General features: G+C 56.8%; 46 protein-coding genes. 9 read left to right on the top strand and 37 right to left on the bottom strand.

The genetic code is table 11. From position 1 onward, the window contains the following. Nucleotides 1-1006: response regulator (locus KBF66_RS08345; protein WP_296654997.1), on the top strand; the 1006-nt coding region annotated here is incomplete at its 5' end. On the opposite strand, the gene KBF66_RS08340 is transcribed toward KBF66_RS08345, so the two are convergent. Then, nucleotides 974-1675, bottom strand: a complete 702-nt coding sequence (locus KBF66_RS08340; protein ID WP_296654994.1) for an ABC transporter ATP-binding protein — start codon at nucleotides 1673-1675, stop codon at nucleotides 974-976. The two genes, KBF66_RS08345 and KBF66_RS08340, sit on opposite strands and share 33 nt — an antisense overlap. Before the next feature lie 19 nt (nucleotides 1676-1694). Here KBF66_RS08340 and KBF66_RS08335 point away from each other — a divergent pair, with 19 nt between their 5' ends. Together KBF66_RS08335 and mnmH are read left to right on the top strand one after the other, a co-directional pair. Continuing rightward, entirely contained in the window at nucleotides 1695-2357 is a 663-nt protein-coding gene (locus tag KBF66_RS08335) for an arylesterase (RefSeq protein WP_296654992.1), read from the top strand. After that, a complete protein-coding gene (mnmH, locus tag KBF66_RS08330) occupies nucleotides 2354-3487 on the top strand; it encodes a tRNA 2-selenouridine(34) synthase MnmH (RefSeq protein ID WP_296654990.1) in 1134 nt (377 codons plus the stop codon). The genes KBF66_RS08335 and mnmH overlap by 4 nt, the downstream gene beginning before the upstream one ends. On the opposite strand, the gene KBF66_RS08325 is transcribed toward mnmH, so the two are convergent. The 22 genes from KBF66_RS08325 to KBF66_RS08220 form a co-directional block, all read right to left on the bottom strand. Then, on the bottom strand, nucleotides 3436-3603 hold the full coding sequence (locus KBF66_RS08325; RefSeq protein ID WP_296654988.1) for a hypothetical protein: 168 nt from the start codon (nucleotides 3601-3603) through the stop codon (nucleotides 3436-3438). The genes mnmH and KBF66_RS08325 overlap by 52 nt on opposite strands. A gap of 43 nt (nucleotides 3604-3646) precedes the next feature. Then, a complete protein-coding gene (locus KBF66_RS08320; protein WP_296654986.1) occupies nucleotides 3647-4867 on the bottom strand; it encodes a PLP-dependent transferase in 1221 nt (406 codons plus the stop codon). Between the two features lies 1 nt (nucleotide 4868). After that, nucleotides 4869-5393 carry a phosphoribosyltransferase family protein gene (locus KBF66_RS08315; protein ID WP_296654984.1) on the bottom strand — a complete coding sequence of 175 codons (525 nt, stop codon included), beginning with the start codon at nucleotides 5391-5393 and terminating at the stop codon, nucleotides 4869-4871. 88 nt (nucleotides 5394-5481) lie between these two features. After that, nucleotides 5482-6858, bottom strand: a complete 1377-nt coding sequence (locus tag KBF66_RS08310) for an adenylosuccinate synthase (RefSeq protein ID WP_296654982.1) — start codon at nucleotides 6856-6858, stop codon at nucleotides 5482-5484. A 19-nt stretch (nucleotides 6859-6877) separates the two neighbouring features. Next, nucleotides 6878-8026, bottom strand: coding sequence for an ATP phosphoribosyltransferase regulatory subunit (locus KBF66_RS08305; protein ID WP_296654980.1), 1149 nt, complete (start codon nucleotides 8024-8026; stop codon nucleotides 6878-6880). Between the two features lie 75 nt (nucleotides 8027-8101). Continuing rightward, the gene (locus KBF66_RS08300; protein ID WP_296654978.1) at nucleotides 8102-8290 is read right to left on the bottom strand and encodes a DUF2065 domain-containing protein; all 189 of its coding nucleotides are present in this window, start codon (nucleotides 8288-8290) and stop codon (nucleotides 8102-8104) included. Between the two features lie 13 nt (nucleotides 8291-8303). Next, nucleotides 8304-9206, bottom strand: a complete 903-nt coding sequence (gene hflC / locus KBF66_RS08295) for a protease modulator HflC (RefSeq protein ID WP_296654975.1) — start codon at nucleotides 9204-9206, stop codon at nucleotides 8304-8306. A 9-nt stretch (nucleotides 9207-9215) separates the two neighbouring features. Continuing rightward, a complete protein-coding gene (hflK, locus tag KBF66_RS08290; protein ID WP_296654974.1) occupies nucleotides 9216-10610 on the bottom strand; it encodes an FtsH protease activity modulator HflK in 1395 nt (464 codons plus the stop codon). Nucleotides 10611-10649: 39 nt separating this feature from the next. Then, nucleotides 10650-11813 carry a GTPase HflX gene (gene hflX, locus KBF66_RS08285; protein ID WP_296655005.1) on the bottom strand — a complete coding sequence of 388 codons (1164 nt, stop codon included), beginning with the start codon at nucleotides 11811-11813 and terminating at the stop codon, nucleotides 10650-10652. Then, nucleotides 11800-12048, bottom strand: coding sequence for an RNA chaperone Hfq (hfq, locus tag KBF66_RS08280; RefSeq protein ID WP_296654973.1), 249 nt, complete (start codon nucleotides 12046-12048; stop codon nucleotides 11800-11802). Before hfq ends, hflX begins: the two co-directional genes overlap by 14 nt. A 121-nt stretch (nucleotides 12049-12169) precedes the next feature. After that, the gene (gene der / locus KBF66_RS08275; RefSeq protein WP_296654972.1) at nucleotides 12170-13507 is read right to left on the bottom strand and encodes a ribosome biogenesis GTPase Der; all 1338 of its coding nucleotides are present in this window, start codon (nucleotides 13505-13507) and stop codon (nucleotides 12170-12172) included. A 22-nt stretch (nucleotides 13508-13529) separates the two neighbouring features. Continuing rightward, complete coding sequence (gene bamB, locus KBF66_RS08270) at nucleotides 13530-14669, bottom strand: outer membrane protein assembly factor BamB (RefSeq protein WP_296654970.1); 1140 nt, start codon at nucleotides 14667-14669, stop codon at nucleotides 13530-13532. 6 nt (nucleotides 14670-14675) lie between these two features. Continuing rightward, on the bottom strand, nucleotides 14676-15353 hold the full coding sequence (locus KBF66_RS08265) for a tetratricopeptide repeat protein (protein ID WP_296654968.1): 678 nt from the start codon (nucleotides 15351-15353) through the stop codon (nucleotides 14676-14678). Between the two features lie 12 nt (nucleotides 15354-15365). Further along, a complete protein-coding gene (gene hisS, locus KBF66_RS08260; RefSeq protein ID WP_296655003.1) occupies nucleotides 15366-16649 on the bottom strand; it encodes a histidine--tRNA ligase in 1284 nt (427 codons plus the stop codon). 35 nt (nucleotides 16650-16684) lie between these two features. Beyond that, nucleotides 16685-17956, bottom strand: coding sequence for a flavodoxin-dependent (E)-4-hydroxy-3-methylbut-2-enyl-diphosphate synthase (ispG, locus tag KBF66_RS08255; RefSeq protein ID WP_296654967.1), 1272 nt, complete (start codon nucleotides 17954-17956; stop codon nucleotides 16685-16687). Continuing rightward, nucleotides 17956-18867 carry a RodZ domain-containing protein gene (locus KBF66_RS08250; RefSeq protein WP_296654965.1) on the bottom strand — a complete coding sequence of 304 codons (912 nt, stop codon included), beginning with the start codon at nucleotides 18865-18867 and terminating at the stop codon, nucleotides 17956-17958. Before KBF66_RS08250 ends, ispG begins: the two co-directional genes overlap by 1 nt. Further along, on the bottom strand, nucleotides 18860-19678 hold the full coding sequence (gene pilW, locus KBF66_RS08245) for a type IV pilus biogenesis/stability protein PilW (RefSeq protein ID WP_296654963.1): 819 nt from the start codon (nucleotides 19676-19678) through the stop codon (nucleotides 18860-18862). The genes KBF66_RS08250 and pilW overlap by 8 nt, the downstream gene beginning before the upstream one ends. Before the next feature lie 41 nt (nucleotides 19679-19719). Beyond that, entirely contained in the window at nucleotides 19720-20850 is a 1131-nt protein-coding gene (gene rlmN / locus KBF66_RS08240) for a 23S rRNA (adenine(2503)-C(2))-methyltransferase RlmN (RefSeq protein WP_296654961.1), read from the bottom strand. Between the two features lie 7 nt (nucleotides 20851-20857). After that, nucleotides 20858-21283, bottom strand: a complete 426-nt coding sequence (gene ndk, locus KBF66_RS08235) for a nucleoside-diphosphate kinase (protein WP_296654959.1) — start codon at nucleotides 21281-21283, stop codon at nucleotides 20858-20860. Nucleotides 21284-21379: 96 nt separating this feature from the next. Continuing rightward, complete coding sequence (locus tag KBF66_RS08230; RefSeq protein WP_296654956.1) at nucleotides 21380-22525, bottom strand: pseudouridine synthase; 1146 nt, start codon at nucleotides 22523-22525, stop codon at nucleotides 21380-21382. Further along, nucleotides 22497-23135, bottom strand: coding sequence for an SMC-Scp complex subunit ScpB (gene scpB, locus KBF66_RS08225; RefSeq protein ID WP_296654953.1), 639 nt, complete (start codon nucleotides 23133-23135; stop codon nucleotides 22497-22499). Before scpB ends, KBF66_RS08230 begins: the two co-directional genes overlap by 29 nt. Nucleotides 23136-23259: 124 nt before the next feature. Then, on the bottom strand, nucleotides 23260-24213 hold the full coding sequence (locus tag KBF66_RS08220) for an RluA family pseudouridine synthase (RefSeq protein WP_296655001.1): 954 nt from the start codon (nucleotides 24211-24213) through the stop codon (nucleotides 23260-23262). Between the two features lie 74 nt (nucleotides 24214-24287). Here KBF66_RS08220 and KBF66_RS08215 point away from each other — a divergent pair, with 74 nt between their 5' ends. Both KBF66_RS08215 and KBF66_RS08210 read left to right on the top strand, forming a co-directional pair. Beyond that, on the top strand, nucleotides 24288-25094 hold the full coding sequence (locus tag KBF66_RS08215; RefSeq protein WP_296654999.1) for an outer membrane protein assembly factor BamD: 807 nt from the start codon (nucleotides 24288-24290) through the stop codon (nucleotides 25092-25094). Nucleotides 25095-25098: 4 nt separating this feature from the next. Next, the gene (locus tag KBF66_RS08210; protein ID WP_296654951.1) at nucleotides 25099-25950 is read left to right on the top strand and encodes a protein phosphatase 2C domain-containing protein; all 852 of its coding nucleotides are present in this window, start codon (nucleotides 25099-25101) and stop codon (nucleotides 25948-25950) included. Here KBF66_RS08210 and KBF66_RS08205 read toward each other — a convergent pair. The 7 genes from KBF66_RS08205 to KBF66_RS08175 all read right to left on the bottom strand — a co-directional run bounded on the left by KBF66_RS08205 (nucleotide 25908) and on the right by KBF66_RS08175 (nucleotide 36151). Continuing rightward, nucleotides 25908-26285: a hypothetical protein gene (locus tag KBF66_RS08205; protein WP_296654949.1), complete on the bottom strand. Its 378-nt coding sequence runs from the start codon at nucleotides 26283-26285 to the stop codon at nucleotides 25908-25910. The genes KBF66_RS08210 and KBF66_RS08205 overlap by 43 nt on opposite strands. Then, complete coding sequence (gene zapE / locus KBF66_RS08200) at nucleotides 26282-27379, bottom strand: cell division protein ZapE (protein ID WP_296654947.1); 1098 nt, start codon at nucleotides 27377-27379, stop codon at nucleotides 26282-26284. Before zapE ends, KBF66_RS08205 begins: the two co-directional genes overlap by 4 nt. Before the next feature lie 78 nt (nucleotides 27380-27457). Beyond that, on the bottom strand, nucleotides 27458-28885 hold the full coding sequence (gene lpdA, locus KBF66_RS08195; RefSeq protein ID WP_296654945.1) for a dihydrolipoyl dehydrogenase: 1428 nt from the start codon (nucleotides 28883-28885) through the stop codon (nucleotides 27458-27460). A 198-nt stretch (nucleotides 28886-29083) separates the two neighbouring features. Further along, nucleotides 29084-30367, bottom strand: a complete 1284-nt coding sequence (odhB, locus tag KBF66_RS08190) for a 2-oxoglutarate dehydrogenase complex dihydrolipoyllysine-residue succinyltransferase (protein WP_296654943.1) — start codon at nucleotides 30365-30367, stop codon at nucleotides 29084-29086. 70 nt (nucleotides 30368-30437) lie between these two features. Next, nucleotides 30438-33305: a 2-oxoglutarate dehydrogenase E1 component gene (locus KBF66_RS08185; RefSeq protein WP_296654941.1), complete on the bottom strand. Its 2868-nt coding sequence runs from the start codon at nucleotides 33303-33305 to the stop codon at nucleotides 30438-30440. Between the two features lie 187 nt (nucleotides 33306-33492). Then, nucleotides 33493-35388 (bottom strand): propionate--CoA ligase, encoded by a 1896-nt coding sequence (locus KBF66_RS08180; RefSeq protein WP_296654938.1) that lies wholly within the window; start codon nucleotides 35386-35388, stop codon nucleotides 33493-33495. A 160-nt stretch (nucleotides 35389-35548) separates the two neighbouring features. After that, nucleotides 35549-36151 (bottom strand): isochorismatase family protein, encoded by a 603-nt coding sequence (locus KBF66_RS08175; RefSeq protein ID WP_296654936.1) that lies wholly within the window; start codon nucleotides 36149-36151, stop codon nucleotides 35549-35551. Between the two features lie 143 nt (nucleotides 36152-36294). Here KBF66_RS08175 and KBF66_RS08170 point away from each other — a divergent pair, with 143 nt between their 5' ends. Beyond that, on the top strand, nucleotides 36295-36849 hold the full coding sequence (locus tag KBF66_RS08170; protein WP_296654934.1) for a C40 family peptidase: 555 nt from the start codon (nucleotides 36295-36297) through the stop codon (nucleotides 36847-36849). Between the two features lie 10 nt (nucleotides 36850-36859). Here the strand turns inward: KBF66_RS08170 and phoR are convergent, their stop codons facing one another. The 7 genes from phoR to pstS all read right to left on the bottom strand — a co-directional run bounded on the left by phoR (nucleotide 36860) and on the right by pstS (nucleotide 43434). Further along, nucleotides 36860-38203, bottom strand: coding sequence for a phosphate regulon sensor histidine kinase PhoR (gene phoR / locus KBF66_RS08165; RefSeq protein WP_296654932.1), 1344 nt, complete (start codon nucleotides 38201-38203; stop codon nucleotides 36860-36862). After that, nucleotides 38185-38904 carry a phosphate regulon transcriptional regulator PhoB gene (gene phoB, locus KBF66_RS08160; RefSeq protein WP_296654930.1) on the bottom strand — a complete coding sequence of 240 codons (720 nt, stop codon included), beginning with the start codon at nucleotides 38902-38904 and terminating at the stop codon, nucleotides 38185-38187. The genes phoR and phoB overlap by 19 nt, the downstream gene beginning before the upstream one ends. Beyond that, the gene (gene phoU, locus KBF66_RS08155) at nucleotides 38901-39602 is read right to left on the bottom strand and encodes a phosphate signaling complex protein PhoU (RefSeq protein ID WP_296654928.1); all 702 of its coding nucleotides are present in this window, start codon (nucleotides 39600-39602) and stop codon (nucleotides 38901-38903) included. Before phoU ends, phoB begins: the two co-directional genes overlap by 4 nt. A gap of 19 nt (nucleotides 39603-39621) precedes the next feature. Beyond that, nucleotides 39622-40407, bottom strand: a complete 786-nt coding sequence (gene pstB / locus KBF66_RS08150) for a phosphate ABC transporter ATP-binding protein PstB (protein WP_296654926.1) — start codon at nucleotides 40405-40407, stop codon at nucleotides 39622-39624. Nucleotides 40408-40440: 33 nt separating this feature from the next. Then, the gene (gene pstA / locus KBF66_RS08145) at nucleotides 40441-41325 is read right to left on the bottom strand and encodes a phosphate ABC transporter permease PstA (RefSeq protein ID WP_296654925.1); all 885 of its coding nucleotides are present in this window, start codon (nucleotides 41323-41325) and stop codon (nucleotides 40441-40443) included. Then, nucleotides 41322-42302: a phosphate ABC transporter permease subunit PstC gene (gene pstC / locus KBF66_RS08140; RefSeq protein WP_296654923.1), complete on the bottom strand. Its 981-nt coding sequence runs from the start codon at nucleotides 42300-42302 to the stop codon at nucleotides 41322-41324. The genes pstA and pstC overlap by 4 nt, the downstream gene beginning before the upstream one ends. Before the next feature lie 91 nt (nucleotides 42303-42393). Then, nucleotides 42394-43434, bottom strand: a complete 1041-nt coding sequence (gene pstS / locus KBF66_RS08135) for a phosphate ABC transporter substrate-binding protein PstS (protein ID WP_296654922.1) — start codon at nucleotides 43432-43434, stop codon at nucleotides 42394-42396. A 208-nt stretch (nucleotides 43435-43642) separates the two neighbouring features. On the opposite strand from pstS, the gene KBF66_RS08130 reads away from it, so the two are divergent. From KBF66_RS08130 to KBF66_RS08120, 3 genes are all read left to right on the top strand, one after another. Continuing rightward, nucleotides 43643-43939, top strand: a complete 297-nt coding sequence (locus KBF66_RS08130; protein ID WP_296654920.1) for a hypothetical protein — start codon at nucleotides 43643-43645, stop codon at nucleotides 43937-43939. An 84-nt stretch (nucleotides 43940-44023) separates the two neighbouring features. Further along, nucleotides 44024-44941: a polyphosphate kinase 2 gene (gene ppk2, locus KBF66_RS08125; protein WP_296654919.1), complete on the top strand. Its 918-nt coding sequence runs from the start codon at nucleotides 44024-44026 to the stop codon at nucleotides 44939-44941. A 100-nt stretch (nucleotides 44942-45041) separates the two neighbouring features. After that, the gene (locus KBF66_RS08120) at nucleotides 45042-45461 is read left to right on the top strand and encodes a hypothetical protein (RefSeq protein ID WP_296654917.1); all 420 of its coding nucleotides are present in this window, start codon (nucleotides 45042-45044) and stop codon (nucleotides 45459-45461) included. Nucleotides 45462-45707 lie beyond the last annotated feature (246 nt).

The following is a 45707-nucleotide window of genomic DNA, read 5'->3' as shown; positions in this document are numbered from 1 at the left end:
CGCCCATGGCGATCAGCGCAGCCTGTGCTCGCAAGCACTGGAGGCAGGATTTGCCGCTTGCCTGTCGAAACCAGTACGCCAGTCACAGCTGTTTGACAGCCTGGCCGGCGAGGTTGCCGACTTGCGCGTTGATGCGGCAGCACTTGAGGTTGCCACGCCAGCAGAAAACCTGGCCAATCCGGACAATCTGGAACACAACCGTCAGATCATCCTGCTGGCAGAAGACAATGTCGTCAACCAGAAAGTAGCGCAGTTACAGATCAACAAACTGGGTTATGCGTTGCACCTTGTCGACAACGGTCAGCAGGCGGTGGACGCCCTGATGACCATGCTCAATGACCCGGCACGGCGCTACGCGGCCATCCTGATGGACTGCCAGATGCCGGTGCTTGACGGCTTCGAAGCCACAACGATGATCCGATCGCGCGAGGCTGTCAGCCAGCAGCACATCCCCATCATCGCCATGACCGCCAATGCGATGCAAGGTGACCGTGATCGTTGCCTGGCGGTCGGCATGGATGATTACCTGAGCAAACCAGTCAAGCCAGATGAATTGCGCGCGGTGCTGCAGAAGTGGGTCGGTGCACCCATGCTCGAGGCCACGCCGGATTTGGACGTGCCGGCCTCGCCAACCGCTGCGCCCCCAACGTTATCGGGCCATCAGCAGGACCAGGTGATTGACTTTGTCTTGCTTGACGACTATTTTGGAGATGATCCGGAGGTATTGAGCAAGCTGCTGGCGCTTTTCAAAACTACCGCTCATAACCTGTTAGAAAAACTGGAGATCTCGACTGCGCAATGTGATTCGCATGTGGTGCTGGCGCAGGCACACGAGCTTCGCGGGTCTTGCAGCAATATCGGCATCGAGAGGATGTCGCACATCACCGCAGACCTGGAAACTGCCGCTGCTGAAAACGACTGGGTTGGTGCGCAGCACGCACTGAAGGCACTGCAACTCGCCTACACCGATGTGTTAGTTGCCATCACCGCCCACGAGCACATTTGACGGCACAACACGTCCAGCCTCCATGGTGATGCAGCGCTCGCACCCGCGTGCAATGGTTCGGTCGTGGGTGACCAGCACCAGGGTGGTGCCGAGTTCCCGGTTCAGCGCAAGCATCAGTGCCATGACCGCCTCGCCAGTAGCAAAATCAAGACTGCCAGTGGGTTCATCGGCCAGCAAAACGGCAGGTTGCACCACAAACGCGCGCGCCAGCGCAACCCGCTGCTGCTCACCACCCGATAGCACTTTGGGATAGTGTCGCAGCCGCTGAGCCAACCCCACCCGAGCCAGCATGTCGGTGGCAACTTGCCGCGCATCACGCCGATTGGCAAGTTCAAGCGGCAACATTACGTTTTCCAGGGCGGTCAGATTACCCAGCAACTGAAAACTCTGAAAGACAAATCCGACTTTCTGCGCACGCAGCGCCGCCCGGGCGTCTTCATCCAGGGCGAACAAATCCTGGCCCGCCAAGCGCACCGTGCCTCGGGTCGGGGTATCGAGGCCAGCGATGATGGACAGCAACGTGCTTTTTCCCGAGCCAGATGCACCGACAATGGCGGCGGTTTCACCCTGCTTCAGGGAAAAGTCAATATCGCACAAAATGTCGAGCGTACCGGTGGCGTCGGAGACCGATTTGCTGATGTGCTCAACCGAGATAATGCAACTTGACATGAATGTTTCTTTGGATCTTGTGAAATTGAATCGACGCCACTGTATCGTGTTCGCAACGTCATTGACCGCCACGGGGATTAGTGTGTCGGCACCGGCAACGCCAGCGACAAAACCAGCGCAGGCGGTGACCACGCTTCTTGTGCTTGGCGACTCACTCAGCGCCGAATACGGCCTCGCTCGTGGCACCGGCTGGGTAGCCTTGATGGAACAGAAACTGGCCAACGAGAAACCAGCCATACAGGTTGTCAACGCCAGTATCAGCGGAGACACCACTTCGGGGGGGCGCGCACGACTGCCCGCACTGCTGGCACAGCACCGTCCCAAACTGCTGATCATTGAACTGGGAGGCAATGACGCACTGCGTGGCTTGCCTTTGGGGATGACACAGGACAATCTGGGTGCCATGGTGCAAGCCGGGCACCAGGCCGGTGCCAAAGTGCTGCTGGTAGGTATCCAGATCCCGCCCAATTACGGCAAAGATTACAGCCGGCGTTTTGCCGACATGTACGCGCAGACCGCCAAGGCTCATCAGGCCAGTCTGGTTCCATTCTTGCTGAAAGGCATTGCAGATGTACCAGACAGCGAGCGCTGGTTTCAGGCCGATCGTATTCACCCGACGGCCGCAGCACAACCGCAAATGCTGGCCAATGTTTGGCCCTCACTGATTCGGATGTTGCCATGAGTCTGACGGTGCTCAATGCTGGCGAGGCGCTGACCCGCATGTCCGATTTTGATGCTCTGATCGATGCCCGCAGCGAGGCCGAGTATGCAATGGATCACCTCCCGGGCGCAGTGAACTGGCCTACGCTGGACAACGAACAGCGGCGCGACATTGGCACTCTGTATCAGCAGGTCAATCCTTTTGAGGCAAGGAAACGCGGTGCCATGCTGGCAGCTCGTAACATTGCGACGCATATAGAACGCCATGTACTGGAGCAACCGCGTGACTGGCGTCCACTGGCTTACTGCTGGCGAGGTGGGCAGCGCAGCGGTGCGCTGGCGCTGATACTGGGTCAGATCGGATTTCGCGTCACCCAGCTGGAGGGGGGGTACAAAGCGTTTCGGGCGGCCATGATCAAAGACATTGAGCGCCTGGTGCCGACGCTCCATTTCCGGGTGGTCTGTGGACCGACTGGCTCGGGCAAAACGCGGTTGCTGCAAGCTTTGTCGGCACAGGGGGCTCAAGTGATCGATCTGGAGGCTCTGGCGCGGCATCGCAGTTCGGTGCTGGGTGCCCTGCCTGGCCTGGAACAGCCCAGTCAGAAGCGTTTTGACACCTTGATCTGGAACACTTTGCGGCAGTTTGACCCCAAGCGGCCTGTGTACGTCGAGAGCGAGAGCAAAAAGGTCGGCAACGTGGCTGTGCCATTGCCCCTGATGCACGCGATGCGGCAAAGCCCCTGCCTGAATATGCAGTTGTCAGATGAACAACGTGTGGACTTGTTGCTGGAGGACTATGCCTACTTCTCCACTGACCCGGGCGCCTTATGCGATCGGCTCGAAGTGCTGATACCCCTGCGCGGACGCGCTGTCGTACAGACCTGGCAAGCACTGGCACGCCAGGGCGCATTGGCAGCGGTGGTTTGGGAACTGCTGATAACGCACTACGACCCAGCGTACGCGCAGTCGATCGAACGCAATTTTGAGTGCTTCAAAAATGCAAAAACCATAGCACCGACCGATCGCTCAGCCAGCGCTATGGCAGAATTGGCGGCACAATTGATCAAGGGTGAAGAGTTGGCCGACCAATGCACTCTGGGTCAGTTTGTTGTTACAGGTGTGTTGCCCTCGCCAGAATCACCAGACTCCTGACCCGGTGTGGACTCACCCACCTTGCGCTGTGCTTTTTCTTTCAGCTTTTCTTCCTTCTTCTTCTTCTTTGCCAGTTCTTTCTGACGTTTTTCGTAGCCGTAGTTTGGTGTTGCCAATGTGTTCTTTCGAGGTTGTAAGCACAGATTTTACCTGCACCCGTCAAATCATCGCCCGCAGACCCTGCTGCAGGTCGGACTGCAAATCGGGAAGCGCTTCAAGCCCAATTGAAAACCGTACCAAGATCCCTGGTTGCAAATGGGCTGGCCAGGCCGGACGCATCGCCGCCAGGTTGTAAGGCATCACCAGGCTACACGGGCCACCCCAACTGTAGCCAATCTCAAAAAGGCTCAACGCATCGCAGAAGGCGTCCACCTGGGCCTGACTGTAATCACGCTTGAAAATCACGCTGAACAAACCCGCTGCAGCACCGGGTCCATCGTGGCACATGCGTGACCAATGGACATGACCAGGCGACTGCGGCAAAGCCGGATGCAACACTTGGGTAAATTCGGAACGTGTCAGGCTCCAGCGCGCCAATGCGCGGGCAGCCTCATCGTGCGCCTGGTAACGCAGCGGCAAACTGGGCAGGCCACGCAGCACCGCCTCGACGTCATTGGCCGCCACCCCCATGCCCAGGCGCATGTGGCAGAGTTTGATCTGCATGTGCAAGTCGGGATTTGTGGTGATGATGCTGCCCATCAACACATCGCCACCGCCGCTGGGGTATTTGGTCAGCGCATGGATGCTGATGTCAACCGCCAGCCGGGAGCGCGCGCCGGGATGCAAATCAAAAGGTTGAAACGCCAGGCCAGCGCCCCAGGTATTGTCCAGAGCGCAGCACACACCGGCGGCCTTGCAAAGGCGCACCAGCTCACACACATCCGGAAACTCCAGCGTTACCGAACCGGCTGCCTCGAGCCAGACCAACCGCGTCCTGGGGCTGATCTTGGCGGCCAGATCCTGTGGGTGCATGGCGTCATAAAAACGGTGGCTGATACCCCATTGCGCCAACTCGGCCTCGGCCAGTGCCTTGCTCGGACCATACACATTGTCGGGCAGCAGCACCTCGTCACCCGATCGCAGCAGCGCCAGGGAGACGGTGGCGATGGCCGCCAGTCCGCTGGGGACCAGCAGGCATTGCGCGCCACCCTCGAGCGTACACAGACGTTCCTCCAGGGTGTAGGTGGTGGGGGTGCCGTGCAGGCCATAGGTGTAGGCGCTCTTGTCCTTCCATTCAAACTGGCGCATCGCCGCCACGCTCGGAAAGAACACGGTAGACGCCTTCGCCACCATCGGTTGCGGCGCGGCAAAGCCTGCCGGCGGCGTGTAAGCGTGATGGATCAGCTCAGTCGACAGCGACCGGGTTTCGGGTGCGGTCAAGTCAAACACTCCACTTCTGGATCAACTGCTCCGGTCGCATACTGTCGTAGCTCTCAAACGGTTGATGAATCCAGGGGTTGGTTGGCAGGTAATCGACGCAGTAGTCCGGCGTGAAGGTTGAAATCGCCTTGGTCCAGATCACCGCGCTGCGCAGTTCCACAATCGGTTTGTAATTGGTGCGCAGTTGCTGGATCACCACATTCAGGGTATGGCCGGAGTCAGCCAGATCATCCACCAGCAGCACACGACCGGCGATTTCGCCTTTGGGCGTGGTGATGTAGTGCGCGATATCGAGTTTGCCTTGGACTGTACCGGCGTCTGACCGATAGGAACTGGTCGACATGATGGCCAGTGGCTTGTCAAACACCCGCGACAATACGTCCCCCGGACGCATACCCCCGCGTGCCAGACACAGGATGGTGTCAAATTCCCAACCTGACTGAAACACCTTGATAGCGAGTTTTTCGATCAGGTTGTTGTATTCGTCATAACTCACATAAAGGTGTTTGCCGTCTTCTGTCAACATGAATTAACTCCTGAAAAAAATAGCTTGATACCTAATAGGAATATGCGCTAAAGCCAAATTTTTTACATCACCAATGAAACTGGAGTGCTCAATCTGCCAGGAATGGATGGCGCATCATGATGGTGTGCTCCCGGTCCGGACTGGTCGACACCACATGAATCGGCACACCCGTCACCTGCTCGATACGTTGCAGGTACAGGCGCGCAGCGGTGGGCAACTGATCATACTGGGTGACACCGACCGTGCTGTCGCTCCAGCCTTCCAGGGTTTCGTAGATCGGTTCACAGCGCGAAATATCGTCGGCCCCCATCGGCAGGATGTCGGTGATTTCACCGTCGAGCCGGTAAGCCGTGCACAGCTTGAGTTCCTTCAGACCGTCGAGCACATCCAGTTTGGTAATGCAAAGCCCGGTCAAACCATTGACCTGAGCCGAGCGCTTGAGCAAGGCGGCGTCGAACCAGCCACAACGGCGGCTGCGCCCGGTCGTAACACCCTTTTCGGCGCCGACCGTGCTCATGTGGTAGCCCGGCGTGCCGGGCACCTCCCATTCCAGTTCGGTCGGGAATGGACCACCACCCACCCGCGTGCAATATGCCTTGGTAATGCCCAAAATGTAATGCAGCAAGCCCGGTCCCACCCCGGCACCAGCAGCGGCATTGCCGGCAACACAATTGCTCGAGGTCACAAATGGATAGGTGCCATGATCAACATCCAGCAAGGTGCCTTGCGCGCCCTCAAACAACAGGTTCTCCCCCTTGAGATGGGCGTCATTGAGCTCGCGTGACACATCCGCCATCATGGGTTTGAGCAGCTCGGCGTGGCGCATGGCCTCGTCGTACACCGCATCAAACTGCACCTCACCGTCCTTCATGTAAGGTGCCAAGGTCGGACCAAAATCAAAATGGCGCGAGTTGAGGTAGGTGCTCAGGACATGGTTGTGCAAGTTCAGAAGTTCCCGCAGCTTGCTGGCGAAGCGCTGGGGGAACTTGAGATCTTGCACGCGCAAGGCACGTCGCGCAATCTTGTCTTCGTAGGCGGGTCCGATGCCCCGACCGGTGGTGCCGATTTTTTCGCTGCCACCTTGTTCACGCGCCGCTTCGCGGGCGACATCAAGCGCCGCATGGAAGGGCAGAATCAATGGGCAGGCTTCACTGATACGCAAGCGCGAGCGAAGTTCAACGCCCACCTTTTCCAGGCCGGCGATTTCTTCAAACAGCTTGGCTGCCGAGAGCACCACGCCGTTGCCGATGTAACACTTGACACCGGCACGCATGATGCCGCTGGGGATCAGGTGCAAGGCGGTTTTGACGCCATTGATCACCAGTGTGTGCCCGGCATTATGGCCACCCTGGAACCGCACCACACCCTGGGCGCTCTCGGTGAGCCAGTCCACCAGCTTGCCTTTGCCTTCGTCGCCCCATTGGGTGCCGACCACCACCACATTACGTCCTTTGATTGCAGTCATATTGCTTCTCTATAAAAAATCAGAGTGTTCGTACCAGCCATTGACCAGCCACTTCGACAAGTTCGCGGTCGCAGGTGAACTCGTCAACCTCGCTGTCGTGTCCTGGCATCACACGCAGAACGATCTCACCCGCTGCTCGCAAGGACGCCACGGTTTGGTTCAAGCCGTCATCGTCGCGCCAGGGCGCCCGAATGGCCTCCTGCAAGGGCCGAGTCGAAACGGCCGCCACCAGTGTTTTGAGATCCAGACTGAAACCAGCCGCCGGGCGATTGCGACCAAACACCGCACCCACCTCATCGTAGCGACCACCGCGCGCCAATGCGCCACTGCAGTTGGGTGCATAAATCGCAAAACGCGCACCCGTGTAATAGTCGTAACCGCGCAGATCTGCCAGATCAAATGTCATCTTGACCGGTGCCAAATGGCGCGCAATATGCTGCAATCTTTGCAGCGCATTGTTCATGCCTGGATTAGGCTTGAGCACCCTTTCAGCCTCAAATAGCACCGTCTCATCGCCGTACAGCTGTACCAGCGCCAGCAAACCTTCACGCACCGCCACGGGCATGTCCCGCGTCAACAACCTGATCTCCGGGCCGTCTTTGGCCGCCAGCGCGGCGTAAAGATGGGCCATCTGGCGAGCGCTTTGCGGAACCGCCGACAACAAGGACTTGACCAAGCTGGCATCCGCCAGATCAACACTCGGTGCCTGCAGCCGGGCGGCCTTCAGGCAGTCCAATGCCAGCTGCAAAATCTCGATGTCGGCCTCCAATCCTGCGTGACCATAGATCTCAGCGCCCAGTTGCAGGGGTTCGCGGCTGGCATGAGGGGCGTTGGGCAAAGTGTGCAAGACCGGCCCGCAGTAGCACAGCCGGGTGACGCCGCTGCGGTTGAGCAAATGTGCATCGATACGAGCGACCTGCGGCGTGCTGTCCGCTCGCAAGCCCATGGTACGCCCCGAAAGTTGATCGACCAGTTTGAAGGTCTGTAAATCCAGCGCCACACCGGCACCGGTGAGCAGGGACTCCAGATGCTCCAGCAACGGTGGCATGACCAGTTCATAGCCATAACAACGTGCCGTATCCAGCAGGTCTCGACGCAACTCTTCGATGTGCCGCGCCTCTGACGGCAAGACATCGGCAATGTGATCCGGCAGGACCCAAGCAGACATGAGATTTTTTAGAGGGCTGTTAAAACCGTGATTTTACCGGGCAAAAGCCCGTCTTCAGCCACACCGACGAGAGACTCAGGACAACCACCAGACCATGGCCAAGCCGATCAAGACACTGCACAGACCGAAAAAGCGCAACTGGCCGTCGTGCAACTGCAAAATCTGCATGAAGGTTCGCCGCCAGGTTGCCGGTGAGACGAAGGGCATGAAGCCTTCTACCACCAGCACCAAGCCCATGGCCAACCAAAAAGTGTTGCTGTCCAAGCGAATCACCGCGCTATTTTTTGCCTGCGGCGAGTGCTGGTCCGCTGCCACGCAACGTCTTGAAAAACTCCGAGCTGGCAGGATCAAGCACCATCACATCACTTTTCTTGGAAAATGTGGCTTTATAGGCGTCCAAACTCCGGTAAAACTGGGCAAATTGCGGGTCGCGGCCAAATGCCTCAGAGTAAGTACGCGCTGCTTCGCCGTCACCCTCACCCTTGATCTTCTGCGCATCCCGGTAGGCATTGGCGATCGTGACCTCACGCTGGCGATCGGCATCGGCACGGATCTTTTCACCCTCAGCGGCACCAGTCGAGCGCAACTCGTTGGCAACACGTTTACGTTCGGCTTCCATGCGCCGGTAGACCGATTCCGTGATGGCTTCCACATAATCCACGCGGGTGATACGCACGTCAATCACGTCCACACCCCAGGGTTTGACTCCGCGCACCTGACTCAACACCTCAGATTTGACATCTTCCATCAGCGCTTCACGCTTGAGCGACAACAACTCCTTGACTGTACGTTTGTTGATCTCCTCTTGAAATGCATTGCGAACCACCCGATTGAGCTGACTTGCACCAGCGGCCTCGTTGGTGCCAACATTGCGGATGTACTCGGTCGGTTCCGAAATGCGCCAGCGCACATACCAATCGATCACCACGCGCTGTTTCTCGGCCGTCAGCACGGGCTCATTGTCAGTGCTGTCCAGGGTCAACAGACGTTTGTCGATATATGAAACGTTCTGGAACGGCGGGGGCAGCTTGAAGTTCAAGCCTGGCTCGGTAATCACGTCCTTGATTTGACCCAAAGCGTAAACCACACCAAACTGCCGTTGATCCACCACGAAAAGTGTGGAACTGGCAATGGCCAACAAAAACAGAACACTGGAGAAAATAAAACCAAGGCGATTCATCTGGGGCTCCTAGCGTGTTTCACGGGTACGAGCCCGCGTCGCGTCGCGCGCGCGCGCATCAATGCCAGTGGCAGCATCGGTGCTGGCCGAGGGCGCATTCAGTGGTGTGCCATTGGCTGTGGGCATGTTGACGACTGCGTCAGCCGATTGACCGGTCATCTCGATCAGCTTATCCAATGGCATATAGAGCAGATTGGAACCCTGGCGGGAATCCACCAGAACCTTGGTCACGTTCCCATAGATCTGCTGCATGGTGTCGATGTACATCCGGTCACGGGTGACCTGCGGTGCTTTCTGGTACTCAGTGAGCACCGACTTGAAACGCTGTGAATCACCCTGGGCCTGCGCCACGATACGTGCCTTGTAGGCATCGGCCTCTTCCTTCAGTCGGGATGCGGCGCCAACCGCGCGTGGAATGACATCGTTGGCATACGCCTGCGCCTCGTTCTTGGCGCGTTCGCGCTCCTGGCCGGCTTTCAGGACGTCGTCAAAAGCGGCCTGAACCTGCTCGGGCGGGCGCACCCCACCCTGCTGCAGATTGATACCGACAATCTCGATCCCAACTTTGTAACGGTCGAGGATTTTCTGCATCAAGGCACGCACGCGCGGGGCAATCTGGTCGCGCTCGTCAGACAGGGCACTGTCCATGCGCATTTTGCCCACCACTTCCCGTACGGCGGTTTCAGCGGCCTGAACCACGGCATCGGCGGGGTTCTTGCTTTCAAACAGGAATGCGCGTGCGTCGCTCAAGCGGTATTGCACCGCAAACTTGATCTCAACGATGTTCTCATCTTCAGTCAGCATGGCGGATTCGCGCAATCCCGTTGCCTTGATGACGGTGTCGCGACCCACATCGACGGAACGGATTTGGGTTACAAAAATCAGTTCATGACGTTGCACCGGGTAAGGCAGCCGCCAGTTAAAACCAGCGCCAACGGTTGAGTGGTATTTGCCAAACTGGGTAATGACTGCCTGCTGACCTTCCTGAACGATGAAAAAACCGGTTCCGAGCCATATCAGCACCACAACCGCAGCCACCAGTCCCGCACCAATACCGGCGTTCTTCATGTCGGGCTGAAAACCGCCGGGTCGGCCACCTCCCGTGTTTCCGCCGCGTCCGCCACCTTTGACGTTGCCAAACAAGCCGCCAAGTTTTCGGTTGAAGTCCCGCCACAATTCGTCCAGATCAGGAGGGCCCTGATTGGCACCGGAGCGTGGCCGCCGCTCATCAGTGGGGCGCTGCGGCGTCTCAGCAGATGGGGGATCGCTTGGCTCTGGACCATTGCCAGTGCCATCGGATGGTTTGTCGTCCGCTCGGCCCCAGCGCGGGTCATTCAGATTAAACATGCCCTTGAGCCTCTGGGGCAGCCCAGCCAGGCTGAACACAGGTAAATAAAATTTCATCAAATCAACTCGTATCTAGTTACACCGGATTGTGCCGAATCAAACGCCAGCCTCACGACTCTCAGGGAAATGCGGCTGCGGCGGCGGTGGAAGCTGGGTCAGCCGTTCAGCCAGCCACTGCCTCAGCAACACGACCCCTTCACCGCGCTGCGCGCTGACAAAAATCCGCGGTGTTCTGACCCCATCGAGTTCATAGTGGTCATGGGTATGTGCCGGCAACCTCTCGACGTCGACCCTATCAAGTTTGTTGAAGACCAGTATCTGCGGGATAGCCGAGGCATCAATTTCAGCCAGTACGCGTTGCACCTCATGGATCTGCTCCACATGATTGGGGCTGGAAAAATCGACAACGTGCAACAGCAAGTCGGCGTCGACCGCTTCTTGCAAGGTGGCCTGAAATGCGTCGATCAATCCATGTGGCAAATCGCGGATAAAACCCACCGTATCGGACAGTGAGATGGTGCGTCCTACTTCACCCAGGTACAACTGCCGGGTGGTGGTATCCAGCGTTGCAAACAGTTGGTCAGCCGCATAGGCACGGGCTTTGACCAGGGCATTGAACAAGGTTGACTTGCCCGCATTGGTATAACCCACCAGCGAGATATTGAACGTGTCGCGCCGTTCACGCTGACGCCGCTGGGTTTGTCGCTGTCGCTTGACCTTGACCAGGCGCTCCTTGGTGCGCTTGATGGCTTCGCCAATCATGCGTCGATCGAGCTCGATCTGGGTTTCCCCAGGGCCACCGCGCATGCCGATACCACCGCTCTGCCGCTCCAGGTGAGACCAGCGACGAACCAGCCGGGTACTCAGATACTGCAAACGCGCCAGTTCTACCTGCAGCTTACCCTCGTGGCTGCGCGCGCGCTGTCCGAAGATTTCAAGAATGAGCAAGGTCCGGTCATTGACCGGCAACTCAAGATGCCGCTCAAGATTGCGTTGCTGGGCCGGACTCAGGCTTTGGTCAAACAAAACCTCCTCGACGCCCAACTGCTGCGCCAGCAATTTGATCTCATCCGCTTTTCCGCTACCGATAAACAAAGCGGCGTCCGGGGCGCGTCGCTTGCAAGTCACGCGCGCTACCGCCTCAAGTCCAGCTGTACTGGCCAACAGGCCCAACTCTTCCAACTGGTTATCAAAGCGGGGGAGCCCAAAATCAACGCCAACCAATAGGGCGCGTGCCCTGAGCTCGTCAGGCGCTGGCAGTTTCGCCACCCTCAGTCACGGTGAAGTTAACGGCACGGCCGGGAACAATGGTCGAGATAGCATGTTTGTAGACCATCTGCGTTACCGTGTTCCGAAGCAAGACGACATACTGATCGAATGACTCGATTTGGCCTTGCAATTTGATCCCGTTCACCAAGTAAATAGAGACCGGCACATGTTCCCGACGCAACGTGTTGAGGAACGGATCTTGTAATAGTTGGCCTTTGTTGCTCACGATATTCTCCGTGTTCGGATAGAAATTAAGAAGTGGTCACGATACCACAGTCACCTGTTGATTTAAAAAAGTGGTTCAGATATCCGCAAGAAAATACCCTGAATACTCAACTTGGAAACGCTCAATCCGCCTTTTCGGCGAACGGATTGGTGGAAGTTTTGAACTCAATACGCAGGGGTGAGCCAACCAGATCAAATTCCTTGCGGAATCGACCTTCGAGGAACCGTTTGTAGGCATCGGTGACGTGCTCGAGTGAATTTCCGTGGATCACAATGACCGGCGGATTCATGCCGCCTTGGTGGGCATAACGCATCTTGGGCCGGTACATTCCGGCCCGTTTCGGACTTTGGAATTGCACCGACTCCAACAACAGGCGTGTCAGCACAGGTGTCGACATCTTGCAATTGGCCGCCTTGTAGGCCTGGGCGATGGATTGCCACAAGGGTCCAAGTCCCTGACGTTTCTGAGCTGAGATCAGATGCATATTGGCAAACTTTAAAAATGCCAAACGTGTTTCGATGGAACGTTTGACCAGTTCCCGCTGGTAGTCGTCGACCGCGTCCCATTTGTTGATGGCCAACACCACGGCTCGGCCGTTTTCCAAAATGTATCCGGCAATGTGCGCGTCCTGGTCTGTTACACCTTGTGTCGCGTCAATCAACAACAAAACAACATGCGCAGACTCGATCGCCTGCAAGGTCTTGACCACTGAAAACTTCTCGATTGCCTCAAACACCTTGCCGCGTCGACGCAAACCTGCAGTATCAATCAACTCAAACTTCTGGCCATTGCGCTCGAACGGAACAGATATTGCATCCCGCGTCGTACCCGGCAGATCAAAGGCCACCAGACGCTCTTCACCCAGCCAGACGTTGATGAGCGTTGATTTACCCACATTGGGTCGACCTGCAACCGCCAGCCGAATGACTCCCGGCTCGACCTCCTGCATCACATCCTCATCGAGCGCGACAAAGGACGCCAGCGACAAATCGATCAAAGACCTGATACCTTGACCGTGAGCCGCTGAAACCGCATGAACCTCGCCCAGCCCCAGCTCATAAAACTCCACTAGCTGAGCCCCCTCCAACATACCTTCGGCCTTGTTGGCAACCAGCACACAGGGCTTGCCCAGTCGACGCAAGTAGTTGGCAATGTCGTGATCCTGCGCAGAGATACCGGCGCGCGCGTCCACCACAAAAACGACGACATCTGCCTCGGCCACCGCTTGGCGGGTCTGTTTCGCCATTTCCATGTAAATACCACTCGCAGCTTCTGGCTCAAAGCCGCCCGTATCTATCACAATGAACTCGTGTTTGCCATGTTTGGCATTGCCATAGTGTCGGTCCCGCGTCAGGCCGGCAAAATCTGCCACGATGGCATCACGCGATTTGGTCAAACGGTTAAAAAGTGTCGATTTGCCGACATTGGGACGGCCGATCAGGGCCAGAACAGGTTTCATGTCGACCGATCCGTATAGGGCATCATTCGGGTCGGAAACCAAAAATGCCACCTTTGCGTGTCACCACGACCAAGGTGTTGTCGACCAGCACAGGCGTCACATCGACTGCTGAGCCGTCGGTTGTCAACCGATTGAGCAAGGTACCATCTTCACGCGACATCAGATGCACCAAGCCAGTGTTGTCACCCATCACAACGGATCTGCCCAATGCCAAGGGCGCGCTCAACTGTCGAAACCTTAAACGGTCAGATTCCCAGATTTGTTCGCCGTTGCCGGCGCGCCATGCCAACACGCGTCCATCGCTTTCAACGCCAAAAAGGCTCTGCCCGTCACCCTGCACACCCACCGAGCCGATGGCATTCTGGCGCCACAAAAGCTTTCCTTTGCCCGCATCCACACAGGCCACCGCTGACTGAAAAGCGCGAGCACAAACCACGTCCGCACTTCTGCGTACCCCAGCCAGCAGGTCAACCAGGCGCTCAATGTCATTGGTGCCTCGTGGTGTTGCAATGGCAACATCCCAGAGCGGGGACCCAAGCGCCGGATTGAGTCCGACCAAGCGGCCCGAAACACCCGCTACCAGCGTATTGTTGACTGCCAGCAAAACACCAGCCTGGCGCAAAACCAGGGCTTCACCGGGACGCTGGTTCTGCCACAACTTGCGACCGGTCAACGCATCGAAGGCCGAAATGGTACGGTCTGCTGCCAGCACAAAAACACGTTCACCCGCCACCAGCGGCGCGGTGAAAACCTGGCCCGTCAGACGGGCACGCCACAACTCCTTGCCCAGTTCAAGCACAATCAATTCGTTGCGATGTGTCACCAAGGCCGCAAATCTGCCGTCAAAACCCACGCCGGCGGCGATACCTGGACCCACATTGGCCCGCCAGACAGCCGCACCGGAATTGGCATCAAGTACCAGCACATTGCCATCGGAACTAGCCAGGGCCACTTGAGTTTTGACCGCTTTCAGCTGAAGCGGAAAATCAACCGGGCCAATTTGGCTATTCCAAACTCCTTTGATGCCGATCAGTGCCGGGTTGGCACCCAAATCTGCGGGCAACGGCTTATGGCTATCGCCACTGGCACAAGCAAACAGCCCCAACAATAGAAAACCGGCCGAAAACAGCCGTAGCAGGCGAAACCAAGAAGTGTTGATCATTGATGACTACTTTCCAGTGGCTGCCGCCACCTGATCCGGTCCTTGCACGTCTACACCCAACGCATTGAGTTTGACCTCAACCAGTCGCCGGTATTCAGTGCGTGAATCCAACAAGCGATACGCGCGCTCGTACTCTGCTATGGCTTTGACCTTGTCGGCCTTTAAAGACATCACATCACCCTTGCGATCGGCGACAAGCCCTTCAAAACTCGCAGGAAACGCGCCATTCAGCAAAGCCAAGGCGGCATCGTAACTCTTGCCATCCATCAAAATCGATGCCAAACGCAGTTTGGCAAGCGCCTGGTAGCCCGGTTCACCCGCCTGTTCCGACAACCAGGTCAGGCTGACTTTCGCTGCATCCGGCTTACCCGCTGCGACAAGTTGCCTGGCGACCAGCAAGGCCGACTGCTGTGCATAGATGGTGCCACCGAAGCGGTCTTTCATTTCGGCAAAGACACGCTCCATTCGCGCTGGATCAGCGGACGCGACGGAGCGTTCCACCTCATCAAACAACGCGGCCGCTTGCGTGGCCTGGCTGCGTTGCCAATACTGGTAAAAATTCCAGCCAGCAAACCCCGCGAGAACCACAATCAGCACCCAGGTGATTGCATTGCCATATTGCTTCCAGAAATGCTTGAGTTGGTCAAGCTGTTCCTGTTCTTCCAAGTCGAGTTGATTCGCCATAGGGTCAAAGAGTTAAACCGGAGATTGTAGGGTTGCAGCCCATTGCGGCAGATCGGCCAGGGTATGCAACGTCTGTGCTCCGCCTTCGCGGAGGGACTTGATCGTCAGCTGGTCAGCCGCTACCTCGTCGGGACCAAAGATCAGTGCGAATCTGGCACCACTGGCGTCGGCACGCTTGAACTGGCTTTTCATACTGCCCATGCCTTCGACGCTGCTGGCCGCCATCTGCACTTGAACACCCAAATGGCGCAACTGTTGCAAGGTTTTGAGGACGCTCGGAAGATCACCAGACTGACCGACGATTGCATAGGCATGGGGCACCGGGCCACTGGCCAACTGGCTCGACGCCCGGGCAAGCTCCAACACCCGATCCACGCCCAAAGCCCATCCCACCGCTGGCGCACTCTTACCACCAAGTTGTTCAAACAGGTAGTCATACCTCCCCCCGGCACAAACGGTCCCTTGCGATCCCAATCGATCCGTCACAAATTCGAAAACAGTCAGGTTGTAATAGTCCATGCCACGGACCAAGCGCGGATTGATGCGATAAATAATGCCGTTGGCGTCCAGAATGTTTCGCAAGCTGTTGAAATGCGCCAATGACTCGGCACCAAGATACTCCAGCAACTGAGGCGCGGCCTCCACCATCGCTTGCATCTGCGGATTCTTGGAATCCAGAATCCGCAGGGGATTGGTGTACAGGCGCCTGCGGGCGTCTTCGTCCAGCAAAGATGCGTGCTGCTCCAGGTAGCTGATCAAAGCCTGTCGGTGCGCCAATCGCTCAGCGGGTTGACCTAGGCTGTTGAGCTCCAGCCGGACATCGCTCAAACCAATTTCTTCCCAGAGCGCCGTTGCCATCAAGATCAGTTCAGCATCGATCTCGGCCCCAGAAAAACCAAGGGCCTCCGCACCGATCTGATCAAACTGGCGATACCGCCCTTTCTGTGGCCGCTCGTGTCGGAACATGGGTCCGATGTAGTAAAGGCGCTTGGGGCCGTCATACAGCAGGTTGTGCTCCAGCGCGGCCCTCACCACACCCGCGGTGGCTTCCGGCCGAAGCGTCAAGGCATCACCGTTGAGCCGATCTTCAAAGCAGTACATCTCTTTCTCAACAATATCGGTCACCTCACCCAGGCCGCGCACAAACAACGGTGTGCGCTCAACAATCGGCGTGCGGATATTTCGGTAGGCGTAACGAGACATCAGGCAACGAACGGTGTGCTCCAGCCACTCGACCGTGGCCGAGTCTGGTGGCAAAACATCATTCATGCCCTTGACGGCCGTCAACCTGTCGATTTTTCGTGTTGCTGTTTCTGACATGTGTAGTTCTATCAAACGTCGACTAAGCGACTCAGTCCAAAGCGCCGCTCCACATAGTTTTCAACGATGGACTGAAACTCGGTGGCAATGGATTCACCCCGCAGGGTCATGCGTTTCTCACCATCAATGAACACTGGAGCAGCGGGTACCTCACCCGTGCCCGGCAAACTGATACCGATATCGGCATGTTTGCTTTCGCCTGGGCCATTCACAATGCAGCCCATCACCGCCACCTTCAACTTCTCGACCCCAGGATATTTGTGGCGCCATTGGGGCATTTGTAGGCGTAAAAACTCCTCAATTTGCTGGGTCAGTTCCTGAAAGGTCGTGCTGGTGGTGCGACCACAGCCAGGGCATGCCGTGACGCTTGGAACAAACGAGCGCAACTCCAGTGCCTGCAAAATCTCAGTGGCGATCACCACCTCCTGCGTACGGGATTCACCGGGCTGAGGGGTAAGTGACACACGGATGGTGTCGCCTATTCCTTCCTGAAGCAAAACCGCGAGTGCGGCGGTTGACGACACGACACCCTTGGCTCCCATACCGGCCTCGGTCAGACCGAGATGCAAGGCATAGTCGCAACGACTCGCCAAGGCGCGGTAAACCGCGATGAGGTCCTGCACGCCACTCACTTTGCAGGACAAAATGATCTGATGGGCGGGCAATCCGATCTCAACCGCACGACTCGCCGAATCCATCGCGGATGTAATCAGCGCTTCATACATGATGGACTTGGCGTTCCAGGGTACATCCCGGGCATGGTTACGATCCATCAGCCCGGCCAGCAACTCCTGATCCAGGCTGCCCCAGTTGACGCCAATCCGGATCGCTTTTCCCCAACGGACGGCAGCTTCCACCATTTGCGAAAACTGCAGGTCACGCTTGTCACCCTTGCCAACATTGCCCGGATTGATACGGTACTTGGACAGCGCTTGTGCGCATTGCGGATAGTCCGTCAGCAAACGATGGCCGTTGTAGTGAAAATCACCGATCAAGGGCACGTCGACGCCCATTCGATCCAGTTGTTCCCGAATGGGAGCGACAGCCATCGCTGCTTCAGGCGTGTTGACCGTGAGACGCACCAACTCCGAGCCTGCCAGGCTGAGTTCCTTGATCTGGATCGCCGTGCCAATCACATCGACCGTATCGGTATTGGTCATGGACTGCACACGTACCGGTGCACTGCCACCCACCGTCACCACCCGGCTGCCCCAAACGATCTGCGCCTGAAGGGATTTCCTGATTGGCGCGCTGCCAGGCACAACGGGTTGCTCGTTTTCCATTAATTGACCTCAAACCGTGCTACGTTGTTTTTTGACAGCGACGACAAATCCAGTGCATTGCCGCGCACCGTGACCGAAACCATGTCAGCGCGCCCCAACACCACCGAAAGCGGTGGTTTGGCCGCAATGGGCAGAACCTCACCCATGCTTGTCAGCTTGCGCACCAGCAATGTCCCGGAAGCGTCAGTCACCTCCACCCAGGATGCCCCTTTGGCAGACAAAACAAGCACGGCCTCGGAGCCCGACCCCTGCAGGACCTGCGACGGCTCGGATGCCGGGCTCCCCTTGAGGTCTGGCAAAGAACCCAATACTGGACTATCGGCTAACTTGACTGGTTCAGAAAGCGATGCTGACTCCGGTTTATCCTGCCGCAGTTTGGGCTTCAGTTCGATACCCTGCTCTGCCGTGTCAGCGGGAGCTGCGCCTGCGCTAGTCAAATCAGAATCATTGGGTTGGGTTGGCCAAAATGCGATCGCCACAATCACGATCAACAAGGCAATAATCGACAGACCAACCGGGTTAGCGACCTGCCGCCACGAGAAACCAGCGAAGCGTCCCGGTGCTTCAAAAGTGGTGTTGAGTCCGTCATAGTCCGTTTTGATCTGAGGCGACTGGCGTTGTGGCAACGCAGACATCACCGGTTTCGGATCAAGTTTCAAAGACCGACAAACACTCAGAGTCAAAGCGCGCACAAATACGACATCCGGCAGCAAATCAAATCGATCAGCCTCCAGTGCTTCCAGCTTTCTGACAGGGACCTTTAACGATACTGCCAACGCAGCAATGTGCAAACCCTGCGCTTCACGCGCTGCCCTCAGCAGCGCACCCGCACCACCCGATCCACTTGACGGCGGCGTCAGGCTGGGTGACGGCGAAGACCCCTGCATGACCATGACCGAGTTGTCATTCATTGAACGCACCTCGTCGCAACCGGTCAAGTTCAGGTGACTGGGGGAATCGCCGTTGCAATTGGGTGGACAACTGCGTGACCGCATCCTGATTGGCCAGTCGCTTTTCGACCTTGATACCCAACCAAAGTGACTCAGCGTTGGCCAAATCACTGTTGTTGAGACGGCGGATATAAAACTGGGACCGCACGAACTCCCCTTTTTTGAACAGGATGTTGGCAAGGTTGTATCCGGTCACCGGATTGCCCGCATCAAATTCATATGACCTCAACAAACTGGATTCAGCTTCCTTGAGCATGCCAGCGCGCTCCTGACAAAGACCCAAGGCCCTGAAAGTCTTTGCACGTTCGCCGTAGAGGGGATCAGAAAGAGCGCGGGAAAAAAGATCGAAAGCCAGGGGAAACGCCTGTTGCTGACATTTGAGCCATCCCAGATTGTGGAGCACATCAGCATTCTTGGGATTGAGTGCCATGGCCTTGTTGAAGCTGTCTTCGGCGATGGTGAAATCGTTCAGACGCATGTAGATCAGGCCTCTGAGGCTGTAAGCATCCGAAAAAAGAGGATCTGCCGCGATCGCCTGCTTGAGCTCATCCAGAGCAATCGTGGTTTTCCCTTGCTCGAAATAACCCAATGCCAGCTCAATGCGGATCCTTGCCCGCTTTCGCTCTGCTGTCTCATCTGACTCCGTGACAAGTTCACCTCGCCCGCCCCCGGTCGCGACGGATGACTCGCCACGACTGGCACAAGCCGTCACGGCAACACCAATCAGTACCGGCAAGACCAAAATAGCAATAAGGCGTCTGAACAATTCCATGGGGTCACGGCGGGGGGTGAATGCAGGTCTCAGAGCTGGATTTACAGGGTGGGTTGCAGCAGCACGGTGCGGCGACGCGCCAACCGTTCCACCACACGCGTGCGATCAATCACTTCACCTGCCAATTGGCCACAGGCCGCATCGATATCATCGCCGCGCGTCTTTCGAATGGTCGTTGTGATTCCTGCATCGGTAAGAATTTTCGCAAAACTGGCTATCCGAGCGGCAGGAGATCGCAACAAACCGGAACCAGGAAAAGGATTGAACGGGATCAGATTGAACTTGCACCACGCCTTGGATTTTGCACCCGTGCCAGCCAATTCAACCAGTTGAACAAGTTCCCTGGCCTGATCAGAATGATCGTTGACGCCATCGAGCAGGCAATACTCCAAGGTTATGAAGTCTCTGGGCGCAGCCTGCAGGTAGCGAGCACAAGCATTCAAAAGCTCTCCCAGCGGATACTTCACATTCAGAGGCACCAACTGGTCGCGCAGGCCATCATTACTGGCGTGCAGCGACACCGCGAGTGCCACCGGGCAATCCTTGGCGAGACGATCCATCATCGGCACAACACCGGACGTTGAAACGGTCAGTCGCCGCCTGGATATGCCGTAGGCATGATCATCCAGCATCACCCTCAAAGCTGGCAGCAGTGCATCGTAGTTTTGCAACGGCTCGCCCATGCCCATCATCACAACATTGGTGATGACCCGTTCGTCGCTGCCGAGATGTTGACGCAAAAAATGCTCGGCGAACCAAAGCTGGGCGACGATTTCACCGGTGGTCAGGTTGCGACTGAAACCCTGATGTCCGGTGGAGCAAAAACGGCATCCCACTGCACACCCAGCTTGCGATGACACGCAAAGTGTGCCACGATCATCCTCCGGGATGTACACCGTTTCAATCACGTTGCCACCACCCACATCAAACAACCATTTAATGGTTCCATCGGTAGAGCCGTGCTGAGAAACCACCGGTAGAGGACGAACGATGGCACAGGTGTTGAGCTTTTCCCGCAAAGATTTGGCGAGATCGGTCATGGCATCAAAATGAGGGGCTCCCTTTTGATGGATCCAGCGAAACAGCTGAACTGCCCGAAAGCGCTTTTCACCCAGCCGTTCACAATAGGCGGCCAAGCCCTCGAGGTCAAAATCGAGCAGGTTGGCCGTCATCGTCTTCTTAACGCGAGTAAACGTTCATTCCGGGAAAGAAAAATGCCACTTCAACGGCGGCTGTCTCGGCAGCGTCTGAACCGTGAACAGCATTGGCGTCAATGCTGTCTGCAAAATCTGCACGGATCGTGCCAGGAGCAGCCTTTTTCGGGTCAGTGGCACCCATAAGTTCGCGATTCTTCAGTATGGCATTGTCGCCTTCAAGCGCCTGGATCATCACCGGACCGGAAATCATGAAATCCACGAGATCCTTGAAAAATGGGCGCGCCTTATGAACAGCATAAAAGGCCTCTGCCTCGCCGCGAGACAAATGTGCCATTTTGGCGGCAACAACCTTCAAACCAGCGGCTTCAAAGCGTGCATAAATCTGGCCAATGACGTTCTTGGCAACCGCATCGGGTTTGATGATGGAGAGAGTTCTTTCGATTGACATATAAATTCCTTATTCAAAAATGTAAATTGGTGGGCTTGACCAAACCCTTGATGATAACCGGATCCCTCTGCAAACTGAGTCCAACAGACAGCCTCGTCATCGCGTACGGCCAGACGGGCGCCGGGAGCCAGACGAACCCGAGCCTGCTCCACTCCTCTTGCGAGCATCCTGACGTTGCTTGGTGAAGCTATCCACACCGATATAGCCCAAAGAGGTTTTCATGGGATCCGGTTGCCCACCAGCTGACGGCCCTTGGCGCGGTGACTGGCCGCCGCCAGAACGCCCGCCACCGGATCGCCCACGCGATGCACGGCCAGCGGATTGACCGCTTCTGGGTAACCCTGCCTGCGTGTCATCGACCTCACCGGGCCGCCCGTGCGCCACCCGGGACAGCGCCCGAATATCGGCGTCATCAAGCTCCATCCAGGCACCCCGCTTGAGTCCGCGTGGCAAAACCATCGCACCATAGCGAATCCTGATCAAGCGACTGACCGCATGGCCAAGCGATTCCAGCATTCGCCTGACTTCGCGGTTACGTCCTTCAGAAATGGTGACTCGGTACCAGCAGTTTGAGCCCTCCCCGCCTCCGTCTTCGATGCTGCCAAACTGCGCCAATCCGTCGTCCAGTTGAACGCCCGCCAGGAGTTTGGCCTTTTCCTCAGACGTCAGTGCGCCCAGCACCCGCACGGCGTACTCGCGCTCCAGTCCGAAACGTGGGTGCATCAGATTGTTGGCCAGCTCGCCGGAACTGGTCAGCAACAGCAGACCTTCCGTGTTCAGGTCCAGTCGGCCAACTGACTGCCATTTGCCTTGAAACAACTTGGGAAGTTTGCGAAAAACGGTTGGACGGTTTTGTGGATCATCATGACTTACTACCTCTCCGGCGGGTTTGTGGTAGGCAATTACCCGTGCAGGCGGAGGTGCTACGCGAAACCGGATTGGCTTTCCGTTGACTTTGACGTGGTCACCAAACTGAACCCGTTGTCCTATGTGCGCAGGCTCGTTGTTGACCGTGATGCGACCCTCAAGGATCAATTGTTCCATCTCCAAGCGCGAGCCCATGCCGGCCTGCGCCAGAACTTTGTGCAGCTTGGGCGACTCTGGCTGCGGTGGCAAGACCCGCTTGAGCGGCACGGTGCCAGGACTGGCTTCCTCGGCGTCAAACTTGCCGGAAATGACATCTTCGAATCGGATCACATCCGATGCTGGTATGTCAGACGTTGGCAGGTGTTCTGTCATCATCAGGTTCCTCGTTAGCAGGCGCACCAGGCATTGGCTGGACCAAAGCGCCGTTTTCCCAAATTAACTCCTCCGAGCTCGGCAACGAGCCCACCATCTGACCCGCTGACTCCGGTAGCGGTAGTTGATTCAATGACTGCAAACCGAAATCATCAAGAAACTGCCGCGTTGTCGCAAATAGCGCAGGTCGCCCGATGGTGTCCCGATATCCGATGGTCTCGATCCAGCCACGATCCTCGAGTTGTTTGACTGTCAGAGAGTTGACAGTGACACCGCGAATGGTTTCAATATCACCGCGAGTCACGGGTTGTTTGTAAGCAATGATGGCCAACGTCTCCAAGGTCGCACGTGCATAGCGGGGTGGCTTTTCCGGATATAAGCGATCCAGATAGGGACGCATTTCGGGACGACTTTGCAAGCGCCAACCATTGGACACAGCCACCAACTCAACGCCGCGTGACTGCCATTCATGTTGCAGGTCTGTCAACAGAATCCGTATCGAATCTGCACTCAGGCCCTCGTTGAAAAGCGAGCGCATATCGCGCATCGCCAAAGGTTGCGGCGAACAAATCAAGGCAGTTTCAAGGATGCGTCTGGCATCCGTTGTGTTCATGGCTTAGTCAATTCCGAAAAATACCCGTACGATCACACGGTGATCACGGCTCTATGGGTTTTGAAAGGCGATTTGCAAGACGAAACGAATTTCGGGGCAAGATGCAGATCCGAGTCGGAACGGATCAGATTTCATGCAGATTGTACTTGAGGCCCCAAAGGTTCAGCGCCTGTTCAAAGTCTGACGGTGGCTGCGCGACAAAGACCATGGGCAAGCCCGTCATCGGATGCTGAAAAACCAGTTTCACAGCGTGCAAGGCTTGCCGCGCCATGCCAGCGCCAAACACGCCACCGTACAGCGGGTCTCCAACCAACGGGTAACCCAAACCTGACAAATGCACCCTAATCTGGTGAGTACGACCTGTCTGCAAGCTGCAGTGCACCAGACTACCTGTGGCGCAACTGTCCAGGCATCTGAAATCGGTATGCGCAGCTTTGCCTGCATGTCGTGCCAGGTCGACCACTGCCATGCGCAGTCGATTGGCAGGATCACGGCCTATCGGCGCGCTCGCCTGGCAAACCGGATTTCCCCTCCAGGTGCCTTGCGCCAATGCCAGGTAGTGTCGCTTCACGGTCCGATCGGCAATGGCTCTTACCAATGCATCCATCACCAGGCGGGTCCTGGCCACGACCATCAAACCACTGGTGTCTTTGTCCAGACGGTGCACGATTCCCGCACGCGGAAGTTCAAACGCCTGTCGATCAAAGGCCAGCAACCCATTCATCAACGTACCCGACCAGTTGCCAGGTGCCGGGTGCACTACCAATCCGGCCGGTTTGTTGATCACCAGCAAATGAGCATCTTCATACACCAGGTTGAGCCCCATCGACTCGGCCTTGAATGCTTGACTCTGTGGCGTTGGTCGCAGCTCCACTGAGGTCTGATCGCCCACTTTTACCCGCTGCGCCGCTTTGGCTGCCGGTTTGCCGTTGACGCAAACGGCCCCGATGTCAACTAACTGTTGCAGGTAACTGCGGGAAAACTCGGGCACAAGCTCGACCAGCACCTGATCCAGCCGCCGATTGTGCTGCTCTGGGCCTAGTGTCGATACCCTGCGCTCGAACTCGGCTTCAGCCAGGTCGACTTCCGCCTCGGCTGGTTCGGGGGGGGTCGATATAATGGTTTCGCTATTTCTCAAGAAAGATGTCCTACATGCCCGGTCACAAATTATCAGTGCTCTTCAGTCCGTTTTTGGCGGCTGCTGTCTTGGCGTTGGAGGGCTGCTCCACCACTGCGGTCGACCAGACCGTCGGCTGGAGCCCCAATAAGATCTATGCTGAGGCAAAAGATGAAATGAAGTCTGGTGCCTATGAAAAGGCTGTACCACTTCTGGAAAAGCTGGAAGGTCGTGCTGCCGGTACGCCATTGGCCCAGCAGGCGCAGGTGGATAAGGCCTACGCGCACTACAAAGCAGGTGATTCCATTCAGGCGGTGGCAACGCTTGACCGATTCATGAAACTGCACCCGGCAAGCCCTGCCATTGATTACGCGCTCTACTTGAAAGGCCTGGTCAATTTTAACGACGACCTTGGATTGTTTTCCTCGTTCACACAACAAGACCTGGCTGAACGGGATCAAAAAGCTGCCAAAGAGTCGTTTGAATCGTTCAAGGACCTAGTGACAAGGTTTCCCGACTCCCGTTACGCAGCCGATGCGCGCGCGCGCATGGACTACGTCGTCTCTTCGTTGGCACAGTCTGAAGTTTATGTTGCCAACTACTACTACCACCGTGGCGCCTATTTGGCGGCTCTCAGCCGCGCCCAATCAGCGATTGCAGAATATCAGGGTGTGCCAGCGATTGAAGAAGCACTCTTCATCATGGTCAGGTCCTACGACGCCTTGAATATGTCAGAAATGCGCGATGACACGCGCCGGGTTCTTGAGAAAAACTATCCGCAGTCCCCGTACATCACGCAAGGATTCAAAAACAAATCTCAACCCTGGTGGAAGTTCTGGTGATTCTATGAAAGCCAAGGGATACCGGCTGACCGCCGCAACCGGTATACACAAAGGGGATCGCGACTACCAGCAAGACCAGGTCGCGTTGTTGGCACATCCGCGCGTGAAAGGGTGTGTCATGGCGGTGCTGGCAGATGGCATGGGTGGTCGCAGTGGCGGACGCAAAGCATCGGATCAGGTCATTCTGACTGCCAGGCAACTGTTTGAGCGATATTCTCCCGCGATGGATGACCCGGCGGAAGTGTTGAGGCAACTGGCAGCCGAGGCACATACCGTCATCAAACTCACCGCCCTCTCCACTGAAGAAGAGCCGCACAGCACGCTGGCCGCCTTCATCGTGGATTCGGGGGGCAATTGCCAGTGGGCACACGCCGGAGACTCGCGCATCTATTTCTATCGCGGTGACCGGCTGATGCAACGAACCCTTGACCATTCTTACGTTCAAACGCTGGTCAATCAAGGCGAACTTTCCGCCGAGGAAGCCAATTTTCATCCGCGTTCCAACATTTTGATGGGATGTCTTGGCACTGAGAAGGATCCGCCTTTGGAATTGGCACCGGCGTGTCAAATGCAACCCGGCGATACCTTGCTCGTCTGCAGCGATGGGGTGTGGCACTACTTCAACGACGTAGAAATTGGTTCGATTCTGTCCACCCTGTCTGCGCGTGAAGCCAGTGAATTCCTGATAGCCAAGGCGAGAAGCCGTGCCAAGGGCAGCGGTGACAACCTGTCACTGGCGATCGTAAAGTTTGAGTCGCCACTGGAGCCGACCCACAAGACGCCTGAACCGATCAGCGCTTCAGTGGGCGGCGATCAACGCAAGGGACTCTGGCCAGGTGACGCGGGTGCCGGATAGGCATCGGCTGGATCAGCGAGCTTGCTTTCCGCGCGCTGCAGGGCCTGTAAAGCTCTGGACTGGCGTTCCATGTCGTTCAGAATGATTTCCTGGCGCCGCAGGTCATTCAGCACACTGCGTTGCTGTGCCCGCAGTTCACGCAAGCAGTCCGTGACGGCAAACCTGGCATAACAGGCTTTTTCAGCTTCCTGCCGCAGTTGGGCCTGTTGAGCACGTGTATCGGCGATGCGTTGGCGCTGTTCGGCCACAGCCAGCGTGTCGCCAAACGCGCCAACCCCTGAAGTGGCCAGCAGGACTGCCAGCCCAACAGATGAAATTGGTCTTGCCCGCTTCATGTCAGACGGGTATCCACGTCACGGCGTTGCAGGCTAAGAAACTCAGCCGACTGCATCTCGTTGATGCGCGACACCGTCCGGGCAAACTCGTGCGCCAGTTGACCTTCGGTATAGAGTTGCTCTGGTGGCACCGCAGCCGACATGATTAACTTGACACGCCGGTCATAGAGCACGTCGACCAGCCAGGTAAAACGACGCGCCTCAGCAGACATTCGCGGTGGCAACTCAGGCACATTGCTTAACAGCACGGTATGAAACTGGCTGGCAATCTCAAGGTAGTCATTTTGAGACCGGGGGCCGCCACACAGGGCCTTGAAATCAAACCACACGACGCCTCCTGCACGTCGGCACGCATGAATGGTGCGGGCCTCGATTTGCAGAGCAGGGTTTTCATCCTGCGAACCGGCCAACCGTTCGAATGCCTTGAGCATGGCAATCTCGGCCTGTTCACCGAGCGGACTGTGATAAATCTGCAACTGCTCCAGCACGCGACCCCGATAGTCGGTGCCGTTGTCGACATTCACAACCGATAGCCTTTCCTTGAGCAAAGCGATGGCTGGAAGAATACGATCCCGATGCATGCCATTGGGGTAAAGATCGTCGGGCTTGAAGTTGGAGGTGGTCACAAACCCGACACCTTGGTCAAACAGCGCTTGCAGCAAGCGATGAAGAATCATCGCATCGGTGATGTCCGACACATGAAACTCGTCAAAACAGATCAGTCGATACTTGCTGGCCATGCGTTTGGCCAGCATATTTAGCGGGTTGGCCGTGCCCTGCAGCGCGGCGAGTTCACGGTGCACTTCACGCATGAACTCATGAAAATGCAGACGGGTCTTGCGTTTGAGCGGCACCGCCCCGTAAAAACAATCCATCAGAAAACTTTTTCCCCGCCCGACCCCACCGTACATGTAAATGCCGCGCGGAATGGGTGGATGGTTGATCAGCTTCTTGAACCGGTTGGAGCGTTGTTCCTTGAAACGCGCCCACTCGCGTGCGCAGGTCTCCAGCACACCGAGCGCTCTCAACTGCGCCGGATCTGCGGTGTAACCACGCGCCAACAACTCCGCTTGATACGCTTTCCTGACAGTCACGGGACTTGGTTCACTATACTAAAAATAGCTTCCAACACTTACAGAATAAATGCTAGAAGCCAATTTTCATAGATTTTTTCAAAAGTTCAGCGTGCGCTTGTCCACCGCCAGCGCGGCCTCTTTGGTCGACTCGCTCAACGACGGGTGCGCATGGCAAATCCGGGCGATGTCCTCGCTGCTGGCACGAAACGCCATGGCCACCACACACTCGGCAATCAGCTCGCTGGCCATCGGACCAACGATGTGCACGCCCAAAATCTCGTCGGTTTTGGCGTCAGCGAGCATCTTGACCATGCCGGTGGTGTCGCCCAAAGCGCGCGCGCGCCCGTTTGCCAGGAAGGGAAAGGTGCCTGCCCTGTAGGCAACACCGTCGGCTTTGAGCTGCTGCTCCGTGCGCCCGACCCAGGCAATCTCGGGACTGGTGTAAATGACCCACGGAATGATGTTGAAGTCGACGTGGCCGTGCTGGCCGGCAATGCGCTCAGCCACAGCAACGCCTTCTTCCTCGGCTTTGTGCGCGAGCATCGGGCCGCGCACCACATCGCCCACTGCCCACACGCCCGGCAAGTTGGTTTTGCAGTCTGCATCGACCACAATCGCCCCACGCTCATCGAGCTTCAGGCCAACCGCTTCTGGGTTCAACCCAATGGTGTTGGGCACCCGGCCAATCGAGACAATGAGCTTGTCGACCTCCAGCGTCTTGGCCTCGCCTTTGGCACTGGTATAGCCAATGCTGACGCCCTTCTTGCTGGTGGCGACTTCACCCACCGTGACGCCCAGCTCAATTTTGAGCCCCTGCTTGTCGAACGCCTTCTTGGCCTCTTTGGCAATCTGCTCATCCACCGCGCCCAGAAAGGTCGGCAGTCCTTCCAGAATCGTGACCTCAGCACCCAGGCGACGCCAGACTGAGCCCATCTCCAGCCCAATCACACCCGACCCAATCAACGCCAGCTTTTTCGGAACTGCCCCGATGCGCAGCGCCCCATCGTTGGACAGCACCAGTTCTTCGTCAAAAGGCGTGCCTGGCAAGGCGCGCGCGTTGGAGCCGGTGGCGATGATGATCTGCTGGCCGACGAGGCTTTCGTCAGCGGGCCCGCTGACTTTGATCTCATAACCCGCCTCCACCGCTTTCACAAACGACGCGCGGCCGTGAAAGAAGCTGATCTTGTTTTTCTTGAACAGGTAAAGAATGCCGTCGTTGTTCTGTTTGACCACCGTGTCCTTGCGCGCCACCATCTTGGCAACGTCCATGCTCAGGCCCTTGACCGTGATGCCATGCTCCACAAAGTGATGGCTGGCTTGCTCATAATGCTCGCTGCTTTGTAGCAGCGCCTTGCTCGGAATGCAACCCACGTTGGTGCAGGTTCCGCCTGGGGCAGGACCACCTGAACTGTTTTTCCACTCGTCAACACAGGCGACGTTTTTCCCGAGCTGGGCGGCACGAATCGCCGCCACATAGCCCCCTGGACCACCACCGATCACAATCACATCAAATTGCTTGCTCATTTTTTTGCTTTCTAAATGCCACGAGGAACCGGAACGCCACAGGATAGGACAGCTCCGACGGCGACTAGCAGTTTGCGTTGGGAGTCTGACGCGGCGAAGTCAAGGACGAGGATTGGGGCTCGCCCCAATCCGGCGGACATTCGCGGAGTTAGATACCCAATGCGTGCTGCGGATTAAGGAGAACTGCTCGATGGGTACTCAAATATCAAACAGCAGTCGCGCCGGATCTTCCAGCGCTTCTTTCATGGCCACCAGACCCAGAACGGCTTCACGACCATCAATAATGCGGTGGTCATATGACATGGCAAAGTAGTTCATCGGGCGCACCACGACCTGGCCGTTTTCCACCATGGCGCGGTCTTTCGTGGCGTGAACGCCCAAAATCGCGCTCTGCGGCGGGTTGATGATCGGGGTGGACATCATCGAACCAAACGTGCCGCCATTGCTGATCGAGAAAGTGCCGCCGGTCATCTCTTCCATGCCCAGTTTGCCATCACGCGCCTTCACACCAAACTCGGCAATCTTCTTCTCGATATCAGCAAAACTCATCTGGTCGGCATTGCGCAAAATCGGCACCACCAGGCCGCGTGGCGAACCGACCGCGATGCCGATGTCAAAGTAGCCGTGGTAAACAATGTCGGTACCATCCACCGAGGCGTTGAGTACCGGGAATTTTTTCAGCGCGTGTACTGCTGCCTTGACAAAAAAGCTCATGAAGCCGAGCTTGACACCGTGCTCTTTTTCAAACTTCTCCTGCATGCGCTTGCGCATGTCCATGACAGGCGCCATGTTGATCTCGTTGAACGTGGTCAAAATGGCGTTGGTGCTTTGCGACTGGATCAAGCGCTCGGCCACACGCGCCCGCAGGCGGCTCATCGGCACACGCTGCTCAGGGCGCCCCGCCAGTTCGGCAGCAAGACTCCCAGTGGGCGCAGCAACCTGAGGTAATAAAGCGGCCGCAGGTTTTGCGGGCATTGCGGGGGCAGCTATCAGTTTTGGTACTGCCTGAGCCACTGGCGCTGCGCCTGCCACTGCTGCCAGCACATCACCCTTGGTCACACGGCCGTCTTTTCCGGTCCCAGGCACAGAACCCGCAGCGAGCTGGTTGTCGGCCATCAGTTTGGCCGCTGCCGGCATCGCCACGCCGGCCATGCTGCTGATGGCAGCAGGCGCAGGGGCCGAAGCGGCCGCCATAGCCAGGGTAATAGGCGCTGCAGCAGCCACTGCTGCGCCAGCCACCGCCTCGGTATCGATGCGAGCAATGAGTTGCTCGGCCGCGACGGTGCTGCCGTTGGGCTCGACGATTTCGACGATGACACCAGCGGATGGTGCAGGTACCTCCATCACAACCTTGTCGGTCTCGACTTCAATCAGGATTTCATCCACAGCGACGCTGTCGCCGACTTTCTTCTTCCATTGCAACAGAGTGGCTTCAGCCACAGATTCAGACAGTTGCGGGACTTTGACTTCTACGATTGCCATGACAGTGCTTTCAAAAAATGAGGGGTAACGCCCCCAGCCAAGACCGCTCCTGGCCAGGTTTCAGGCGAATTTATTTGGTCAGAATGAAGCCCTTGAGCTTGGCAAAGGCACCTTCAACCAGGGCTTTTTGCTGTTCCTGATGCAGGTGCGAATAGCCCACTGCCGGTGACGCAGAAGCGGCGCGACCCGAATACCCGAGCTTTTGCCCCTCCAGCATGTTCTCGTGAATGTAGTGTTGCACAAAGAACCAGGCACCCTGGTTTTGCGGTTCATCTTGCGTCCACACCACATCGGTCGCGTTCGGGTACTTTTTCAGCTCGGTGGCAAACGCCTTGTGCGGGAACGGGTACAACTGTTCCACCCGCAAAATCGCCACATCGTCGACACCCTTTTCCTCGCGTTTCTTCGACAGGTCATAAAACACCTTGCCCGAACACGCGATCACGCGTTTGACCTTGTCGTTGCGCAGCACCTTGTGGTCAGGAATGATGGTCTGAAAACTTCCTTTGGTGAACTCCGACAACGGTGACGCAGCATCCTTGTTGCGAAGCAGCGATTTTGGCGTGAAGATGATCAGGGGTTTGCGCAGGTTGCGCACCATTTGCCGACGAAGCACATGAAAAATCTGGCTGGCTGTGGTGGGTTGCACCAGTTGCATGTTGGTGTCGGCTGCCAGTTGCATGAAGCGCTCAACGCGGGCTGAGCTGTGCTCGGGACCTTGGCCTTCGTAGCCGTGCGGCAGCATCAGCGTGATGCCATTGACCCGTCCCCATTTGACTTCGCCAGAGGCGATGAACTGGTCGATCACCACCTGTGCACCATTGGCAAAGTCACCAAACTGCGCCTCCCAGATCACCAGAGTGTTGGGGTCGTTGGAGGCATAGCCATACTCAAATCCCAACACGGCCTCTTCTGACAAGATGGAGTCGATCACAACAAAAGGTGACTGGCCCTCAGCAACGTTTTGCAATGGCACATAGGTGCCCTCGTTCCACTTTTCACGATTCTGATCATGAATGACGGCATGCCGGTGGGTAAAGGTACCGCGCCCGCAATCCTCGCCGCTCAAGCGCACACCATAACCGCTGGCCACCAGCGAAGCAAAAGCCATGTGCTCACCCATGCCCCAATCCACCGGAATGTCGCCGCGCCCCATGGCGGCACGGTCGTCGTAGACCTTCTTCACCAAAGGATGTGGCGTCACTGTTGCCGGCAATGTGGTGATCTTTTCGGCCAAGCGCTTCCACTCGGCGGTGGGAATGGCGGTGTCGCCGGCGTCGGTCCATTTTTTACCCAGAAATGGGGTCCAGTCGACTGCATATTTGCTCTTGAAATTTGTCAGCACCGGGTCGGTGGTGTGGCGACCGGCATCCATGGCGGCACGATAGGCCTTGGCCATGTCGCTACCCAAATCGTCACCCAGGCCTTGCGCAGCCAGTTTGTCCGCATAGAGCTTGCGGGTACCGGGATGTTGGGCGATCTTTTTATACATCAGCGGCTGGGTCAGAGCAGGTGTGTCCTGCTCGTTGTGCCCCAGCTTGCGGAAACAAATGATATCTAGCACCACGTCTTTGCGGAATTCCATTCGGTATTCCAATGCCCACTGCATCGCCATCACCACCGCTTCGGGGTCGTCGCCGTTGACGTGCATCACCGGTGCCTCCACCCCCTTGACGATGTCCGTGCAGTACAGGGTCGAGCGGTAATCACGCGGGTCGGACGTGGTAAAGCCGATCTGGTTGTTGATGATCAGGTGCACCGTGCCAGCTGTGGTGTAGCCTCGGGTTTGCGCCAGTGCCAGCGTCTCCTGGTTCACACCCTGTCCCGCAAACGCGGCATCACCATGCACCAGCACCGGCAGCACCTGGCGGCCAGTGGGGTCGCTGCGGCGGTCCATGCGAGCACGTACCGAGCCTTCCACCACCGGGTTGACAATTTCCAGGTGCGACGGGTTGAACGCGAGACTCAGGTGTACCGGGCCGCCGGGGGTGGTGACATCCGAACTGAAGCCCTGGTGGTACTTCACGTCACCGGCGGGCAAATCTTCAGGCGCCGTGTGATCAAACTCGGCAAACAGGTCGCCGGGCATCTTGCCCAACGTGTTGACCAGCACATTCAGGCGCCCCCGGTGAGCCATGCCAATCACAATTTCCTGCACGCCTTTGGCGCCGGCTTGCTGGATCAGCACATCCATGGCGGCGATAAAGCTCTCGCCGCCTTCCAGAGAAAACCGCTTTTGGCCGACGTACTTGGTATGCAGAAAGCGCTCCAGCCCCTCGGCGGCGGTCAGACGGTCAAGAATATGCTTTTTCTGTTGCGCATCGAAATTGGGCTTGCTGCGCACACTTTCCAGCTTTTGCTGCCACCAGCGCTTTTGGGTCTGGTCGGTCAAATATTGGTACTCGGCACCGATGCTGCCGCAGTAGGTTTCGCGCAGCGCATTGAGCAGTTCGCGCAACGACATCTTGTCCTTGCCAAAGAAGGTGTTGCTGACATCAAAAACCGTTTCATAGTCCGCGTCGCTGAAGCCATAAAACGCGGGCTCAAGCTCAGGAATGGCCGGGCGCTCGGTGCGTTTGAGCGGATCGAGATCGGCCCAACTGGCACCCACATTGCGGTAGGCGGCGATCAACTGCTGAGCAGCGGTACGCTTGCGGCCCATTTCGGCATCTACACTGGCAACGATGACCTTGGTCCCACCCGCCTTGGCGCGCTGGGCAAAGGCGTCGATCACGGGTTGATGCGGCACGTCGCGCGCATTGCTTCCGTCCACCGCAGGCACATGCTGCAGGGCGTCGAAATAGTCGCGCCAGGTATCGGGCACGCTGCCAGGGTTGGCCAGATAGTTCTCGTACATCTCCTCGACGTACGGGGCGTTGCCGCCGAAAAGATAAGTGTTGGCCTGGTAGGCCTGATAAACCGTGCTGGTTTGACTCATGTGACGCTGACTTTCATTTCCCTTAAGGAAATTGGAGCTGGTTAAAGCTGCGGGTTGATTAACCTTCCGCGTCACGGCTTAACCGTTTGGCGGATGCGACTGTGGCGTTGGAAGGGGCCGGTTGCGGCTGGCGATTGTGCCACCCGCAACTTGGCACGAGGCTTACAAGGATTTGATTTTTCGCAAATTAAACGCTCACCAAATCCTTGATCTGCTGCAGGGCGGCTGGATCGTCCATGGTGGTCAGGTCGCCCGGATCACGACCTTCACACACCGCGGCAATGGCGCGACGCAAGCATTTGCCGCTGCGCGTCTTGGGTAACACCGTGACAAAGCGCACCCGAGCCGGACGGGCCACCGCGCCGAGGTCCTTGTCGACTAGCTTGAAGATTTCGGCTTCGAGCTTGAGGCGCGCTGCCTCGTCCGGAATCTGGCTAGCGTCCTTGACCACGGCAAACGCCATTGCCACCTGACCTTTGAGTTGATCAGCCACCCCCACCACCGCCACTTCGGCGACGTTGGGATGGGCAGATATGCTCTCTTCGATCTCACGCGTGCCCAGGCGGTGACCGGCCACGTTGATCACGTCGTCGGTTCGTCCCAAAATAAAATAATAGCCATCCGCATCGCGGATACCCCAGTCAAAGGTTGAATAGACGAGCTTGCCCGGAACGCTCTTCCAGTAGGTATTGACAAAGCGCTCGTCATCGCGCCACACAGTTTGCATACAACCGGGGGGCAATGGGCCCTCCACCGCCACCACACCTTTCTGATTGGCACCTTTGAGTTCTTCACCGGTCTGGTCGTCCAGTAGCTTGACGTCATAGCCGTACACGGCCTTGCCAGGGGAGCCAAACTTGCTAGCTGCCTTTTCAACGCCGTTGCAAATACTCAAAATAGGCCAACCGGTTTCGGTCTGCCAGTAGTTGTCGATGATCGGCTTGCCCAGGCCCTGACTGATCCATTGCGCGGTGGGTTCGTCAAGCGGTTCACCCGCCAGAAACAGCGCACGCAACGAGGACAGGTCGTACTTGGTCAACAACGCGGGGTCCTGTTTTTTCAGCACCCGCACCGCCGTGGGGGCGCTGAACATCACCGTAACTTTGTACTTCTCAACCAGGCTCCACCAGATACCGCCATCGGGGCGAATCGGCAAGCCTTCGTACATGATGGTCGCCATGCCCGCGATCAGCGGACCATAAATGATGTAGCTGTGGCCCACCACCCAGCCGATGTCGCTGGTGGAAAAATAGGTTTCACCCGCGTTACCCGCGTAAATGTGTTTCATGCTGGCCGCCAGCGCCACACAATAGCCACCGGTATCGCGCTGCACCCCTTTGGGTTTGCCGGTGGTGCCGCTGGTATACAAGGTGTAGCTGGGGTGGGTGGCGTCGACCCATTCGCACTCAACCACCGTTTCAAGGTGCTTTTGCCGCATAGCCCCCCACAGATGGTCGCGTCCTGCAACCAATTCCATAGCAGCCATGCCGCGATCGATCAGCAGAACCGATTCGGGCTTGTATTTGGACAAACGCAGTGCCTCATCCAGCAGAGGCTTGTACGGCACCGCCTTGCCGCCACGCGAACCGGCATCGGCGCTGACAATCACCCGCGGCTCAGCGTCCTCAATGCGCGACGCCAGCGAACCGGATGCAAAACCGCCAAACACCACCGAGTGAATCGCTCCGATGCGCGTGCAGGCCAGCATCGCAAAAGCCGCCTCCGCCACCATGGGCATATAAATCAGGACCCGATCACCCTTTTGCACGCCGAGTTCCTTGAGTACCGCCGCCATTCGCTGCACTTCGGCGTGCAGTTCACGAAAACTGTAGACCTTTTCCTGGTCAGTTTCGGTCGAGACAAAGATCAATGCAGCCTGATCGGGGCGGTCCTTCAAATGCCGATCGACCGCGTTGTGACACAGATTGGTGATACCACCTGCAAACCATTTGGCAAATGGTGGATTGCTGTAGTCACAGATCTGTTGTGGCGGAACTTTCCAGTCCACCAAAGTGGCCTGTTCTGCCCAAAAACCGTCACGATCAACGAGGGACTTCTGGTGGAATTCGGCGTAACTGCTCATGTTGGTTGTCTCCAAAGGGTTGTTAGAACTGAATTTATAATTATGAGTGGTGAACTTGCTACACGCTGACTCGTGCCGGGCTAGGCCCAAAGACCTGCACGGGTTGCCACAAAGGAGATGTCAACGGCAGATCCATCATTTCAATGTCCTGGGCCCGCATCTATTTGATCAAGGACTGGATGCTTCTGAACTGGGGATGCTCGGCCGAACGCACCCACTCAAACGCCACCATCTCGGTGGTCAATAACTCAGCACCAGCGCCCGCCAGACGATCGAAAGCGGCGTCCCGGTTGCGTTCTGTGCGCGAACTGCAGGCATCGGTCACCACCCAGACGTCAAAATCGTCCTCAAGCAAATGCAAGGCGGTTTGCAGCAGGCAAACATGCGACTCGCAGCCCGCAATGACAATGCTGTTGCGGACCAGCGGAGCAGTCGCGGGCTTTTGCAGGTGTTTGGGCAGGCTCCTTGCATTGCCCGCCATGGGCCTTGATGCCGGGCGCAACCACTCACCCAGGCCCTCTTCCACACCACTGAACTGCATTTTCGCCAGCGTCCTTTGACAGGCGGACCTCACTTCTACCGGATTAGGACCCAAGCGTGAAGGATTCTGTTCGGTACCAAAACACGGCACCTGCAGGAGCTGGGCAAATTTCGCCAGACGCACTGCGTTGCCGAGCACGCCTTCGGCGTCAAACATCGCGGGCATCAGTTTTTCCTGATAGTCCACCAGAACAAGTTGGGAGTTTTCCAGGTCAAGCAACATAAAGCACCTCAAAAAACAAAAGCCGTGATGAGCTGAATTAAACCGCACTCCGGACCAAGTACAAACAAAGGCCAGCGCATCCTTTGGCAACCACTTTTCAGGCGTTCCCGGTGTGTTTCCGGAGTCGAGTAAACTCCGCCTCTATGCACCTTCGATTCAAACTGTTGACTCCCCTTGTTCTGGCTTTGATGCTCAACGTGGCACAGGCCAGTCCCTCTGACGTGCATTCGAATCAGGAGGTATCACCAGCAAGCCAAATTCTGACGCAACTTGATCAGGTGCGGCAGACTGTGACCCTGGGCGCCACTGAATTGGTCGAAGGTGCGCTGAACCTGATTGGCGTTCCCTACCGGCGCGGCGGTAACTCGGTCGAAGATGGCCTCGATTGCAGCGGCTTGGTGAAGTCTGTTTACGCCCAAACCCTTGGCTTGATCCTGCCGCGCCGCGCGGACCAGCAGGCGGCTGCAACACAAAAGATTGACAAAACCGAACTGCAGCCTGGTGATCTGGTGTTCTTTAACACCATGCGCCGCGCCTTCAGCCACGTCGGTATTTATATTGGCGAAGGAAAATTTGTCCACGCTCCAAAGCCCGGCGCTTCGGTTCGAATTGACAACCTTGCGCAGTCATACTGGACCCGGCGCTTCGATGGTGCCCGACGCGTCCTGACGGGCGAAGATACGGCGCAACCGCGCTAGCCATTCAAATTCACGCATCGGGCGTGACTGGCCGGACCCGCACAGACGGTATGACCATCTGAAAGCAAGATCCGCGGCCGGGCGTGCTCTCGATGCTTAACTGCCCTTGATGCCGCTGCACCACGTGCTTGACGATGGCCAGTCCTAGCCCGGTGCCGCCGGTTTCACGTGAACGGCTGCGGTCAACCCTATAAAAGCGTTCTGTCAATCGGCCCAGATGTTCAGGTGCTATCCCCTGTCCACTGTCCTGGACCCTGAAACACACATCTCCGTCAGGTGTCAAGGCCGATCGCACGACAATGGAGCCACCTGCCGGCGTATATCGAACGGCGTTGCTCACCAGATTGCCCATGGCACTGAGCAGTTCGCTGGCGTTACCAGCAATTTCCACATTGGCAGAACTCTCGAACACCAGTTCTTGTGGGACAGACCCCTGCGGGCACACTAGGCGTGACAGGGCCTGCGCGTCGTGGCCCAATTGGTCCATCAGGCTGGCGATGGGGGTCCAACTGTCACAGCCTGGCGATGGGCTTCCCTCCAGCTTGGAGAGTGTTAACAGGTCACTCACCAAAGTTTGCATACGTCCCGCCTGCTGTGCCATCATCGCCAGGAATCGCTGTTGTTCGTCTGCATCCAAGGGCAGGCTCTGCAGAGTCTCGACAAACCCGGCCAGCACGGTCAATGGGGTACGAATTTCGTGCGACACATTGGCCACAAAATCCCGGCGCATCGCATCCGCCTGCTCCAGCATGGTCACGTCCCGCGACAGCAGCAGGCTGCGCCCCTCACCATAGGGGTGCAGTTGTACCGAAAGACTGACGGGGCGTCCAGGCTTACTGTCACGCCCCGTCAGTGTCACGTTGTGGCTGAAGTCCCCCGCCGCCAAGTAACGTACAAAGGCCGGATCACGTACCAGGTTGGATATAACCTGGGCCAAGTCGCGCTGAACCTCAATCCCGAAGTGCAGCGCCGCGGTCTGGTTGCACCATTCAATGCGGGTTTGTTGATCAAGCAAAACCACCCCGTTGGGCGACGCCTGAAGCGCAGAAAGGAAGTCCTGCAATCTGCGTTGGCTTTGCTCGTATTGCTCTTCGCGGGTACGCAACAGGCGACGCACGCGCTGTGCAGATTCACGCCAGATGCCGCTCAGCCAGGCCGCATCACCTATCACGCCAGAGCGCAACTGCAACAGCCAGCGCCATGCCGCAAGTGTGTCATACCCAAACCATAGCAAACCCGCAATGAGCGCGCCGGTCTGCGGGTTGGCGCGCTGTACTCCGTTGGCATCAGCCAGCCAACCCAGCAAGGCCCCAGCCAACAACGCTGTGAGATAACCTATCGTGCGCCAGAGCATGGCACAACCAAGCTTTGCGACGTCAGGCGATAACCGGCACCACGAACAGTTTCCAACATCTGGCCGGCCTCAGACCCGAGCGCCTCGCGCAGTCGCTTGACGTGCACATCGACCGTACGCTCTTCAATAAACACGTGATCGCCCCACACCCGATCCAGCAGCGCGGCACGTCCATGCACCCGCTCAGCGTGGGTCATCAGGTAGTGCAACAGCTTGAATTCAGTAGGCCCCAATTTGATGGCCTGATCTTTGAATGCAACCCGATAGGTGGCCGCATCCAGGCTCAGTTGTCCCAGCGTCACGGTTCCCGCGTCTTGCTCCGGGGCACGACGCCGCAGCACGGCACGGATACGGGCCAACAATTCTTTGGTGGAAAACGGCTTGGCAATGTAATCATCGGCCCCGGCATCAAGCCCGGCCACCCGGTCGATCTCGTCACTGCGCGCCGTGAGCATGATGATCGGCACCAATTTGGTCCGTGGATGTGCACGCCAGCGCTTAGCCAGGCTCAGACCACTCTCCCCCGGCAACATCCAGTCGAGCAAAATCACATCGGGCAGCACTGCATCAAGTTCAGCCTGCGCGGTAGCGCTGTCCATCGCCCAAATGGGACGAAATCCGCTGTGCCTGAGATTGACTGAAATCAGCTCGGCAATCGCCGGCTCATCTTCAACAATCAAAACGCCTGGCAAACGCCTCATTTCACCACCGATGCAACCTGATCCAAGGGGACGTGCCGAACATCTTCACCCTTGACGATGTAAATGATGAGCTCTGCAATATTCTTGGCATGGTCCCCAATTCGCTCGATTGCTTTGGCCAGGAACAACAAGTCCAGACTGGGCGAAATCATGCGTGGATCCTCCATCATGTAGGTGACGAGTTTGCGCACAAACCCGTCAAACTCCTGGTCGATCAGGTCGTCTTCTTTCAGAATGGCGAGAGCAGCGGTGGTATCGAGCCGGGCAAATGCATCCAGTGCCTTGCGTAGCAGGCTGGAAGCCAAATCTGACGCCACACGCAACTCAAGTGACGGCAACGCTCGCGGTGCACCGCTGTTGATGATGGACAGTACCATCCGAGCAATTTTTTCAGCCTCATCCCCCACCCGCTCCAGATTGGCAGTGGCTTTCGAAATCGCCATCAGCAAGCGCAGATCGCGTGCAGTGGGTTGACGTCGCGCAATGATGCTGGAGAGGTCGCGGTCGATATCGACCTCCATGGCGTTGACATTCATTTCGGTCGTCAACACCTGCCGAGCGACATCCACATTGAATTCAGACAGCGCGTAAACCGCTTGGCGGATCTGGGACTCCACCAGCCCTCCGAGTTCCATCACGCGCGAGGAGACGGCACCGAGTTCACTATCAAACTGGGATGACAAATGTTTATCTGACATGATGTGCTTTAAGTAATGACTAACCAAAACGGCCGGTAATATAGTCTTCAGTTTCCTGACGATTGGGTTTGAAGAATATCTGTTCAGTCGCGCCAAACTCCATCAGATCACCCAGGTACATGTAGGCGGTGTAATCGCTGCAACGTGCGGCCTGCTGCATATTGTGGGTCACGATCACCACCGTGTAGTCCTGTTTCAACTCGATGATCAACTCTTCAACCTTGGCAGTTGAGATCGGGTCCAGTGCGGAACACGGTTCATCGAGCAGGATCACCTCGGGCTTGATCGCCACACCGCGTGCAATACACAGGCGCTGCTGCTGCCCGCCAGACAGGCTGGCGCCGTTTTGCCTTAGCTTGTCTTTGACCTCATTCCAAAGGGCAGCCTTGCGCAGTGCCCATTCCACCCGCTCTTCCATATCCGTGGTGCTGAGGTTTTCGAACAGCTTCACGCCAAAGGCAATGTTGTCAAAAATCGACATCGGAAACGGCGTGGGTTTCTGAAACACCATGCCCACCTTGGCCCGAAGCAAGGCCACATCCTGCTTGCTCGTGAGCAGATTTTCACCGTCGAGCATCACCTCACCCTGCGCTTTCTGCTCTGGATACAGTTCAAACATGCGATTGAACACCCGCAGCAAGGTTGACTTTCCGCAGCCCGACGGGCCTATAAAAGCCGTGACTTTTTTCTCTGGAATTTCAAGGTTGATGCCTTTGAGGGCATGAAACTTGCCGTAATAGAAGTTCAAATCCTTGACGGAAATCTTGGATCGTTCTTCAGATGCAACCTGGTTCATCGTGGTCATGAAATGCCTTTGTGTTTCGGTTTGAACTCGTGCTCAGAGTTTGGTTCGGGTCAGCACGCGGGCCAGAATATTGAGCCCCAGGACCGCCAGAGTGATCAGAAAAACACCCGCCCAGGCCAGGTTTTGCCAGTTTTCATAGGGGCTCATGGCGAATTTGAAGATGGTCACCGGCAGACTGGCCATCGGTTCGCCCAGGCTTGAGGTCCAGAACTGGTTACTCAAGGCGGTAAACAGCAGCGGTGCCGTTTCGCCGGCAATACGCGCCACCGCCAGCAAGACCCCGGTCACGACACCGGCTCGGGCAGAGCGCATGGTGATGCTCAAAATCACCTTCCATTTGGGGGCACCCAGGGCATACGCAGCCTCACGCAGGCCCGGAGGCACCAGTTGCAGCATATTCTCAGTGGTGCGAATCACCACTGGAATCACAATCAGGGTCAACGCCAGAATGCCAGCGTAGCCCGAAAATGACTTGAACCGTGTCACCACCACCGCATAGACAAACAGGCCAATCACGATGGAAGGCGCTGACAGCAGGATGTCGTTGACAAAGCGCGTGAGATTGGCGAGCAAGCCTTTGGTATTGAACTCTGCCAGATAGATACCTGCCATCACCCCAATGGGGGTGCCGACAAAGGTAGCAAGCACCACCATCAAAAATGACCCATAAATAGCGTTAAGCAACCCGCCTTCGTCATTGGGTGGCGGCGTCATCTGACTGAAGGTTGCCCATGTCAACCCGGCCGTACCCAGCCGAACGGTCTCAAACAGAATCCAGAACAGCCAGAACAGGCCAAATCCCATCGCCATCAGGGACAACACCAACGCCACAATATTGGTGAACTTGCGTTTGGCATATCGACCGGCACGCATTTCGGCCAAGGCCTGGGCGTGCAACAGGGTTTCGCTGGTGGTCATGATTTGGTGCCCTCCCCCTTCTTGAGTTGCGAAAGCAGCAATTTGGATAGTGACAAGACGACAAAGGTGATGAAGAACAAGACCAACCCCAAATACATCAGCGAAGCCTGGTGCAGACCGGCGCCGGCTTCGGCAAACTCATTGGCCAATGCCGAGGTGATGCTGTTGGCCGCCTGAAACAGGCTGAGCGAATCCAGTTGGTTGAAGTTGCCGATGACAAACGTGACGGCCATGGTTTCACCAATCGCCCGACCGAGCCCCAGCATGATGCCCCCGATCACACCCGCCTTGGTGTAAGGTAAGACGACCGTGGAGACGACTTCCCAGGTGGTGGCCCCCAGCCCATAGGCCGACTCTTTGAGCAGCGTCGGCGTCACCTCAAATACATCGCGCATGACCGCCGCAATAAACGGGATGATCATGATCGCCAAAATAATGCCAGCCGACAAAATGCCGATACCCACGGGTGGGCCGGAGAAAAACGCCTCCATGAACGGCACACCTTTGAACACGTGCTGCAACGGCTGCTGCACGTAGGTTGACAGAATCGGGCTAAACACCAGCAGCCCCCACATGCCGTACACAATCGATGGAATGGCTGCCAGCAACTCAATCGCCGTACCCAGCGGACGCTTGAGCCAGGCTGGAGACAGCTCTGTCAGAAAGAGCGCAATGCCAAAGCTGACCGGCACCGCAATCAGCAGCGCGATGGCCGAAGTCATCAGCGTGCCGTAAATCATCACCAGACCACCAAAGTCTTCCTTGACCGGGTCCCAGGTGGTCGAAATTAAAAAACCGAAGCCAAACTTCTGGATGGCTGGCCAGGCGCTAATGGTTAGCGAGATCAAAATTGCCAGCAGCAGTCCCAGCGTCAGCCAGGCTGCACCCTGAGCCAACCAGCCAAAGATGCGATCAGCCAGCGGGCCTGAACGCGCCTGCTTCATGGGTGGTGGTTTAGTTCTGTCACGCGAAACCATAGGAGATGTTGGGCCGGAACTTGTCCCAGCAGAAAGTGTAGCTGACACGTTTAGTTCTCCTTCTTCCGGGTAATCCGGGCCCAAGTGCTCATTACTTCAATGCAACCGGCTTGCCGGAGGTGTCTTTGACCTTGGCCCAAGACTTTTCGATCGTCGCAACGACCGACTCAGGCAACGCAACATAGTCCAGATCGCCAGTCGCTTTGGCACCGCTTCTGAACGCCCAGCTAAAGAACTTGAAAGTTTCGGTCGCGTTAGCGGGCTTGTCCTGCACGTTGTGCATCAGGATAAAGGTGGCGGTAGAGATCGGCCAAGTGCCTTTGCCAGGCTGGTTAACGATCAATTGGTAGAAAGACTTGCTCCAGTCAGCGCCCGCAGCCGCTGCCTTGAACGCCTCTTCGCTCGGCTCCACAAAGACACCGTCCTTGTTTTTCATCATGGTGTAGGTCATCTTGTTTTGTTTGACGTACGAATATTCAACGTAGCCGATCGAATTGGGCAGGCGGTTCACAAACGCTGCCACGCCTTCGTTGCCCTTGCCACCGGCGCCCACCGGCCAGTTCACGGCTGTGCCCTCCCCGACCTTGGCCTTCCATTCGGCGTGAACATTGCTCAAGTAATTGGTAAAGTTGAAAGTGGTGCCAGAGCCATCGGCACGGCGCACCGGTGCAATATCAACATCTGGCAAAGCCAACCCGGGGTTCAAAGCTTTGATGGCCGCATCACTCCACTTGGTGATCTTGCCGAGATAAATGTCTCCCAGCACTTGACCGTCAAGCTTCATCTGTCCAGGGGCAATCCCCTTGATGTTGATGACAGGTACCGTGCCACCAATCACCGTGGGAAACTGAAATTGGCCTTTTTTTGCCAGCACTTCGTCGGTTTGCGGCATATCAGACGCTCCGAAATCCACGGTTTTGGAGTCAATCTGCTTGATGCCGGCACCGGAACCTACTGACTGGTAGTTCACTTTGACGCCGGTCGCCTTGTTGTAGTCAGCGGCCCACTTGGAATACAAAGGTGCAGGAAAACTCGCGCCGGCACCGGTAATTTCCTGCGCACTGACCGTGCCGGCACCAAAAAATGCCAGGGCGGTGGTGGCCAAGATCGATTTAAAAACGCTGTGTGTCATAAAGAATCCTCATATTGACCAGAATAAAACCGAAAACTTTCGGCGACTCGTTACGCAATGTAAGACGTGAATATGTCAAGAGTGTGACAAAACCACGGTAGTTGCCACAAGAACGGTCGTCACCCAACTGTCACTTGAATGTCATCAAGATCAACAGCGTTTTGCGCTACCCTACCCGGTATTTGCTGCCTTTACTGGAACCCTAAACATGCTTGCCATCAAAAAAGCCCGTAAACTGATTGAAACCAACCCTAACGAGCCTGCGTCACAGATCATTGCCGCACTGGTTCTGGCGCTGGAAAGTGAGACCAGCATCTCAGTGGCGCAGTTGTATCAGCTGGACAACAAGCGCTTTGAGCTGGCGCTTGAGATTCTGGATGAATGGCGGCTGGATCGGCATTACGCCAGCAAGTTGCGCCTGATCGACACGAGCAGTCAGGCTCAGGATCTGCGCGCAACCAACCCGGATGCCACACAGGCCAGATCTACCCCAACCAACGGCTGAACTGGCGACAGCATCAAATCGCCATCCGGTTGTAAAGTTAGGATAGATTCGCAAGGTAGTGCCTATTGCACTCAGGAGCCAAACGTGATTCCCACCGATGATGAACTGATCCGGCGTATCCGCCGCGACCTGGCAGACAATTTTGACGAAGAGATAGAACTAGAACTGGAGGACAGAAACCTCGACGACATGGCCGAAAGCGCCATTGACACCGACTCTGCCGAGTACCGCGAAAGTCGACGTCTTTACTTCCGCGAGCTGTTTCGCTTGCAGGGTGAACTTGTAAAGCTGCAGGATTGGGTCGTCAAAACCGGTCAGAAAATCGTGATCTGCTTCGAAGGGCGCGATGCGGCAGGCAAAGGTGGCACCATCAAGCGCATCACCCAGCGCCTCAACCCACGCGTATGCCGGGTGGCGGCACTGCCCGCGCCGAATCTGCGCGAGCAGACACAATGGTATTTTCAGCGTTATGTAGCGCACCTTCCGGGTGCCGGTGAAATGGTGTTGTTTGACCGTAGCTGGTACAACCGCGCGGGTGTCGAGCGGGTCATGGGGTTTTGCACCGACGAGCAGTATGATGAGTTTTTTCGCTCGGTTCCCGAATTTGAAAAAATGCTGGTTCGATCCGGTATCAAACTCATCAAATACTGGTTTTCGGTTTCAGACGAAGAACAGCAATTGCGCTTCCTGGGACGTATTCACGATCCGCTCAAGCAATGGAAACTCAGTCCCATGGACATGGAGTCGCGAAAGCGCTGGGAGGAGTACACCAAAGCCAAAGAAATCATGTTGGAACGCACGCATATCCCGGAAGCGCCCTGGTGGGTAGTGAACTCGGTTGACAAGAAAAAGGCCCGGCTCAACTGCATTCATCATTTGTTGAGTCAGATTCCCTACGAAGAAGTGGAGTTCACCCCCATTGTTCTGCCGCCGCGCCAGCGCAACGATGACTATGTGCGCCAACCCGTGCCCAACGAAATCCTGGTACCTGAAATCTATTGAAAACCTACGCATTGGGTCGGATCGCGCTCGTCATGCTTGACTGTGGCTGTACCTGCGATACAAACTACGGTTTTCGCATTTTTTTCCATGGAACTGCACGATGAGCTCGACACCAGCAAGTAACAAAGTTTCACCGAAAGTGCGGCATCGCCCCGACGCGCTCCCTGTACATGCCGCACCTGGCAGCGTGCCTGCCACTGAAACGGTCGATGTACCGTCGGGGCAGTGCGAAATCAAGAAGAAGCTGCTCAAGGACAAGAAGCCCAAACTTGTACGTGACAGTTTCACCATCCCGAAGCTGGAATACCTGATACTCAATCAACTGAAGCAGCGTGGCAGCATGCTTGGTGTGTCCGTCAGGAAAAATGACTTGATCCGAGCGGGCATCAAAGTCCTCGCTGATATGCCGGATGCGGCCTTTCTGGATGCCATCAAATCCGTGCCAGCGACCCGCACAGAGAAATTATCAAAAGGTGGAGCAAACGCGAGTGGTGGTTTGACAAAAGCCATTCTCCGGTAGATATTGGTTATCCGCGGCAGCGGACCACAAGCCACACTTCTGGCCGGACGATTGACTGCTTGCGTGTCTTCAACCCCGCTGCGGTTGCCCAAGGCGTTCGACGCGGTTTGAAGTTCATCCGTAAGCAAGCGGCGAACCCTTATTGACTGCGCCCTGCAGTCGTGCTCAGTGGTGGAGGCTAGGCTTGCGCCTGCCAGCGATGCGGCAATAGATCTGCGATCTGGCTATTGCGCTGAGTCGGCAGGC

It is taken from the genome of Rhodoferax sp., assembly GCF_018063565.1.
Taxonomy (GTDB): domain Bacteria; phylum Pseudomonadota; class Gammaproteobacteria; order Burkholderiales; family Burkholderiaceae_C; genus Rhodoferax.
This window is presented reverse-complemented; position numbering and strand designations above follow the sequence as displayed.

Bases quoted from the DNA above. Each gene is read 5' to 3' on its own strand.
- KBF66_RS08340 (WP_296654994.1), bottom strand. From the start codon at position 1,675: ATGTCAAGTTGCATTATCTCGGTTGAGCACATCAGCAAATCGGTCTCC.
- mnmH (WP_296654990.1), top strand. From the start codon at position 2,354: ATGAGTCTGACGGTGCTCAATGCTGGCGAGGCGCTGACCCGCATGTCC.
- KBF66_RS08315 (WP_296654984.1), bottom strand. From the start codon at position 5,393: ATGTTGACAGAAGACGGCAAACACCTTTATGTGAGTTATGACGAATAC.
- KBF66_RS08310 (WP_296654982.1), bottom strand. From the start codon at position 6,858: ATGACTGCAATCAAAGGACGTAATGTGGTGGTGGTCGGCACCCAATGG.
- KBF66_RS08305 (WP_296654980.1), bottom strand. From the start codon at position 8,026: ATGTCTGCTTGGGTCCTGCCGGATCACATTGCCGATGTCTTGCCGTCA.
- hflC (WP_296654975.1), bottom strand. From the start codon at position 9,206: ATGAATCGCCTTGGTTTTATTTTCTCCAGTGTTCTGTTTTTGTTGGCC.
- hflK (WP_296654974.1), bottom strand. From the start codon at position 10,610: ATGAAATTTTATTTACCTGTGTTCAGCCTGGCTGGGCTGCCCCAGAGG.
- der (WP_296654972.1), bottom strand. From the start codon at position 13,507: ATGAAACCTGTTCTGGCCCTGATCGGCCGTCCCAATGTCGGCAAATCG.
- bamB (WP_296654970.1), bottom strand. From the start codon at position 14,669: ATGATCAACACTTCTTGGTTTCGCCTGCTACGGCTGTTTTCGGCCGGT.
- KBF66_RS08265 (WP_296654968.1), bottom strand. From the start codon at position 15,353: ATGGCGAATCAACTCGACTTGGAAGAACAGGAACAGCTTGACCAACTC.
- ispG (WP_296654967.1), bottom strand. From the start codon at position 17,956: ATGGAAAACGAGCAACCCGTTGTGCCTGGCAGCGCGCCAATCAGGAAA.
- KBF66_RS08250 (WP_296654965.1), bottom strand. From the start codon at position 18,867: ATGAATGACAACTCGGTCATGGTCATGCAGGGGTCTTCGCCGTCACCC.
- pilW (WP_296654963.1), bottom strand. From the start codon at position 19,678: ATGGAATTGTTCAGACGCCTTATTGCTATTTTGGTCTTGCCGGTACTG.
- rlmN (WP_296654961.1), bottom strand. From the start codon at position 20,850: ATGACGGCCAACCTGCTCGATTTTGACCTCGAGGGCTTGGCCGCCTAT.
- ndk (WP_296654959.1), bottom strand. From the start codon at position 21,283: ATGTCAATCGAAAGAACTCTCTCCATCATCAAACCCGATGCGGTTGCC.
- KBF66_RS08230 (WP_296654956.1), bottom strand. From the start codon at position 22,525: ATGATGACAGAACACCTGCCAACGTCTGACATACCAGCATCGGATGTG.
- scpB (WP_296654953.1), bottom strand. From the start codon at position 23,135: ATGAACACAACGGATGCCAGACGCATCCTTGAAACTGCCTTGATTTGT.
- KBF66_RS08215 (WP_296654999.1), top strand. From the start codon at position 24,288: ATGCCCGGTCACAAATTATCAGTGCTCTTCAGTCCGTTTTTGGCGGCT.
- KBF66_RS08210 (WP_296654951.1), top strand. From the start codon at position 25,099: ATGAAAGCCAAGGGATACCGGCTGACCGCCGCAACCGGTATACACAAA.
- KBF66_RS08205 (WP_296654949.1), bottom strand. From the start codon at position 26,285: ATGAAGCGGGCAAGACCAATTTCATCTGTTGGGCTGGCAGTCCTGCTG.
- lpdA (WP_296654945.1), bottom strand. From the start codon at position 28,885: ATGAGCAAGCAATTTGATGTGATTGTGATCGGTGGTGGTCCAGGGGGC.
- odhB (WP_296654943.1), bottom strand. From the start codon at position 30,367: ATGGCAATCGTAGAAGTCAAAGTCCCGCAACTGTCTGAATCTGTGGCT.
- KBF66_RS08185 (WP_296654941.1), bottom strand. From the start codon at position 33,305: ATGAGTCAAACCAGCACGGTTTATCAGGCCTACCAGGCCAACACTTAT.
- KBF66_RS08180 (WP_296654938.1), bottom strand. From the start codon at position 35,388: ATGAGCAGTTACGCCGAATTCCACCAGAAGTCCCTCGTTGATCGTGAC.
- KBF66_RS08175 (WP_296654936.1), bottom strand. From the start codon at position 36,151: ATGTTGCTTGACCTGGAAAACTCCCAACTTGTTCTGGTGGACTATCAG.
- KBF66_RS08170 (WP_296654934.1), top strand. From the start codon at position 36,295: ATGCACCTTCGATTCAAACTGTTGACTCCCCTTGTTCTGGCTTTGATG.
- phoR (WP_296654932.1), bottom strand. From the start codon at position 38,203: ATGCTCTGGCGCACGATAGGTTATCTCACAGCGTTGTTGGCTGGGGCC.
- phoB (WP_296654930.1), bottom strand. From the start codon at position 38,904: ATGAGGCGTTTGCCAGGCGTTTTGATTGTTGAAGATGAGCCGGCGATT.
- phoU (WP_296654928.1), bottom strand. From the start codon at position 39,602: ATGTCAGATAAACATTTGTCATCCCAGTTTGATAGTGAACTCGGTGCC.
- pstB (WP_296654926.1), bottom strand. From the start codon at position 40,407: ATGACCACGATGAACCAGGTTGCATCTGAAGAACGATCCAAGATTTCC.
- pstA (WP_296654925.1), bottom strand. From the start codon at position 41,325: ATGACCACCAGCGAAACCCTGTTGCACGCCCAGGCCTTGGCCGAAATG.
- pstC (WP_296654923.1), bottom strand. From the start codon at position 42,302: ATGGTTTCGCGTGACAGAACTAAACCACCACCCATGAAGCAGGCGCGT.
- pstS (WP_296654922.1), bottom strand. From the start codon at position 43,434: ATGACACACAGCGTTTTTAAATCGATCTTGGCCACCACCGCCCTGGCA.
- KBF66_RS08130 (WP_296654920.1), top strand. From the start codon at position 43,643: ATGCTTGCCATCAAAAAAGCCCGTAAACTGATTGAAACCAACCCTAAC.
- KBF66_RS08120 (WP_296654917.1), top strand. From the start codon at position 45,042: ATGAGCTCGACACCAGCAAGTAACAAAGTTTCACCGAAAGTGCGGCAT.